This window comes from Salimicrobium jeotgali, assembly GCF_001685435.2.
In the GTDB taxonomy this organism is placed as follows: Bacteria; Bacillota; Bacilli; order Bacillales; family Halobacillaceae; genus Salimicrobium; species Salimicrobium album.
In genome coordinates, this window is sequence record NZ_CP011361.2 from 2586284 (window position 1) to 2643954 (window position 57671).

The window sequence follows — 57671 nt, forward strand, 5'->3', positions numbered from 1 at the left end:
GTGAACTGGCCTGTACTGCGACACGTGTGTGCAGATGTACATATCCGTTCTGATAAGCCATAAGAGCTTCGTTCAGATCCTTGAATCTCATACCTTCACCGATAGCGCCTTTCCTCTCAAGAGAAAGGTAATAGTTACCGAGTACCATGTCCTGGGACGGTGTAACGACCGGTTTTCCATCTTTCGGGTTCAGGATGTTCTGAGCGGCAAGCATCAGGATGCGTGCTTCTGCCTGAGCCTCGGAAGAAAGAGGAACGTGCACGGCCATCTGGTCCCCGTCGAAGTCTGCGTTATAAGCAGTACAAACGAGCGGGTGAAGACGGATTGCCCGTCCTTCCACCAGTGTCGGTTCGAAAGCCTGGATACCCAGACGGTGAAGTGTAGGTGCACGGTTCAACAGTACCGGATGTTCTTTGATAACGTCTTCCAGTACATCCCATACTTCGTCGTGAACCCGTTCAATCTTACGTTTCGCCGATTTGATGTTGTGAGCAAGACCTCTTGAGACAAGCTCTTTCATAACGAACGGTTTGAACAGTTCCAGCGCCATTTCTCTCGGGAGTCCACACTGGTACATTTTCAGACTCGGACCTACGATGATAACGGAACGGCCGGAATAGTCGACACGTTTCCCGAGCAGGTTCTGACGGAAACGACCCTGTTTCCCTTTCAGCATGTGAGAAAGAGATTTCAAAGGACGGTTACCGGGACCGGTGACCGGACGACCGCGACGCCCGTTATCGATGAGCGCATCCACTGCTTCCTGAAGCATACGTTTTTCGTTTTGCACTATAATAGTCGGAGCTCCAAGATCAAGCAGACGCTTCAGACGGTTGTTACGGTTGATGACCCGGCGATACAGATCGTTCAGGTCGGATGTCGCAAAACGGCCTCCATCCAGCTGTACCATCGGACGAAGCTCCGGAGGGATGACCGGAAGAACATCAAGAATCATCCACGCAGGATCATTTCCTGAGTTACGGAAGGACTCCAGCACCTCGAGACGCTTAATCGCTCTTGTGCGTCGCTGCCCCTGAGCTGTTTTCAATTCTTCTTTAAGTGTTCCCACTTCTTCATCAAGATCTATATCATATAGAAGGAGACGGATTGCTTCGGCTCCCATATCAGCATGAAAACCGGTTCTGTACTTCTCGCGATACGAACGGTATTCCTTCTCGGAAAGAAGCTGTTTCTTCTCAAGGCCCGTTTCTCCCGGATCCGTAACGATGTAAGAGGCAAAATAAATGACCTCTTCCAGCGCTCTCGGGGACATATCAAGTACAAGTCCCATCCGGCTCGGAATTCCTTTGAAGTACCAGATGTGAGAAATCGGGGCAGCAAGTTCCAGGTGCCCCATACGCTCGCGGCGTACTTTCGATTTCGTCACTTCCACTCCACAACGGTCACAAACGATTCCTTTGTACCGGACACGTTTGTATTTTCCGCAGTGACACTCCCAGTCCTTTTGAGGACCGAAAATACGCTCACAGAAAAGACCGTCCTTCTCCGGTTTCAACGTCCTGTAGTTGATTGTTTCCGGCTTCTTCACTTCTCCGTATGACCAGGAACGAATCTTATCGGATGAAGCTAAACCTATCTTCATATATTCAAAATTATTTACATCTATCAAAGGGCTTACCTCCCTTAAAGTCTCCAGGTTTTCCCCAAGCCATTTTGTGCTTTCGTCTCTTAGCTTTCCATATTCAGCTTTTCAGTTTCGATAATCTGATCTTCTTCAAGATCTCGCATTTCTATTTCTGATTCGTCGGCAGCAAGAATTTTTACATCCATACCGAGACTCTGCAGTTCCTTGATCAGTACCTTGAAGGATTCAGGCACTCCGGGTTCAGGGACGTTATCCCCTTTTACGATCGCTTCATACGTCTTCACACGTCCAACGACGTCATCCGACTTCACTGTCAGAATTTCCTGAAGGGTATAAGCCGCACCGTATGCTTCCAGAGCCCATACTTCCATTTCACCGAAACGCTGACCGCCGAATTGCGCTTTACCGCCAAGCGGCTGCTGAGTCACGAGTGAATAAGGTCCTGTCGAACGGGCGTGAAGTTTATCGTCCACCATGTGGGACAGCTTGATCATATACATCACACCTACGGAGATACGGTTGTCGAACGGTTCTCCGGTACGTCCGTCATAGAGGATCGTTTTCGCGTCACGCGGAAGTCCTGCTTCCTCGAGTGTTTCCCACACATCTTCTTCACGGGCCCCGTCGAAAACAGGGGATGCGACACGCTCACCCAACTGACGGGCAGCCATACCGAGATGCAGTTCCAGCACCTGTCCGATGTTCATACGGGACGGTACACCAAGCGGGTTGAGCATGACGTCCACCGGTGTTCCATCAGGCATGAAAGGCATGTCTTCTTCCGGAAGGATTTTTGAAATGACACCTTTGTTACCGTGACGTCCGGCCATTTTGTCCCCCTCAGAAATCTTACGTTTCTGAGCGATATATACGCGGATCAGCTGGTTTACACCAGGAGACAATTCATCACCGTCTTCACGGTTGAATATCTTCACGTCAAGGACGATACCACCGGCACCGTGCGGCACACGCAGGGAAGTGTCCCGTACTTCACGGGCTTTTTCTCCAAAAATAGCGTGGAGGAGACGTTCTTCTGCGGAAAGTTCGGTAACACCTTTAGGCGTCACTTTACCGACGAGAAGATCTCCGTCACTAACCTCTGCGCCTATGCGGATAATTCCGCGATCATCAAGATCACGAAGAGCTTCTTCCCCTACGTTCGGAATATCGCGGGTGATTTCTTCCGGTCCGAGTTTTGTATCACGGGCTTCCGATTCATATTCCTCGATATGGATGGAAGTATACACATCGTCTTTTACGAGACGTTCGCTCATGATTACGGCGTCCTCGTAGTTATAACCATCCCAGGTCATAAAGGCCACGAGCGGGTTCTGTCCGAGCGCCAGCTCTCCCATATCCATGGAAGGTCCATCGGCAAGGATTTCACCTTTGTTGACACGATCTCCTTTGGATACGATCGGACGCTGGTTGTAACAGCTTCCCTGGTTGGAGCGGATGAATTTCTGGAGACGATATTTGTCGAGATCGCCTTCCACTTCTTTTCCGTCCACTTCGGAGATGCGGCGTACGTGTACTTCTTTCGCTTCCACCCGTTCTACGATACCAGGGTGACGGTTGATGACCGATGCACCGGAATCCTTACCGGACACATATTCCATCCCGGTACCTACAATAGGCGCATCCGGCTGGATGAGAGGTACTGCCTGACGCTGCATGTTGGCACCCATAAGGGAACGGTTGGAGTCATCGTTCTCAAGGAAAGGGATACAGGCAGTCGCAGCAGAAACGACCTGCTTCGGCGAAACGTCCATATAGTCGAGGCGATCGCGGCTCACGGCCGTGTTCTCACCACGGAAACGGGCGATAACTTCAGGGTCCGCAAAAGAACCGTCTTCATTCAGAATGGCGTTCGCCTGAGCGACTACGTAGTTGTCTTCCTCGTCCGCCGTCAGGTAATCGATATATGCTGTGACTTTGCCGGTTTCGTGATCCACACGACGATACGGCGTCTCAATAAAGCCGAATTCGTTCACTTTCGCATAGCTTGAAAGCGAGTTGATCAGTCCGATGTTCGGACCTTCCGGCGTTTCGATCGGGCACATACGTCCGTAGTGGGAGTAGTGAACGTCACGAACTTCAAAACCGGCACGCTCACGTGTCAGACCACCAGGTCCAAGCGCGGACAGACGACGCTTATGCGTAAGTTCGGCAAGCGGGTTCGTCTGGTCCATGAACTGGGACAGCTGGGAACTTCCGAAGAATTCCTTGATAGAAGCTATCACCGGTCTGATGTTTATGAGCTGCTGTGGTGTAATGGAAGAGGTGTCCTGGATGGACATACGTTCACGAATCACACGCTCCATACGGGAAAGACCGATACGGAACTGGTTCTGCAGCAACTCTCCGACACTGCGCAGACGACGGTTACCCAGATGGTCGATATCATCTGTATGACCGACTTTATGGAGAAGGTTAAAGAAATAACTGATGGATGACACGATATCGGCAGGAGTGATGTGTTTCACATCTTTATCCACGTTCGCATTACCGATAACGTTGATCGATTTCTCACCTTCCGGATCTGTAGGATCCACAACCTTCACAGATTGCACCTTAACGTCCTCATCCAGAATTGCGTCTGCAGGCTGGAGATCTTCTTCGGCGAGCGAATTCTCTTCTTTATCGAAGTGAGGGATGAGTCTGTTCAGAAGGCGACGGTCGATTTTGTCTCCTTTTTCACCGAGAACTTCTCCCGTTTCTTCATCTACAAGCGTCTCCGCAAGCACCTGATTAAAGAGACGATCTTTAATATGAAGCTTCTTGTTCATTTTGTAACGGCCGACACGTGCCGAGTCATATCGTTTCGGATCGAAGAACCTGGAAATGAGAAGGTTTCTCGCATTTTCCACTGTCGGCGGCTCTCCGGGACGAAGCCTTTCGTAAATTTCCAGAAGAGCCTTCTCACTGTTCTCGGTATTGTCTTTTTCAAGAGTATTTCTTAAATATTCGTTATCTCCGAGCAGCTCGATGATTTCCTCATCGTTACTGAAACCGAGGGCACGAAGCAATACAGTGATCGGCATCTTACGGGTACGGTCGATACGCACGTGGGCTACATCTTTCGCATCCGTTTCAAATTCAAGCCATGCACCGCGGTTCGGAATAACCGTGGCAGTGTGGCCACGCTTCCCGTTCTTATCGACTTTGGCGTTGAAATAGACACTCGGGGAGCGGACCAGCTGCGAAACGATAACACGTTCCGCACCGTTTATAATGAAAGTACCTGTGTCCGTCATAAGCGGGAAATCTCCCATAAATACTTCCTGTTCTTTCACTTCTCCGGTTTCTTTATTGTGCAGACGAACCTTCACACGAAGAGGTGCGTTATACGTCACATCCCGATCCTTCGATTCATCCACCGGATACTTCGGTTCTCCGAGACTGTAATCCACAAACTCAAGAGACAGGTTCCCCGTAAAATCTTCTACAGGAGAGATGTCCTGGAACATCTCCTTCAAACCTTCCTCCAGGAACCAATCGTACGAAGCTGTTTGAATCTCGATAAGATTCGGCAATTCCAAAACTTCACTGATACGCGCGTAACTTCTACGCTGGCGGTGTCGTCCATATTGAACTAGTTGACCTGTCAACAGATTCACCCCTCAAACAAGCATATTATTAACAAATTTCAAGGCATATACATGCCGAAAAAACTTGCTTACTTAAATCTTGGCAAGTAAATATAGTAAACATCCACGAAGTGTGAATGGTTTATCTTCATTTCTCTCTAACGTTAGACAAAAAAGAAAAAAAGGTTTCCCTTATTAAGAAAAGGGACATACGCATAGTTCCTAAGAATTTCTACGTATTTTTACTACTAAGTAAATTGCCTCCTCTACTTCTTTCGAAAACCTCATACCTTACATACATTTTCAGTTGTAGTTGTCCGGAAAATAAAAAAACACTTGACACGTATCTTTTATACCGGCATTTTATTATACTATCACAAACCGAAATGCGGGTCAAACCTTTTTTGCTTTGAAAATGTAGTACCCTTTATTCTTCCGGATCAGATGGACTTCTTTGAAGAGCTCTTTCAATTTTGTCTCTGCGGAGGGCGCCCCCTGTTTCTTCTGGATTACGACCCATAATTCCCCGCCTTCCTTCAGCACGTGTGCCGCCTCTTCAAAAATACGGTGGACCGTCTTCTTACCGGCACGTATCGGAGGGTTGGTAACAACGGCTGCAAACGTGCGGTCTTTCACTGCTCCCGCACCGTCACTTTCAAGGATTTCCACATTATTTATTCCGTTCTCTTCCGCATTGACCTTTGCAAGTTCCAGCGCCCGTGCGTTCACGTCCACCATCACTACCGAGCGGGACGGGCTGTCAGATGCAAGCGCAAGGCCGATCGGGCCATAACCGCAGCCGATATCCAGGATATCCCCCTCCACTTCCGGGGAAGTGAATGTTTCCACCAGTGTTCTGGAACCGAAGTCGACGCCGTCTTTGGAAAATACAGCATGATCGGAAAAAAACGTGAATGACTTCCCTTGCAATGTCACGCTCCATTTTTTCCTCTCACTTTTTTTAGATGTATTTCTGGAATAGTAATGTTCTGTCATATAGTCACCCTCTCTCTGCAGAAATTCGGAGATAAATAAAAGCCCGCCGGAAACAGCGGGCTTTCATCACAGGGCATTTATTACTTAACTTCGATTGTAGCTCCTGCTTCTTCAAGTGTAGCTTTAAGCTCGTCAGCGTCTTCTTTAGCAATACCTTCTTTGATAGGCTTAGGAGCGTTATCAACGAGGTCTTTCGCTTCTTTAAGACCAAGACCAGTTGCTTCGCGGACCGCTTTAACAACTTTGATTTTGGAGCTTCCTGGGTTTTCAAGAACTACGTCGAATTCAGTCTGCTCTTCAGCAGCTTCTTCGCCACCTGCTGCGCCTGCTGCTGCTACTGGAGCTGCTGCAGATACACCAAATTCTTCTTCGATTGCTTTTACAAGGTCGTTTAGTTCAAGAACGGACATTTCTTTGATTGCTTCGATAATTTGTTCGTTACTCATGATATTTCCTCCTTAATAGATGTTGAGTAGTACTTACGCACTCTCTTCTTCTTTTTGATCAGCAATAGCCTGAGTGGCATATGCAAGGTTACGCACTGGCGCCTGCAGTACACTCAAGAACATAGCTACAAGACCTTCGTAATCCGGAAGGGTTGCAAGTTCCTGAATCTGTTCAAGTGTCGCCACCTGACCTTCGACAACGCCGCCTTTGATTTCGAGGTCCGGGTGCTCTTTAGCGAAGTTGTTCAAAACTTTCGCAGGAGCTACAACGTCCTCTTCACTGAACGCAAGAGCAGTCGGACCTACAAGAACCTCATCGAGTTCTGTAAGATCTGTGTCTGCAGTTGCACGACGAACCATCGTGTTCTTGTAAACTTTGAAGTCAACGCCTGCTTCGCGCAACTGGGCACGAAGTTCTGTTGCTGCCGCGACGTTCAAACCGCGGTAATCTACAAGTACTGCAGCTTTGCTATTGCGGAACTTATCAGCAATTTCAGAGACGACCTGCTGTTTCTGCTCAATTACTTTGCTCATTGTTCCACCTCCTAATAAACTGCCATCATACCGTCCGGTGCAAAGAAAAAGCCCCCATGCACCGAGACATGGAGGCTCCTCATAAGGCAGGAAAACCTGCCTGTTTATAAGCGAACACCTCGGCAGGAAATTAAGCGCCCGGGGCGCACCTGCTGTCTACGGTACAACGTATACATTTATATAACAACGATTATCATATCTGATCTGAACCGGAAAGTCAAGGAATAATTACTTGGAAGAGCCGGAAATGTCGACCTTGATTCCAGGACCCATAGTTGCAGATACAGCAGCGTTCTTCATGTAAATACCTTTCGTCGCCTGGGGTTTCACTTTAAGAAGTTCTTCTCTAAGGGCGTCGAAGTTCTCTTTGAGTTTCGACTCGTCGAAAGATGCTTTACCGATTGGAACGTGGATATTCGCAGATTTATCAACGCGGTATTCTACTTTACCGGCTTTGATTTCCTGAACAGCTTTTTCGATTTCGAAGGTAACTGTTCCGGTTTTAGGGTTAGGCATAAGTCCTTTTGGTCCAAGTACACGACCAAGTTTCCCTACTTCTGCCATCATGTCAGGAGTAGCGACCACTACATCAAAGTCGAACCATCCCTGGTTGATACTGTTGATAAGATCCTGCTCTCCTACAAAGTCGGCACCTGCCGCTTCCGCTTCTTTAGCTTTGTCGCCTTTAGCGAAAACGAGAACACGCTGTGTTTTACCGGTACCGTGCGGCAATACCATTGCCCCGCGGATTTGCTGGTCTGCTTTTTTAGGGTCTACGCCCAGACGAAAAGCAGCTTCTACTGTTTCATCAAAGTTAGCTTTGGCAGTCTGTTTTACAAGACTGATAGCTTCACTTGTTTCATATGCGTTCGAAGTATCAACGAGCTTTTCAATTTCACGTTGTCTTTTTGATTTGTTAGCCATTTCTTTTCCTCCTCGTTGTGGTTTTAGCGGTTAGACCTCCCACGGTTAAACCTCTCTCCCTTCCCGCAGGAAGAAGGAGAAGCCCCCTGTACGTTCAGGTACAGGTTTTTCTTTTAACACGATAAAGGTTGCGAAAGAAGAGACTCTTCCACTCGCAACCTGTGTTTATCAGTGCTTACCCGACCGGGATCAGTCTTCGACAGAAAGTCCCATACTGCGCGCGGTACCTTCGACCATACGCATTGCAGAATCAACATCAGAAGCGTTAAGATCAGGCATTTTCGTTTCTGCGATTTCGCGAATTTGATCGCGTTTCACAGAACCTACTTTGTTACGGTTCGGCTCCCCGGAACCGGAGTCGATTCCTGCTGCTTTCTTAAGAAGAACGGCAGCTGGCGGAGTTTTCGTTACGAATGTAAATGAACGGTCTTCAAATACCGTAATTTCTACCGGAATGATCATACCCGCTTCATCTTGTGTGCGAGCGTTGAATTCCTTACAGAATCCCATGATGTTGATACCAGCCTGACCTAGTGCAGGACCTACTGGCGGTGCTGGGTTCGCTTTACCTGCAGGAATTTGAAGTTTAACTACATCTACTACTTTTTTAGCCACGAGACACACCTCCTTAAAGTCCGTGATGTGGTTACGGGTTTTCCCCTCCCACTCTTTATCCATGAACCCCCATTAACTTGAGGCACGCGAATAACATAAGAATTTTATCATCCTTCCTGTTTTTTTGCAAGAAGAATTTTATTAATCCGTCAGTTTCTCGATCTGGGAAAATTCGAGTTCGACCGGGGTTTCCCTTCCGAACATGTTTACGTGGACTTTCACTTTCTGTTTGTCCACGTCGAGATTTTCGATCGTACCGGTGAAATTGGCGAACGGCCCATCGTTGACTTTCACGTGCTCGTTCAGTTCAAAGTCGACTTCCACATTGGACGGTTCTTTCATTCCCATACGCTTCAGCTCGCGTTCCGCCTCTTCCGGCAGGAGAGGGATGGGTTTCGATCCAGAGCCGGTTGACCCGACGAACCCTGTTACACCGGGGGTGTTACGAACAACGTACCAGGAATCGTCCGTCATAACCATTTCTGCGAGCACGTATCCCGGGAAGACCTTTTTCTTCGTAACTTTCCGCTTTCCGTTTTTGATTTCCGTTTCGTCTTCTTCAGGAACAATGACACGGAAGATCTTATCTTCCATACCCATTGACTCGACACGTTTTTCTAAATTAGTCCGAACCTTATTCTCATATCCTGAGTAAGTGTGGACAACATACCATCTTTTTTCCATGTGGTGGGGACAAGCGCTTTGTCCTTCCCTCCCTTATCTTCTTGATTTAACTGGAAAAAACCCGCCGAACGGGTTTTCCATACATAATTTATTTTCCTTTATCCTATGATCAGTTCCAGACCCTGGGAAATACCAAAATCTACAATACCGAAGAACACAGCTATGAAAGCTACGGTCACAAGAACCGTAACCGTATAGCGCATCAGTTCATTACCTGTGGGCCAGCTGACTTTTTTCATTTCGCGCGATACGTTTTTCAAAAATGTAAACATGCGGTGACACCCCCAAACTCCATCTTACTTCGTCTCCCGGTGCAGCGTATGTTCGTTGCAGTTGCTGCAGAACTTGCGCGCTGTCAACCGTTCCTCACTACTGCCGGACTTCTTTTCGGTTGAATAGTTTCGGCTGGAGCATTCCTTACAAGCCAGAACAATTTTTCTTCTCACTATAAACGTCCCCTTATAAAGAGGTTTTAGTCACTCTCACTAATGTAGCACGGTTAAAATAGAGTGTCAATTACCCCTGAAGAGCTAACTCTTCGGCTTCTGTGTATTTCTCCATTTTCTTCTTCACACGCTGAAGGGCGTTATCGATCGATTTTACGTGACGGTTGATTTTCGCGGATATTTCCTGGTAGGAATCCCCATCCAGGTACAGAGCGAGCACTTCCTTCTCCAGTTTGCTGAGCACTTCTTCGATTCTTTTCTCTATATCCGTAAATCGTTCCCTATGTATCATCATCTCTGCGGGATCAATCGCGTGCGACCCCATAAGCACATCGAGAAGCGTCCGGTCCGATTCTTCGTCGAACACAGGTTTATCAAGGGATACGTATGAATTGAGCGGGATGTGTTTCTGACGGGTAGCGGCTTTGATGGCCGTGATGATCTGCCTCGTGATACAAAGCTCCGCAAACGCCCGGAAAGAAGAAAGTTTATCCCCCTGGTAATCACGGATAGCTTTATAAAGACCAATCATCCCCTCCTGGATGATATCCTCCCGGTCAGCACCGATGAGGAAGTATGTCCTCGCTTTTGCACGGACAAATCCTTTGTATTTCTGGATCAGATAGTTTAAAGCTTCACTATTACCCTGGGTGATGTGAGCAAGAAGCTGCTCATCATTCAGATCCTGCAATTGAAGTGTTTTCATGCCCGTCCCTCTGCCTCCTAGATTGAATCAGGATTTTCAAACCGCACTTCCTAAATATAGGAATATTATATAGGAAGCGCTTACTTCCCGTCAACACGCGTTTCAGTGGTTTCCCCGTCTCCATTTTTCGAAAGCGTCGCGCACCTCTTCCTTCAGCTGGATTTTGGAAGCTTTTGTTTTTTTTGTTCGTTCGGATACATCTTCCTCGATTGCCTTACGGGCATTTCCGATATCGATGTACAGTTCCCGGGCGGAAATCCGGTAGGCCCCCTGGGCGAAAATGACCCGTTGCTGGGCGTAATCGGAAGTAGCGACGTACACTTTCGTCCGTACGTCGTTCAGTTCTCCGGACAGTTTCTCGATCCGCTCATCCGCCGTTTCGTTCTCTTTCGTATAAATGACTTCGATTTTGGCGCTCTGCTGCTTACGTTCCATTCCTCTGACGTGGTACGCATCAAAAACCACGATGACCCTTTCCCCTCTGTAGGACTGATACTCCGCAAGCATTCCGATGAGCAGGTCCCGGGCACCGGAGAGATCGTGATCCCGCAGTTCCTTCAACTCCGGCCAGGCACCAATCATGTTGTAACCGTCAACCAGCAGGATATTCATATTTATTTCCCCGCCGGGTAACGATTCCGGTACACTTCATACATCAGAAGAGATGCGGAGACAGAAGCGTTCAGTGACTCGACGTGCCCGGTCATCGGCAGACGGACGAGCCAGTCGCATTTTTCTTTGGTGAGACGACTTATCCCCTTTCCTTCGTTCCCGATAACAAGTGCCAGTGGGAGCGTACCATCCAGTTCGCGGTAATCCTCAGCGCCATCCGCGGCAGTGCCCACAACCCAGACGAATCTTTCTTTCAGTTCATCGATGGTTCTGGCCAGATTTGTCACTCTTACGACCGGCACATGTTCGACCGCTCCGGCGGAAGTTTTGGCCACGACAGCCGTCAGCCCGACAGAACGACGTTTCGGAATGATTACTCCGTGAGCCCCGGAAGCATCTGCCGTGCGGATGATCGACCCTAAGTTATGCGGGTCTTCCAGCTCGTCGAGAATAAGAAAGAACGGCTCCTCTCCTCTTTCGGCAGCCAGGGAGAAAAGGTCTTCCATATCGCTGTACTCATAGGCCGCTACGGAAGCAGCCACCCCCTGGTGATTCCCGTCCACCAGCTGATCGATTTTTTGTTTAGGCACCCGCTGGACCAGTATGTTGTTATTTTTCGCAGCTGCTTCGAATTTTTTCGCCGCCTGCTGCTGTAACTGATCGGAAATGAAGATTTTATTAATAGGTCGTTCCGCTTTCAAAGCTTCCAGAACGGCATTCTTGCCTGTAATCCATTCTCCGCTCATCTAAATCCCCTCCTTTTCTTCGATAGTGGTAATCGCACCGGAGACGAGTTCAAAAAGCCGATCTTCGTCACCGTCCAGATAAAGATAGCCGAGGACAGCTTCAAAAGCTGTCGCGAGACGATACGTGCGGACGTCCGTGTTTTTCGGGATGGAGCCGGACTTGGCATTCCTGCCCCGGCGGAAGACGTCCGCTTCCTGCTCGTCAAGCGCTTCGTCCTCCATCCATTCTTTCGCAACGTGAGCCTGTGCACCTGCCGATACGAATCGCACAGCCGTCTGATGCAGCTCCTGCGGACGTATGGTCCCTTTTTGAAGCAGGTGCTCCCGCACGTACAGGTCATGGACAGTGTCCCCCATGTAGGCGAGAGCCAGACTTTTCATCTGATGAGCATTAGTGATACGGCTCATCCCCTTTTCCACCTCGGCCCCTGCGGTGTATCCTCAAGCGCGATCCCTCTTTCTTTCAGCTCGTCACGAAGCTGGTCGGCTCTGGCGAAATTGCGGTCTTTTCTCGCCTGTTCCCGCTCCTGTATCTTTGCATCCACTTCCTCATCCTGAAGCTCATCGGCAGCATCAATTTCAAGGCCGAGCACTCCGGTAAGGTCTTCGAGAAGCGTGGCGTAAGCTTCCAGCACTTCTTCATCCGTCTGTTCTTTCTGCTGGTACAGGTTCGCGGATTTCGCTATATCAAACAGCACGGAAATGGCATTCGCGGTATTGAAGTCGTCGTCCATTTCTTTGATAAAAGACTGTCTCAGACGCTCCGTTTCCTCCATCCACTCGTCTTTGTCATTCGTAAGACTCATGCTGGTCTTCTTCCTGTGTTTCACATTTTCATAAGCGTTCCGGATGCGTTCGAACCCGCTTTTTGCGCTTTCAAGAAGTTCCGCGCTGAAATTGATCGGATGGCGGTATTGAACACTAAGCATGAAAAAGCGGATCATCTGAGGATCGTGCTTTTTAACCAGATCATGTGCGAGGACGAAATTCCCTAGCGACTTGGACATTTTTTCATTCTCAATATTGATATAACCGTTATGCATCCAGTAACGGGCGAAATCCGTCTCATTATGTGCTTCCGACTGGGCAATTTCGTTTTCGTGGTGAGGGAAAGTTAGATCCTGTCCTCCGGCATGGATATCGATCGTATCTCCAAGATATTTTTTCGCCATCGTGGAGCATTCGATATGCCAGCCCGGACGTCCTGTCCCCCACGGGCTTTCCCAGCTGATTTCCCCATCCTTCGCTTCTTTCCAGAGAGCGAAGTCGAGCGGGTCCTCTTTCTTCTCACCGACTTCGATCCGTGACCCGGACTGCAGTTCGTCGATCGGCTGCTGGGAAAGTTTTCCGTATTCATCAAACTTACGCGTCCGGAAGTAAACGTCGCCCTCTGTTTCATAGGCGTACCCTTTGCTGATCAGACTATCGATAAACGTTATGATTTCGTCCATATTTTCGGTGACGCGCGGGTGGTGAACCGCTTCTTTCACACCTAATGCACCCACGTCTTCCTTGTAAGCCTCAATAAAGCGGTCCGCAATCGCCGGCACTTCTTCTTCGAGTTCATTGGCGGCTTTGATCAGTTTGTCATCCACGTCCGTAAAGTTCAGAACATAGATCACTTCATAACCCCGGTATTCAAAATAACGACGGACAGTATCGAAAACGATCGCAGGGCGCGCGTTTCCGATATGAATGTAGTTGTATACGGTCGGGCCGCAGACGTACATCTTCACCTTGCCTTCTTCGAGCGGTTCAAACGTTTCCTTCTGTCTTGTGAGCGTATTATAAATCTTTATACTCATGGTCCTCACTCCTTTTTCTCTCGATATTCAATTCTTCGCACATCTCTTTGATTTCCTGCTCTATTTCATTCAGGCGATCGTAAACGGGGTCCGGCAGTTTGTGGTGGTCCAGGTCTTTCCTTTTCCCTTCCACTTTTTCCCCGTTCCGGATGACGACCCGACCCGGTATTCCGACTACTGTGGAATTCTCGGGCACTTCATGAAGGACGACGGATCCTGCTCCGACTTTCGAATTTTTGCCGATCGTAATGGAGCCGAGCACTTTGGCTCCGGTAGCGACAAGCACATTATCTTCAAGAGTGGGGTGACGCTTGCCTTTCTCCTTACCTGTACCGCCGAGTGTGACTCCCTGGAAGATCGAGACGTTATTCCCGATTTCACAAGTCTCTCCGACCACCACTCCCATACCGTGGTCGATGAAAAACCGTCTCCCTATCGTCGCTCCGGGATGAATTTCAATTCCGGTGAAAAAACGGCTGATCTGCGAGATGACTCTCGCCAGAAAGAAGAATTTCTTTTTGTAGAGGCCGTGTGCGATTCTATGAGACCAGATGGCGTGCAGACCTGCATAAGTAAGAATCACTTCCCAGTAAGAACGGGCAGCAGGGTCCTGGTCAAAAACCACTTCGACATCTTCTTTGAACATTTTTAATTTCCCCATCATTTCCCTCCTTCGCACTATTCTATGAATCCGTGTCATAATTCTTCTGTCGAAAAAAAGCGTCCCTGTGCCTTTAAGCACAGAGACGCTTCCGCGTGGTTCCACTCTGTTTGGAAGAACAGTCTGACTGTTCCTCCCTCTCACTTCTATAACGGGAAGGTGCCGCTTCGTCTACTGCAGGTTCGACGGAAGACTCAGGGGTGCATTTCGGGACATTCTCTTAAAACCGTTCTCAGCTGTACCGGTTCTCTCTGGGTAAGAGATAAGTCCCTACTTCTCCCCGTCAGGGTTTTTTCTTTATTTCAATTCGTCCAGTGCTTTTTCAAGTCTTGCTGTCACTGTATCATACCCGAGGAGATGAATCGCGTTCGGAAGCTCGGGACCGTGGGTCTGCCCGGTAGTGGCTACCCGGATCGGCATGAACAGTTTCTTGCCTTTGTGACCTGTTTCCTTCTGAACTGCTTTCATCTGCGGCTTAATATTTTCCGGAGTGAATTCCTCGAGCTGTTCGAGGTTACGTTTGAACGCCTCCAGCACTTCCGGAACCTGCTCGCCGCGGAGAACTTCCATCGCTTCTTCATCATAATCGATCGTTTCCCGGAAAAACAGTTCGGTCAGCTCGGTGATTTCCGCTCCGTAATTCAACTGAGGCTGATACAGACTGATCAGTTCCTCCGTCCATTTCTGATCCTCCGCAGACCGGTCCGTCGAAACCTTCCCGTCTTTTTCAAGATGAGGGATCGTAAGCTCCAGTATTTCTTCAAACGAGAGGTTCTTAATGTACTGGTTGTTCATCCACTTGAGTTTCGCCGGGTCGAATACTGCCGGAGAAGTGGAGAGACGGTCTTCATCAAAGATCTCGATCAGTTTTTCAGGAGAGAATATTTCCTCTTCTCCTACCGGGGACCAGCCGAGAAGTGTAATAAAGTTGAACAGGGCGTCCGGCAGATAGCCGCGTTCGTAGTACTGGCTGATGAACTGAAGAATATGCTGATCACGCTTACTGAGCTTTTTCCTTTCTTCGTTCAGAATCAGGGTCATGTGACCGAACTGAGGCGGGGTCCAGCCGAAAGCCTCATATACCATCATCTGTTTCGGTGTGTTGGAAATGTGCTCTTCTCCGCGCAGCACGTGAGAGATTTTCATCAGGTAGTCGTCGATGGCTACGGCAAAGTTGTACGTAGGTGTGCCATTTTTCTTAACGATTACCCAGTCACCGAAATCGCTGGAATCAAAAGAAATGTCGCCACGCACAATATCAGTGAACGTATACGTTTTATCTTTCGGAACGCGTAGACGGATACTCGGCTCCCTGCCCTCGGCTTCGAACTGTTCCCGTTCTTCCTGAGTAAGGTTGCTGTGAGCTCCCGAATATTTAGGGACTTCGCCCCGGGCTCTCTGCGCTTCCCTTTCTTCCTCGAGTTCTTCCGCGGTAACGTAACACTTGTAGGCGAGATCTTTCTCCAGAAGTTCATCCACGTACTGCTGATAGATGTGAAGACGCTGCATCTGGTGGTACGGCCCGTACTCTCCACCGTGACCGGCACCTTCATCCCACTCGATTCCGAGCCATTTCAGGAAATCGAGCTGACTCTGTTCTCCACCTTCCACGTTTCTTTTTGCATCGGTATCTTCGATTCTTATAACGAAAGTCCCGTCGTTATGTTTGGCATACAAATAGTTGAATAGAGCAGTCCGCGCGTTCCCGATGTGCAGGTATCCGGTCGGGCTCGGTGCGTACCTTACTCTCACCTCTTTAGTCATACTGCTTTTCCCTCCTGTTTCTCCGTTCGTCTTTTTATCATTTTATCATTTTTTTACGTAGATTGCTGACTATTTTGCAACAGTACGGCTGCCTGCGAGGCGATTCCTTCCTTCCGGCCCGGAAAGCCCAGCTTTTCGGTTGTTGTCGCTTTTACATTGACCTGGGAGATCTCCACTTTCAAAAGACCGGCAATCGTCTTTCTTATGTCATCGATGTAAGGGGCCATCTTCGGTGCCTGGGCGATAATCGTCGCATCCAGATTACCGAGAGTGTAGCCTTCTTTTTCCGCTATTTTCCATACATTCTGCAGCAATACCCGCGAGTCGGCATCTTTGAACGCCGGGTCCGTGTCCGGAAAATGTTTCCCGATGTCGCCCTTGCCGAGCGCTCCGAGGATGGCATCTGATACAGCATGAAGCAGTACGTCGGCATCCGAATGACCGATAAGTCCCTGTTCGTGCGGAATTTCCACCCCGCCGATAATACATTTTCTTCCCTCGGCCAGCTGATGTACATCGAATCCTTGACCAATTCTCATTTGATAAATTGCCTCCTTCATCCCTTTTCTACATACGACGTCGCTTTTTGCAGATCTTCGGGAGTCGTTATTTTAATGTTATCGTAACTTCCCCGTACGATGGAGACGTCATAGTCGAAGCTTTCTGCGAGCGCCGCATCATCAGTGGCATAAAATCCTCTGGCCCGGGCCTTTTCGTGAGCTTCCTTAATCAATTCGTACGGAAAACCCTGAGGTGTTTGCGCTGCCCATAAGTCATCCCGGTTCAGCGTCTGCAATTTTCCGTCTTTCCATTGTTTAACCGTATCCGTTACCGGAACAGCCAGTAGAGCTGCCCCGTCTTTTTCAATCTTCTCCACGAGATGACGGATGCTGCTTTCCTTAACAAAAGGCCTGGCACCGTCGTGAATGAGGACCGGTAATTCCCGGTCGGAGACGGCTTTCAAACCTTCATAAACGCTATCCTGCCGTTCCTCTCCGCCGTGGATGAGGCTAATCTTCGGAAACTGATACGTATCTATCAACTCCTGCATATCCGCTTCATCCGCCTCGTTCGTCACCAGAACTATTTCCCTGCACGTTACGTCCTGGGTGAAGACTTTCAGCGTGTGTACGATTAACGGGTCGTCCCCGATCATGAGAAACTGTTTGTTCTTTCCCGCTCTCATCCGTTTTCCCTGTCCTGCTGCAACGATTACTGCTGTATAATGTGTCATGTCCATCCTCCGGGTGTCGATTCCAAAATAAAAGCGATAACCCGATGTTATCACTTTTATAATCTCTTATTCGTTTATACCTTTTTTACAGCGCTTTTTCAAGGGATTTAGGTTTTGCGAAAATCATCCGGCCGGCTGAAGTCTGAAGGACGCTCGTAACGATTACATCAATCGTATCGCCGATAAAACTTTTCCCTTCCTCGACGACGATCATCGTTCCGTCATCCAGATACGCAACTCCCTGATTCTGCTCTTTACCGTCTTTGATGACGTGCACCTTCATTTCTTCTCCCGGAAGCACTACCGGTTTCACAGCATTCGCCAGGTCATTGATGTTGAGTACCTGCACACCCTGGAATTCGCATACTTTATTCAGGTTAAAATCATTGGTGACGACGATACCGTCTATGACTTTAGCCAGTTTGACCAGTTTACTGTCGACTTCCTGAATTTCCTCGAAGTCCCCTTCATACATTTCAACGTTCACAGGAACGTCCCGCTGCAGACGATTCAGGATATCGAGACCCCGTCGCCCTCTGTTCCGTTTTAGTCCGTCGGAAGAATCTGCAATATGCTGAAGTTCTTCCAGGACGAAGTGGGGAATGACCAGCGTCCCCTCCAGAAAATTGGATTCACAAATATCAGCTATTCTCCCGTCGATAATCACACTCGTATCGAGGATTTTTTTCCGGGGCACCTGTTCGTTTTTCTCCGTAGATGCCGCTTCTTCTTTCTTCCTGCTTTCCGACGTATTTTCTTTTCTCGCAATCGTCAAAAGGTTGAGAAATTCGTCCTTCCTCTTGTACCCGATCTGAAACCCGTAGTATCCGAGAAGAAGAGTTATGAAAATCGGAAGCAGCTGGCTGATGATCTTTATTTCAATATCAATAAGCATCGTATTGATTAAATACGCTACGAATAACCCGAAAATGAGCCCCAGACTTCCGAATAACAACTCGCCCACCGGTGCCCTGACCAGCGCATCCTCTGTCCATTTAAGAAATTTTACAATCGGGGAAACTAACCAGAACGTTAATAAGAATAGAATGAATGCACCTGCTACTGCACCTAATATCTGCTGAAGCCAAGGTTCAATTTCCCACCCGAAAGCTGTAAATGCTTCCGGCAAATACAAATACCCGATAGTACCTCCCGTAAGAATAAGGGATAACTGTACAACACGTTTTAACATTCTCTTCACCTCCTTTTAAAAAAAGTTCTTCCAAAATACTGCATCTCTCTCGTGTTACGATGTTTCACGTGGAACACAACCCCTACTCCAGGGTTGCGTCCATCGCTTCTTTGATCGTTTCCACACCAATCACTTCTATATTATCCGGTACAGTCCAGCCTTCCAGGTTTCTTGAAGGGATGACTGCCCGGGAAAACCCGAGTTTGGCCGCTTCCTGTACTCTTTGTTCAATACGGGATACGCGCCTGATCTCACCGGTAAGTCCTACTTCCCCGATAAGGATATCCGTTGCTTTCGGCACCTGATCACGAAAACTCGAAGCAATACTCACTGCGACTCCGAGGTCAATCGCCGGCTCATCCAGCTTCACGCCTCCGGCCACTTTCACGTACGCGTCGTAGTTCTGGAGGAGCAGACCTGCTCGTTTTTCCAGTACGGCCATAAGAAGAGGAACTCTGCTGTGATCGAGCCCGGTAGCCATTCTTCTCGGGTTCCCGAAAGCCGTGGGGGAAATGAGAGCCTGAATCTCCACGAGCACAGGTCTTGTTCCCTCCATCGATGCAACTACCGTTGACCCGGCCGTACCTTTGGATCGTTCTTCGAGAAATATCTCCGAAGGGTTTAATACTTCTTCGAGACCCGATTCCTTCATTTCGAAGATCCCCATTTCATGCGTGCCGCCGAAGCGGTTCTTCACGCTTCTGACGATCCGGAAAGTGTTGTGCTGCTCCCCTTCAAAATAAAGGACGGCATCAACCATATGTTCGAGCAGACGGGGGCCGGCGATGGATCCTTCTTTTGTTACGTGCCCGACGATGAACACGGGGATACCTTTTGTTTTGGCGATTCTCATCAGTTCACTCGTACATTCACGAACCTGGGACACGCTTCCCGGCGCGGAAGTGACCTCTTCCTTATATACCGTCTGAATAGAGTCGACCACCAGAAATTTCGGCTGCACCGTCTCTATATGAGCGACGATATGCTCGAGGTTCGTTTCTGCGAGAATGTACAACTGATCCGATGTAACGTTTAAACGGTCTGCACGAAGCTTCGTCTGCTTCGTCGATTCTTCACCGGAAATGTACAGGACGGGAAGGTTCTTGTCCGCTAACTGAGAGGAGACCTGAAGTAAGAGGGTCGATTTTCCAATACCCGGATCACCGCCTATTAAAACCATCGAACCTCCTACAATACCCCCGCCGAGCACCCGGTTAAACTCCGGCATCGCCGTCTCTATCCTCGATTCTTCTTTCAATGCGATAGACGTGATGCGCTCCGGTTTCGATCTGTTATCCTTATCGACCTGAAACGTGTGGCGGTCGTTCTTCCCTGTAATCGCTGTTTCCTCCACGAAAGTATTCCAGCGTCCGCATGCCGGACACTTCCCCATCCATTTAGGAGATTCGTTTCCGCACTCCTGACAGACAAATATCGTCTTCTTTTTAGCCACCTTACATCTCTCCTTACTGTATATTATATACGGGATTTCTTATATATAAGTTTCATCCCCGTTTCAATTTCATTAAAAATCACCCCGGCCTTTAAAAAAGAGCCTGCAGAATATAAGTTCGGGGCGCACGGGAGAGAAACATGCAAGTCCCTTCCGTTATTTCTTCCTCTTTGTATAATTATGAGGGAATAAAGAAAAAATCGGAAGGCATATGCCTTCCGATTCATACTTAAGCTTCTGAAGTTGCTGTGGATACTACGAATTCATTGTTTTCATCAAGATCGATGACCACTTTCTGTCCTTTGTGGATCGACTCTTTCAACAGTTCCTCGGACAGCAGATCTTCCACGTTCTTCTGCAGTGAACGACGAAGCGGTCTCGCACCATATTCCGGATCGAATCCTTCTTCGGCAATATGGGAGATGGCTTTATCCGAAAGTGTAAAGTCGATTTCCTGCTCCAGCAGACGCGTTCTGAGCTGGTCTGCCATGAGAGTCACAATGTCTTTCATGTGTTTTCTCTCCAGAGCATGGAAAACGATGGTTTCATCGATACGGTTAAGGAACTCAGGACGGAAAGCTTTTTTAAGCTCTTCGGTCACTTTCGATTTCATATCTTTGTGGTCCTGAGTCTGGTCTCCCATGGAAAACCCGACGTATTTATTTTCTTTCAATTCCTGTGCGCCGACGTTCGAAGTCATAATGAGCACAGTGTTCCGGAAATCTACGACGCGACCTTTACCGTCCGTCAGACGACCGTCTTCAAGTACCTGAAGCAGTACGTTGAATACATCCGGGTGCGCTTTTTCCACTTCATCCAGCAGCACGACAGAGTATGGTTTCTGACGGACTTTTTCTGTTAACTGTCCGCCTTCTTCATAGCCGACATAGCCCGGAGGGGAACCTACGAGACGGGACGTGCTGTGTTTTTCCATATATTCGGACATATCAACACGGATCATCGCGTCCTCTTCACCGAACATGCTTTCAGCGAGAGCGCGGGCCAGTTCTGTTTTACCTACACCTGTCGGACCTAGGAAAATAAAGGAACCGATCGGACGTTTAGGGTCCTTCAATCCCGCACGAGCCCGGCGGATCGCCTTAGCCACGGAATCGACAGCTTCCTCCTGACCGATGACGCGGTTATGAAGCGTATCTTCGAGGTGAAGAAGCTGTTCGCTTTCTTCTGTAGTCATTTTCTTCACAGGGACACCGGTCCAGAGAGAGACGATGGAAGCTATATCTTCGACAGTCACTTCGGAATCTTCCTGTCCCTGTTTTTCTTTCCATTTTTTCTGCGTTTCTTCCAGCTCTTCGCGTAACTTCTGTTCGTCGTCGCGAAGAGAAGCAGCTTTTTCAAATTCCTGACTCTGTACAGCCGCATCTTTTTCTTTACGGACTTCTTCGAGTTTCTGCTCCAGTTCTTTCAGGTTAGGTGGAGCCGTATATGAACGGAGGCGTACTTTGGAAGCTGCTTCATCTATGAGATCGATAGCTTTGTCCGGAAGGAAACGGTCTGTGATATAACGATCGGAGAACCGGACTGCTGATTCGATTGCTTCATCTGTAATCGTTACTCTGTGGTGTGCTTCATAACGGTCCCGCAGACCCTGAAGGATCTGTGTGGATTCTTCCGTCGTAGGTTCATCCACCTGGATAGGCTGGAAACGACGTTCCAGAGCAGCATCTTTTTCGATATACTTCCGGTATTCATCCAGCGTAGTGGCGCCGATACACTGAAGATCCCCACGGGCAAGAGAAGGTTTCAGAATGTTGGAAGCGTCAATCGCCCCTTCTGCACCGCCGGCTCCGATCAGTGTGTGCAATTCGTCAATGAAAAGAATGATATTCCCTGCCTGACGAATCTCTTCCATCACTTTTTTCAAACGGTCTTCAAACTCTCCGCGGTATTTAGTACCGGCGACGACCGTACCCATATCGAGGGTCATGACGCGTTTATCCCTCAGAATCTCAGGTACTTCGTTTTCCACGATCTGCTGGGCGAGTCCTTCTGCAACTGCAGTTTTACCGACACCCGGCTCCCCGACGAGTACAGGGTTGTTTTTCGTACGACGACTCAATACCTGTATGACACGCTGAATTTCTTCACTACGACCGATGACCGGGTCGACGTTTCCTTCTTTGGCAATGGACGTCAAGTCCTGGGCAAGGGAGTCGAGTGTAGGGGTGGTTTGACCGCTGCCCTGAGCAGCTCCACCGCCCTGGTTGCCGCCGCGACGACCCTGGCCGCCGGTCGATTCATTGTTCCCCAGCAGCTGAAGTACCTGTTGGCGGGCTTTATTCAGACTGACACCGAGATTGTTAAGCACTCGTGCAGCCACTCCTTCTCCTTCGCGGATCAGACCGAGAAGAATATGTTCCGTGCCTACGTAAGAGTGCCCCAATTTGCGGGCTTCGTCCATGGAAAGCTCAATCACCTTCTTGGCGCGCGGAGTATAGTGGATCGTCTGGGATTTCTGTTCTCCTGCACCGATCAGGTTCTCCACTTCCGTCTGGATGGTTTCAGCTTCCAGTCCAAGCGCAGTCAGCGCTTTCGCTGCAATACCCTCACCTTCTTTAACGAGACCTAACAGCACGTGCTCCGTACCGATATTACTGTGACCTAGACGCACGGCTTCTTCCTGGGACAATGCAAGTACTTTTTGTGCTCTTTCTGTAAATCTGCCAAACATCATAATTTGTTACCTCCTTCATTAGTTATCATCTTCAAGATTTATTCTTTCCCTGATCAGAGTCGCCCGTTTGATATCCCGGTCTTCGGGGTCCAGGGATTCTCCTGCGTACTGCTGGAGAAATCCGGGCTGGGTCAGTACCATCAGTTCATTTAAGATGGTGCGCGGTATGTCTTTCAGAAAATCCAGATCAATACCGAGACGAAGATCCGACAGACAGCCTGCTGCTTCTTTTGAAGTGATGACCCGGCTGTGTCTGAGCGTACCATAAGAACGATAAATACGATCTTCCAGCTGCACAGGTGAACGATTCATCAGTGTCTGTCTTGCCTTGCGTTCCTGCTCAATGAGCTGCTGCACAACGCTGTGCAGATCTTCCACGATGTCTTCTTCTGATTTACCCAGAGTAATCTGGTTTGAAATCTGAAAAAGATTTCCCACCGCTTCACTGCCTTCACCATATATTCCCCGCACGACGAGACCCAGCTGGTTGATTGCAGGGGTCATACGATTAATCTGTTTAGTGAGGGCGAGCGCGGGCAGGTGCATCATGACAGAGGCCCTCATTCCTGTTCCCACATTTGTCGGGCATGCAGTCAAATATCCGCGCTCTTCATCAAAGGCGTAATCTATTTTCTCTTCAAGCCAGTCATCCAGCTGAGAGGCCTGTTCCAGCGCTTTATCAAGCTGAAAACCAGGGAAATACAGCTGAATGCGAAGATGATCTTCTTCATTGACCATAATCGACACCTGTTCATTTTCACTGATAATGGTAGCTGCATTTTCTCTGTCTTCAATCAGATGGGGGCTGACCAGATGCTTCTCTACGAGCCCCCTTTTTTCTATCGGCTGAAGATCATCCATCTTCACGAGCTGCAGCCCTTCATATTCACGGAAAGAACTATCGGTAAAATGTTCATCCATGAAGGAAAGGACCTCCTCCAGCGGTTCACCTCTTGCTACCGTGGGGAATGGCTGGGAAGAGAAGTTTCTTGCAAGCCGGATACGACTGCTCAGTACAATATCACTGTCCGGTCCGTCGTGCCGCATCCACGGACTGATAGCCTCATTCATAAATTTCTCAAGAGACATCAGGAATCACCGCCTTTATCCTGGTTCAATTCTTCTTCAAGTGTTCTGATTTCATCTCTTACCTTGGCAGCTTCCTCGAATTCTTCCTGGTTGATAAGCTGATGAAGCTTTTCCCGGTGTTTCTCAATATCTCTGCGAAGATTCAGATCCCCGCCGGCTCGTTTTGGAACTTTGCCGTGGTGAGTCGTATTTCCGCTGTGCACCCGTTTCAGAATCGGATCCAGCCTTTCATTGAACGTCTCATAGCACGTGGCACAGCCGAATTTCCCGGCCTTCGTGAATTCCTGATAGGTCAGACCGCATCCGGAACATTGAAGACTTTCCTTCTGCTGCTGCTGCTTATTCCCCTGAAATAACTTTCCGGCACTTCCGCTGCCTTCCATATGAAAAAGTCCGGACAACAAATCATTCAGAGAGAACTTCTCTTCTTCCTGATTCATGTACCCCTGTTCCTTGGCACAGGAGTCGCACAAATGAACTTCATTTTTTTCACCGTTGATCACTTGGGTCAGATGAACAGTAGCCGGATACTTCTCACAGCGCTGACATTGCATACAAGCACACTCCTTTCTCTACTTATATTTAAGCTTCGATAACATAGCCGTCATTACTCTCGATCGTATTTCATCACGGAACGGTAATGGGAAAGCTAACGTATTTCTATCAATAACGCTCAAAATAAGTTCGGACTCTCTCGTCGTAATCACTTTATTTTCAAGCAGCCGTTCCACGATATCCAGAGCTCTAGACTGGGATACCTGCGGCTGAATGAGCAGTAATACTTCGTCGATGAGATCGGCTTCATCCAGATGCTGAATACGGCGGATGCGAATATATCCGCCACCGCCTCTTTTACTTTCCACTATATACCCTTTTTCCACAGTGAAACGGGTCTTAATCACATAATTGATTTGAGAGGGCACACACTGAAATTTTTCAGCCAGATCACTACGTTTTATTTCGATGACCTGATGCGGGTTATCCTGGATTATATGTTTCAGATATTCTTCGATGACATCGGATATATTCCGCATGGCCCTCCTCCTTCCTTTGACTTTGACTATCTTTGACTATAATTTTATTATACTCAAAATCATGAAGCATTCAACTATTTTGTTTGCAATAAACCCTTTCCCTGAACACCCTCCCATTAAAAGCATTTTGTCGGCAAATCACCATATCCTATCTTTACAAAAAAAGCCCGGCAGCAGGCTTTTAGAATCTGTGGATTACTGAAATTTCCCCGTCGAGTTTTCCCAACTCTTCCATCAAGGTTTGATCATCCAGTGTATTTGTTTTTGATAATTTCAAAATCATATAGATATGATCTTCTTTTTTGATTTCCACCTTTTCGATTTCAACTTCAAGATGTTCCAGCAGTGCAAAAATCTCCTTTACACCTTTCTGGTCTGCCACTGTAAGGTGATAAGCACCCTTTGCTACGTGCCTGAGATATTTTTCTTCCAGGTTATTCAACAGGATGAGGCTGAGAAGGACAAGAAAAGTGGCCAGCACCGCAATGTCGTACATTCCTGCTCCGACAATCAGTCCAATCCCCGCAACTGTCCATATAGAAGCGGCTGTCGTCAGGCCACGGATGGTGCTTCCGTTTACGATAATCGTACCTGCTCCAAGAAAGCCGATTCCGCTGATAACATAAGAAGGAATGCGGGCAGGATCAAAGCGGATATTGTCATATTTCTGGATATATTCTTCAAATCCGTATAGGGATAAAAGCATCATAATACACGCTCCGACACCAACAAGTATGTGGGTACGGAATCCGGCAGAGTGCCGTTTCAGTTCTCTTTCAAAACCTATCAGTCCTGAAAGAAACAGTGCAATCACCAGTCTGATCGTAAAAATATCAAAGTCTTCGTCAATAAATCCCGAAAAAAATTCTTTGAATTCTTCCATCCTGCTCCCCGCCTTTCCAGTTTCGACTTCTCTAAATATCCTACCCCTGCATAATAAGACTGAATCATAGAAGGGGTCGAGAAAGATCTTACCTATACAAAAGAAGCCCAGAGGGGGTGGCCTCTGGGCTTCTGACAATGTGGCAGCGCCCTACTCTTGCGGGGGGTAACCCCGACTACCATCGGCGCGGAAGAACTTAACTTCTGTGTTCGGCATGGGAACAGGTGTGACCTCTTCGCTATTGCCACCACATCTTAGGAAGGAATGAACCTTCAAAACTGGATAAGAAACATACGACCAACGTATAGAGAAGATCTCGATGGATTAGTATCCGTCTGCTGCACGTGTCGCCACGCTTCCACACCGGACCTATCAACCTCTTCGTCTCAGAGGCATCTCTACAAAGGGAAATCTCATCTCAAGGGGGGCTTCATGCTTAGATGCTTTCAGCACTTATCCCGTCCACACGTAGCTACCCAGCAATGCTCCTGGCGGAACAACTGGTACACCAGCGGTGTGTCCATCCCGGTCCTCTCGTACTAAGGACAGCTCCTTTCAAATTTCCAACGCCCACGACGGATAGGGACCGAACTGTCTCACGACGTTCTGAACCCAGCTCGCGTACCGCTTTAATGGGCGAACAGCCCAACCCTTGGGACCGACTACAGCCCCAGGATGCGATGAGCCGACATCGAGGTGCCAAACCTCCCCGTCGATGTGGACTCTTGGGGGAGATAAGCCTGTTATCCCCGGGGTAGCTTTTATCCGTTGAGCGACGGCCCTTCCATGCGGTACCGCCGGATCACTAAGTCCGACTTTCGTCCCTGCTCGACTTGTAGGTCTCGCAGTCAAGCTCCCTTGTGCCTTTACACGCTGCGAATGATTTCCAACCATTCTGAGGGAACCTTTGAGCGCCTCCGTTACTTTTTGGGAGGCGACCGCCCCAGTCAAACTGCCCACCTGACACTGTCTCCGGACCGGATCACGGTCCTGGGTTAGAATGTCCGTACCGCCAGGGTGGTATCCCACGGGCGCCTCCACCGAAGCTTGCGCTCCGGTTTCGATGGCTCCCACCTATCCTGTACAAGCGATACCAACATTCAATATCAGGCTACAGTAAAGCTCCACGGGGTCTTTCCGTCCTGTCGCGGGTAATGCGCATCTTCACGCATCGTATAATTTCACCGGGTCTCTCGTTGAGACAGTGCCCAAGTCGTTGCACCTTTCGTGCGGGTCGGAACTTACCCGACAAGGAATTTCGCTACCTTAGGACCGTTATAGTTACGGCCGCCGTTTACTGGGGCTTCGGTTCAACGCTTCGCTTACGCTAACGCATCCCCTTAACCTTCCAGCACCGGGCAGGTGTCAGCCCCTATACTTCACCTTACGGTTTCGCAGAGACCTGTGTTTTTGGTAAACAGTCGCTTGGGCCTCTTCACTGCGGCTCCTCGGCAGAGGAGCACCCCTTCTCCCGAAGTTACGGGGTCATTTTGCCGAGTTCCTTAACGAGAGTTCTCCCGATCACCTTAGGATACTCTCCTCGCCTACCTGTGTTGGTTTGCGGTACGGGCACCCGCCATCCTCGCTAGAGGCTTTTCTTGGCAGTGTGAAATCAGGAGCTTCGATACTCATGTTCTCTCCCCATCACTGCTTGCACTTGCCGGACGGATTTGCCTATCCGACGCGCTCACAGCTTGGACGCACACATCCAATGGTGCGCTCTCCCTATCCTCCTGCGTCCCCCCGTTCGCTCGAACGGAGGCGGGTGGTACAGGAATCTCCACCTGTTGTCCATCGCCTACGCCTTTCGGCCTCGGCTTAGGTCCCGACTAACCCTGAGTGGACGAGCCTTCCTCAGGAACCCTTAGGCTTACGGTGAAAGAGATTCTCACTCTTTTTTCGCTACTTATACCGGCATTCTCACTTCCAGTCGCTCCACCAGTCCTCACGGTCTGACTTCACAGCTCCTGGAACGCTCTCCTACCACTTGCATCATCGATGCAAATCCGTAGCTTCGGTGGTGTGTTTAGCCCCGGTACATTTTCGGCGCAGCGTCACTCGACCAGTGAGCTATTACGCACTCTTTCAATGATAGCTGCTTCTAAGCTAACATCCTGGTTGTCTAAGCAACGCCACATCCTTTTCCACTTAACACACACTTAGGGACCTTAGCTGACGGTCTGGGCTGTTCCCCTCTTGACCATGAACCTTCTCACCCATGGTCTGACTCCTCGACGCGAGTCGCTGGCATTCGGAGTTTGACTGAACTCGGTAACCCGGTAGGGGCCCCTCATCCAATCAGTGCTCTACCTCCAGGACTCCTGGCCGAAGGCTAGCCCTAAAGCTATTTCGGAGAGAACCAGCTATCTCCGTGTTCGATTGGCATTTCACCCCTACCCACCCCTCATCCCCGTAATTTTCAACTTACGTGGGTTCGGGCCTCCAGTCAGTATTACCTGACCTTCACCCTGGAGATGGGTAGATCACACGGTTTCGGGTCTACGACCGTCTACTCGAGACGCCCTGTTCAGACTCGCTTTCGCTGCGGCTCCACACCTACGGTGCTTAACCTTGCAGCCGATCGTAACTCGCCGGTCCATTCTACAAAAGGTACGCCGTCACCCATTAACGGGCTCCGACTACTTGTAGGCACACGGTTTCAGGTTCTCTTTCACTCCCCTTCCGGGGTGCTTTTCACCTTTCCCTCACGGTACTGGTTCACTATCGGTTACCAGGGAGTATTTAGCCTTGGGAGATGGTCCTCCCGGATTCCGACGAAATTTCTCGTGTTTCGCCGTACTCAGGATCCACTCCGGAGGAGGGAGGATGTCGGCTACAGGGCTGTTACCTGCTATGGCTGGACGTTCCAGTCCGATTCGCCTATCCTCCCTCTTGGTAACTCCAAGGGAGTGTCCTACAACCCCAGAGAGCAAGCTCTCTGGTTTGGGCTGGTTCCGTTTCGCTCGCCGCTACTCGGGAAATCGCATTTGCTTTCCTCTCCTCCGGGTACTGAGATGTTTCAGTTCCCCGGGTCTACCTCCGATCACCTATGTATTCAGTGATCGGTACTGTCCCATAACGGACAGTGGGTTCCCCCATTCGGACATCTTCGGATCAACGCCTACTTACGGCTCCCCGAAGCATTTCGGTGTTTGTCCCGTCCTTCATCGGCTCCTGGTACCAAGGCATCCACCGTGCGCCCTTCATTTCTTCACTATACTAGTGAAAAGACGCTTCATTCTAAAATAAAGATCGATGTTGGTCCAGATCAATATCTTACGATATTGTCTGTTTGTTTCTTATCCAGTTTTCAAGGTTCAAAGAGAGCATAGATCTCTCAAAACTGAACATGTTTTAGCCATGCGCCGGAGCGCTCCATAAGAGCGCCCGGTTCGTGCGGATCCTTCCCGTAAGGGGAAAGATCCGTTCCTATCCTTAGAAAGGAGGTGATCCAGCCGCACCTTCCGATACGGCTACCTTGTTACGACTTCACCCCAATCATTGGCCCCACCTTCGACGGCTGGCTCCTGTAAAGGTTACCTCACCGGCTTCGGGTGTTGCCAACTCTCGTGGTGTGACGGGCGGTGTGTACAAGGCCCGGGAACGTATTCACCGCAGCATGCTGATCTGCGATTACTAGCGATTCCGGCTTCATGCAGGCGAGTTGCAGCCTGCAATCCGAACTGAGAATGGGTTTCTCGGATTGGCTACCCCTCGCGGGTTCGCTTCCGTTTGTCCCATCCATTGTAGCACGTGTGTAGCCCAGGTCATAAGGGGCATGATGATTTGACGTCATCCCCGCCTTCCTCCGGTTTGTCACCGGCAGTCACCTTAGAGTGCCCAACTGAATGCTGGCAACTAAGATTAGGGGTTGCGCTCGTTGCGGGACTTAACCCAACATCTCACGACACGAGCTGACGACAACCATGCACCACCTGTCACTTGGTCCCCGAAGGGAACCTTCCATCTCTGGAAGTAGCCAAGGATGTCAAGACCTGGTAAGGTTCTTCGCGTTGCTTCGAATTAAACCACATGCTCCACCGCTTGTGCGGGCCCCCGTCAATTCCTTTGAGTTTCAGCCTTGCGGCCGTACTCCCCAGGCGGAGTGCTTAATGCGTTAACTTCAGCACTAAGGGGTGGAAGCCCCCTAACACCTAGCACTCAGCGTTTACGGCGTGGACTACCAGGGTATCTAATCCTGTTTGCTACCCACGCTTTCGCACCTCAGCGTCAGAAACCGACCAGAGAGTCGCCTTCGCCACTGGTGTTCCTCCACATATCTACGCATTTCACCGCTACACGTGGAATTCCACTCTCCTCTTCAGTTCTCAAGTTCCCCAGTTTCCAATGGCCATCCGTGGTTGAGCCACGGGCTTTCACATCAGACTTAAGGAACCGCCTGCGTGCCCTTTACGCCCAATAATTCCGGACAACGCTTGCCCCCTACGTATTACCGCGGCTGCTGGCACGTAGTTAGCCGGGGCTTCCTCGTGAGGTACCGTCAAGGGACCGCTCTGTTCGCACGATCCTTGTTCTTCCCTCACAACAGAATTTTACGATCCGAAGACCTTCATCATTCACGCGGCGTTGCTCCGTCAGACTTTCGTCCATTGCGGAAGATTCCCTACTGCTGCCTCCCGTAGGAGTCTGGGCCGTGTCTCAGTCCCAGTGTGGCCGATCACCCTCTCAGGTCGGCTACGCATCGTCGCCTTGGTGAGCCGTTACCTCACCAACCAGCTAATGCGCCGCGGGCCCATCTGTAAGCGATAGCAAGAAGCCATCCTTTTACCATCGGTTCAGGAGAACCGTTGGGTTATCCGGCATTAGCCCCGGTTTCCCGGGGTTATTCCGGTCTTACAGGCAGGTTGCCCACGTGTTACTCACCCGTCCGCCGCTCGTTCCACGAGCGTCCGCCCCGAAGGGCTTCTGCTCGCTTCCCGCGCTCGACTTGCATGTATTAGGCACGCCGCCAGCGTTCGTCCTGAGCCAGGATCAAACTCTCCATAAAAGAGATTGATTAGCTCAATCATAATTCGTTCAAAAAATTGACGCATGGCATAAAACATTGTTCAGTTTTCAAAGATCTACTAAAAATCAAATGGTGGAGCCTAGCGGGATCGAACCGCTGACCTCCTGCGTGCAAAGCAGGCGCTCTCCCAGCTGAGCTAAGGCCCCGAAAAAATGGTCGGGAAGACAGGATTCGAACCTGCGACCCCTTGGTCCCAAACCAAGTGCTCTACCAAGCTGAGCTACTTCCCGTATGAGTGGTGCGCCCGAGAGGACTTGAACCCCTAACCTTCTGATCCGTAGTCAGACGCTCTATCCAATTGAGCTACGGGCGCATATGAATATGGTGCCGAGGGCCGGACTCGAACCGGCACGGTGGTAGACCCACCGCAGGATTTTAAGTCCTGTGCGTCTGCCAATTCCGCCACCCCGGCATGGCATTTTGCCGCTATCGCGACCGCACAAATAAATTAAGTAAAGAGCGGAAGACGGGATTCGAACCCGCGACCCCCACCTTGGCAAGGTGGTGTTCTACCGCTGAACTACTTCCGCAGCAAAATGCGGGTGGAGGGACTTGAACCCCCACGTCGTAAGACACTAGATCCTAAATCTAGCGCGTCTGCCAATTCCGCCACACCCGCATATGAACTATGAGCCATGGAGGGCTCGAACCTCCGACCCTCTGATTAAAAGTCAGATGCTCTACCAGCTGAGCTAATGGCTCATAAATATGAAATGGTGCCGGCCAGAGGACTTGAACCCCCAACCTACTGATTACAAATCAGTTGCTCTACCAATTGAGCTAGGCCGGCAAAATGGTGGAGGATGCAGGGCTCGAACCTGCGACCCCTTGCTTGTAAGGCAAGTGCTCTCCCAGCTGAGCTAATCCTCCAGATAAAGTTTGGCAGCGCCCTACTCTTGCGGGGGGTAACCCCGACTACCATCGGCGCGGAAGAACTTAACTTCTGTGTTCGGCATGGGAACAGGTGTGACCTCTTCGCTATTGCCACCAAACCTTTTTAAGGACAAAGATTATTATATTGTTCTTTCGAACAAATTTCAAGAGGTTTTTTGAAAAACCTTCAAAACTGGATAAGAAACATACGACCAACGTATAGAGAAGATCTCGATGGATTAGTATCCGTCTGCTGCACGTGTCGCCACGCTTCCACACCGGACCTATCAACCTCTTCGTCTCAGAGGCATCTCTGTAAAGGGAAATCTCATCTCAAGGGGGGCTTCATGCTTAGATGCTTTCAGCACTTATCCCGTCCACACGTAGCTACCCAGCAATGCTCCTGGCGGAACAACTGGTACACCAGCGGTGTGTCCATCCCGGTCCTCTCGTACTAAGGACAGCTCCTTTCAAATTTCCAACGCCCACGACGGATAGGGACCGAACTGTCTCACGACGTTCTGAACCCAGCTCGCGTACCGCTTTAATGGGCGAACAGCCCAACCCTTGGGACCGACTACAGCCCCAGGATGCGATGAGCCGACATCGAGGTGCCAAACCTCCCCGTCGATGTGGACTCTTGGGGGAGATAAGCCTGTTATCCCCGGGGTAGCTTTTATCCGTTGAGCGACGGCCCTTCCATGCGGTACCGCCGGATCACTAAGTCCGACTTTCGTCCCTGCTCGACTTGTAGGTCTCGCAGTCAAGCTCCCTTGTGCCTTTACACGCTGCGAATGATTTCCAACCATTCTGAGGGAACCTTTGAGCGCCTCCGTTACTTTTTGGGAGGCGACCGCCCCAGTCAAACTGCCCACCTGACACTGTCTCCGGACCGGATCACGGTCCTGGGTTAGAATGTCCGTACCGCCAGGGTGGTATCCCACGGGCGCCTCCACCGAAGCTTGCGCTCCGGTTTCGATGGCTCCCACCTATCCTGTACAAGCGATACCAACATTCAATATCAGGCTACAGTAAAGCTCCACGGGGTCTTTCCGTCCTGTCGCGGGTAATGCGCATCTTCACGCATCGTATAATTTCACCGGGTCTCTCGTTGAGACAGTGCCCAAGTCGTTGCACCTTTCGTGCGGGTCGGAACTTACCCGACAAGGAATTTCGCTACCTTAGGACCGTTATAGTTACGGCCGCCGTTTACTGGGGCTTCGGTTCAACGCTTCGCTTACGCTAACGCATCCCCTTAACCTTCCAGCACCGGGCAGGTGTCAGCCCCTATACTTCACCTTACGGTTTCGCAGAGACCTGTGTTTTTGGTAAACAGTCGCTTGGGCCTCTTCACTGCGGCTCCTCGGCAGAGGAGCACCCCTTCTCCCGAAGTTACGGGGTCATTTTGCCGAGTTCCTTAACGAGAGTTCTCCCGATCACCTTAGGATACTCTCCTCGCCTACCTGTGTTGGTTTGCGGTACGGGCACCCGCCATCCTCGCTAGAGGCTTTTCTTGGCAGTGTGAAATCAGGAGCTTCGATACTCATGTTCTCTCCCCATCACTGCTTGCACTTGCCGGACGGATTTGCCTATCCGACGCGCTCACAGCTTGGACGCACACATCCAATGGTGCGCTCTCCCTATCCTCCTGCGTCCCCCCGTTCGCTCGAACGGAGGCGGGTGGTACAGGAATCTCCACCTGTTGTCCATCGCCTACGCCTTTCGGCCTCGGCTTAGGTCCCGACTAACCCTGAGTGGACGAGCCTTCCTCAGGAACCCTTAGGCTTACGGTGAAAGAGATTCTCACTCTTTTTTCGCTACTTATACCGGCATTCTCACTTCCAGTCGCTCCACCAGTCCTCACGGTCTGACTTCACAGCTCCTGGAACGCTCTCCTACCACTTGCATCATCGATGCAAATCCGTAGCTTCGGTGGTGTGTTTAGCCCCGGTACATTTTCGGCGCAGCGTCACTCGACCAGTGAGCTATTACGCACTCTTTCAATGATAGCTGCTTCTAAGCTAACATCCTGGTTGTCTAAGCAACGCCACATCCTTTTCCACTTAACACACACTTAGGGACCTTAGCTGACGGTCTGGGCTGTTCCCCTCTTGACCATGAACCTTCTCACCCATGGTCTGACTCCTCGACGCGAGTCGCTGGCATTCGGAGTTTGACTGAACTCGGTAACCCGGTAGGGGCCCCTCATCCAATCAGTGCTCTACCTCCAGGACTCCTGGCCGAAGGCTAGCCCTAAAGCTATTTCGGAGAGAACCAGCTATCTCCGTGTTCGATTGGCATTTCACCCCTACCCACCCCTCATCCCCGTAATTTTCAACTTACGTGGGTTCGGGCCTCCAGTCAGTATTACCTGACCTTCACCCTGGAGATGGGTAGATCACACGGTTTCGGGTCTACGACCGTCTACTCGAGACGCCCTGTTCAGACTCGCTTTCGCTGCGGCTCCACACCTACGGTGTTTAACCTTGCAGCCGATCGTAACTCGCCGGTCCATTCTACAAAAGGTACGCCGTCACCCATTAACGGGCTCCGACTACTTGTAGGCACACGGTTTCAGGTTCTCTTTCACTCCCCTTCCGGGGTGCTTTTCACCTTTCCCTCACGGTACTGGTTCACTATCGGTTACCAGGGAGTATTTAGCCTTGGGAGATGGTCCTCCCGGATTCCGACGAAATTTCTCGTGTTTCGCCGTACTCAGGATCCACTCCGGAGGAGGGAGGATGTCGGCTACAGGGCTGTTACCTGCTATGGCTGGACGTTCCAGTCCGATTCGCCTATCCTCCCTCTTGGTAACTCCAAGGGAGTGTCCTACAACCCCAGAGAGCAAGCTCTCTGGTTTGGGCTGGTTCCGTTTCGCTCGCCGCTACTCGGGAAATCGCATTTGCTTTCCTCTCCTCCGGGTACTGAGATGTTTCAGTTCCCCGGGTCTACCTCCGACCACCTATGTATTCAGTGATCGGTACTGTCCCATAACGGACAGTGGGTTCCCCCATTCGGACATCTTCGGATCAACGCCTACTTACGGCTCCCCGAAGCATTTCGGTGTTTGTCCCGTCCTTCATCGGCTCCTGGTACCAAGGCATCCACCGTGCGCCCTTCATTTCTTCACTATACTAGTGAAAAGACGCTTCATTCTAAAATAAAGATCGATGTTGGTCCAGATCAATATCTTACGATATTGTCTGTTTGTTTCTTATCCAGTTTTCAAGGTTCAAAGAGAGCATAGATCTCTCAAAACTGAACATGTTTTAGCCATGCGCCGGAGCGCTCCATAAGAGCGCCCGGTTCGTGCGGATCCTTCCCGTAAGGGGAAAGACCCGTTCCTATCCTTAGAAAGGAGGTGATCCAGCCGCACCTTCCGATACGGCTACCTTGTTACGACTTCACCCCAATCATTGGCCCCACCTTCGACGGCTGGCTCCTGTAAAGGTTACCTCACCGGCTTCGGGTGTTGCCAACTCTCGTGGTGTGACGGGCGGTGTGTACAAGGCCCGGGAACGTATTCACCGCAGCATGCTGATCTGCGATTACTAGCGATTCCGGCTTCATGCAGGCGAGTTGCAGCCTGCAATCCGAACTGAGAATGGGTTTCTCGGATTGGCTACCCCTCGCGGGTTCGCTTCCGTTTGTCCCATCCATTGTAGCACGTGTGTAGCCCAGGTCATAAGGGGCATGATGATTTGACGTCATCCCCGCCTTCCTCCGGTTTGTCACCGGCAGTCACCTTAGAGTGCCCAACTGAATGCTGGCAACTAAGATTAGGGGTTGCGCTCGTTGCGGGACTTAACCCAACATCTCACGACACGAGCTGACGACAACCATGCACCACCTGTCACTTGGTCCCCGAAGGGAACCTTCCATCTCTGGAAGTAGCCAAGGATGTCAAGACCTGGTAAGGTTCTTCGCGTTGCTTCGAATTAAACCACATGCTCCACCGCTTGTGCGGGCCCCCGTCAATTCCTTTGAGTTTCAGCCTTGCGGCCGTACTCCCCAGGCGGAGTGCTTAATGCGTTAACTTCAGCACTAAGGGGTGGAAGCCCCCTAACACCTAGCACTCAGCGTTTACGGCGTGGACTACCAGGGTATCTAATCCTGTTTGCTACCCACGCTTTCGCACCTCAGCGTCAGAAACCGACCAGAGAGTCGCCTTCGCCACTGGTGTTCCTCCACATATCTACGCATTTCACCGCTACACGTGGAATTCCACTCTCCTCTTCAGTTCTCAAGTTCCCCAGTTTCCAATGGCCATCCGTGGTTGAGCCACGGGCTTTCACATCAGACTTAAGGAACCGCCTGCGTGCCCTTTACGCCCAATAATTCCGGACAACGCTTGCCCCCTACGTATTACCGCGGCTGCTGGCACGTAGTTAGCCGGGGCTTCCTCGTGAGGTACCGTCAAGGGACCGCTCTGTTCGCACGATCCTTGTTCTTCCCTCACAACAGAATTTTACGATCCGAAGACCTTCATCATTCACGCGGCGTTGCTCCGTCAGACTTTCGTCCATTGCGGAAGATTCCCTACTGCTGCCTCCCGTAGGAGTCTGGGCCGTGTCTCAGTCCCAGTGTGGCCGATCACCCTCTCAGGTCGGCTACGCATCGTCGCCTTGGTGAGCCGTTACCTCACCAACCAGCTAATGCGCCGCGGGCCCATCTGTAAGCGATAGCAAGAAGCCATCCTTTTACCATCGGTTCAGGAGAACCGTTGGGTTATCCGGCATTAGCCCCGGTTTCCCGGGGTTATTCCGGTCTTACAGGCAGGTTGCCCACGTGTTACTCACCCGTCCGCCGCTCGTTCCACGAGCATCCGCCCCGAAGGGCTTCTGCTCGCTTCCCGCGCTCGACTTGCATGTATTAGGCACGCCGCCAGCGTTCGTCCTGAGCCAGGATCAAACTCTCCATAAAAGAGATTGATTAGCTCAATCATAATTCGTTCAAAAAATTGACGCATGGCATAAAACATTGTTCAGTTTTCAAAGATCCATTACAGCGTCGCCTCAAAACAGCGACTTAATTAATATATCATGCTGAAGGTTTCCCGTCAACAACTTTATATATTTTTTTGTTTCGCATCGTCTGCCGTTCCCGGCTTTCTTAATGCGACAAATAATAATTTATCACGATTCAGAATCAGGTGCAATAGTTGTTTAATTAAAAGTTTTTTCTGAAAAACATTTGCAGGTATTTTAAGTAATAATAGAAAAACCGCCCCTCTGAAGGACGGTTTTTTTATAATCTTCACTTTTGCTTCATTTGTGGGAATAACAGAACATCACGAATAGAAGAAGAATTTGTCAAAAGCATTACGAGACGATCGACTCCTATGCCGAGACCGCCTGTCGGCGGCATCCCGTATTCCAGAGATTCGAGGAAATCTTCATCCATAAGGTGAGCTTCATCATTCCCGGCTTCTCTTTCCTCCACCTGGGCTTCAAACCTCTTCCGCTGATCTATCGGGTCATTCAGCTCGGAAAATGCGTTAGCGTGTTCCCTGCCGACGATGAACAGTTCGAAACGATCCGTAAAGCGTTTATCGTCCGGGTTCTGTTTTGCAAGTGGAGAAATTTCTACAGGATGACCGTATATGAAAGTAGGCTGAATAAGCTTCTCTTCGACTTTCTGTTCGAAGAATTCATTCATAATATGTCCGAATGCCATGTTTTTATCGATCTCCACTCCGTGTTTTTCAGCTAACTGACGGGCTTCATCATCCGACATCTCTTTCCGGAAATCTACACCTGTCTCTTCTTTGATGGCGTCCGCCATATGCAGTCGTGTCCATTTCGGTTCAAGGTCGATCTCCTGTTCCCCGTAAGCTATTTTACTTGTATTAAGAACGTCTTTTGCAATATGAGCTATCAGTTCTTCCGTGAGATCCATAATATCGCGGTAATCTCCGAAAGCTTCATACAGCTCAAGCATTGTGAACTCGGGGTTATGGCGTGTGGATACTCCTTCATTACGGAAGACGCGTCCGATTTCGTAAACTTTTTCCAGGCCGCCCACGATAAGGCGCTTCAAGTGAAGTTCAATGGCGATCCTCATATATAGCTCCGTATCAAGAGCATTGTGGTGAGTTACGAACGGACGTGCTGCCGCTCCGCCAGGAATACCGTGCATCATAGGTGTCTCTACTTCGAGGAAGCCGAGACCATCGAGATAACGGCGCATCGACTGGATGATTTTACTCCGGGTAATAAACGTTTCTTTACTCGAAGGATTCGTAATAAGATCCAGGTAGCGCTGACGATAACGCTGTTCCACATCTTTCAGACCATGGAACTTCTCCGGGAGGGGACGCAGGGATTTCGTCAGCATATGGAACTTCTGTGCTTTGACGGATAGTTCGCCGACGTTCGTTTTGAACATAACACCCTCCACCCCGACGATATCTCCCATGTCCGCCGATTTGAAAAGCTCATAATTCTCTTCTCCGATTTCATCTTTCCGGACATAAAGCTGAATCTGACCACTTAAGTCCTGGATGTGAGCGAAACCCGTTTTCCCCTTGCCGCGTTTTGTCATAATTCTCCCCGCAACGACAGCCGGCACCTGTTTCTCTTCAAGCTCCTCTTTCGTAACCTCTTCATATGACTCGTGCAGATCCTGAGCTAAATGCGTACGCTCGAACTTGTCTCCAAAAGGGTCGATCCCCTGTTCTCTATAGCTGTTCATTTTGTCGAGACGTACCTGCATATATTCATTCATCTCATCAGCCATGTTTCTCACTCCGTTCTATGTTTGATTTCACCGCTTCAAAATAGAATACTGCCAGCAAATCACACACTGGCAGTATCATACTATTGAATAGTATAGAAAAGACCATCCCGGGTGTCAACGGTTTGAGCGCTTTTCACCGGGCTGTACTAAAGCCTGCAGTCCACCTTTCTCACTGCCTTCCACTCTTGTTCCGATAATCTTTCCACCAGCTCCTCTACGCTTTTCCCGTCATTGGGGATGATGAGCTTTTTTTCGACATCCGCCAGAGGGATGAGGGCAAAAGCCCGCTCATGCAGATGAGGGTGCGGCAAAACGAGACGATCGGTGTTGATTTCTTTCCGGTTGAAAGCCAGTATATCAAGGTCTATCGTCCTTGGGCCCCACTTCACAAGACGTTCTCTTCCAAGCTCCAGCTCAATATTCTGGCACACATCAAGAAGCTCCAGCGGTTCAAGGGAAGTGCTGAGCATAATTACCATGTTAAGAAAATCTTCCTGTTCCACGTACCCGACCGGATCCGTCTCGTAAAGTGCAGAGAACCGCTCCACCTTTACAGAAGGGTGCTCCCCGAGAAGGCGGATCGCTTCCTGAAAATATGTTTTCCGCGGGTCAATGTTTGAACCCAGGGCTACGTAAGCTGTATTCATCAGTCACGACTCCGGTATATCTCAATGGACACCGAATCATAATGTCCCGGAATCGGAGGATGCAGTTTGTTCACTCTCACCTGGCAGGCTTCAAGCATCGCGAACTCTGCAAACAGTTTGTCGGCTATTTCCTCGGCTACAGTTTCAACAAGGTTTCTCGCAGGACCTTCCACGATTTCTTTCGTAACTTCATGTACCGCTCCGTAATCGATCGACTTCGAAACGTCGTCCGTTGATGCCGCTTCTTTCAATTCAGCTTCCAACTGCAAATCTACCGTGAAATGCTGCCCCAGTTTATTCTCCTCCGGAAAAACCCCGTGGTATCCGTAAAACTTCATGTTGTTCAAATATATTTTATCCATTCCACTCACCTCTTCCCATCATTGCGTCCATCATTTTCGTCATTCGTACGATTTCTTTCACGTCGTGCACTCTTACGATACCCACGCCCTGGGTAATGCCGTAACATACGGTCGCTCCGGTACCTTCCATACGGTCTTCGGTCTCCGTGTTCAGCACGCTGCCGATAAAACGTTTCCTGGAACTTCCGAGAAGGAGCGGGTAACCCAGCTCTTTGAATTCTTTTAAGTGACGCATCGCCACCATGTTATCCTGCATCGTCTTCGCAAAACCGATGCCCGGGTCCAGAATAATATCCGCTTCCGGTACCCCTCTGCCCCGTGCGATTTCCACACTCTCCAGAAGATCCGCTTTCATATCTTCAATGAGAGATGAGTAGTTACGCTCCTCCCGGTTGTGCATAAGGATAATCGGTACCCCGCAGGCAGCAGCAACTTCGGCAATACGAGGATCACGCTTCGCTCCCCAGACATCGTTGATAATATCGGCACCTGCTTCGATCGCCTGCCTGGCCACCTCCGCTTTGTACGTATCAATAGAAATAGGAACGGTGATCTCTTTTCGTACTTCACGTATTATCGGAACAATCCTTTCAATCTCTTCCTGTTCCGAAACAGGCTCATGTCCCGGTCTTGTCGACTCCCCGCCGATATCTATAATGGAAGCACCATCTGACACCATTTGTACCGCATGTTCTACGGCATGGGAAACATCATTGAAACGGCCCCCGTCCGAAAAGGAATCGGGAGTGGCATTCAGAATACCCATCACCAGGGTCTCTTCATCCAAGTCATACGTTCGTCGTCCAATCCGTATGTTATTCATTTTCACCCACCTGACTTTTGTCGTTTTCTATACCGATAATAACCGATTCTTTTCAAAAATAAAACTGCACCCTTTTAAGGATGCAGTTACATTATTCGTCATCGAACTGATACAGCGGTGTCGAAAGGTAACGTTCTCCGTTACTTGGAATGATTGCAAGTACTTTCTTCCCTTTTCCTAGCCGTTTCGCCACTTGTTTGGCTGCATAAATAGCGGCCCCGGAGGAAATTCCTCCCAGTACACCATCTTTACGCGCTGCTGCTCGCGCTTCTTCAAATGACTGATCCGTCGTCACCTGGATAACTTCGGAATATATATCCGTATCGAGAATGGACGGGATAAAACCGGCTCCGAGTCCCTGGATTTTGTGAGGACCCGGCTCTCCCCCGGAGAGGATAGGGCTGTCTTCCGGTTCGACAGCTACTATTTCGATATCTTTGTATTTCTCTTTCAACACTCGGCCCGCACCTGAAATAGTACCTCCTGTACCGATTCCTGCAACGAACGCGTCCAGTTCTTCACCCATCTGTTCCACTATTTCAGGTCCTGTCGTGTTTGCGTGCACTTCCACGTTTGCCTGGTTATCAAATTGCTGAGGCATAAAATACCCGTGGCTTTCACTAAGTTCAGAAGCTTTTCTTATAGCTCCCTTCATTCCTTCTGCGCCGGGGGTAAGTATAAGTTCTGCCCCGTAGGCTCTCAAGAGGTTCCGCCGTTCCTGGCTCATCGTATCAGGCATGACAAGTTTCGTCTTATACCCTTTCGCAGCCGCGATCATCGCAATACCAATACCAGTGTTTCCACTCGTAGGTTCGACAATCACGTCCCCGTCTTTCAGGTTACCTTCCTGTTCGGCCGCCTCGATCATGGCGAGCGCTATTCTGTCTTTGACCGAACTCCCGGGGTTCATATATTCCAGTTTAAGATAAATATCGGCATGGCCTTCTTCAGCGCTGCCGTTCAGCTTAACTACAGGGGTTTTTCCAACGAGCTCCGTAATGTCATTAGCTATCCTCATTCGACCACTCCTAATTCCTAGCATTTTAATAGGGTTTGATACTAATATAAAGAAAAACAGGGAAAATGTCAATTACAACGAAAAGCGGAAGCGTCCGATTAGAAATGAGGGCATAAGCAGACCGGTCACGTGAGAGGTGACTTTTCCTTTCACTGATCCGTGCTGCTTGTGACATGAATTTCTGGACGCTGGAGCTGGACAACGAAAAGCGTAAACTTCCGGGTAGAAGCGCTGGCGTAAGCAGGAGGCTTACTTTTCGGGTGACTTCTCCCGAAAATAAGTGTACTGCTTAGGACATGAGCTTCTGGGTGGTGCAGCTAGCCAAGAAAAGCGGAACCACCCGGTTAGAAGTTCCCGAAATAAAAAACGGACCGGCTTCTGCCGGTCCGTAGTCGTACTTATATCTTTTAAGAAGTGGACTGAAGACTTTTCAGATCCTGCTCATCAAGCTGGTACACTTCGTTGCAGAAATGGCAAGTAGCTTCCGCGCCTCCATCTTCTTCTATCATACGGTCGATTTCTTCGTCTCCGAGACTGGCGATGGCTGTCTCGATTCTTTCTCTGGAACAATGGCATTCGAAAGCCACAGGCAGGGAATCAAGAACCTTCACATTTTCCGTACCGAGAATGGTGTTCAGAACTTCTTCCGGAGTTTTACCTTCGTTAACCAGTGTGGACACCGACTTCATTTCAGTAAGTCTCCGTTCGATCTCACTGATCGTCTCCTCCGAAGCTCCGGGCATCATCTGAATGATAAAACCTCCCGAAGCACTGATCGTATAATCGGTATCCACCAGTACACCGGCCCCTACAGCCGAAGGAACCTGTTCGGAATTGGTGAAGTAATACGTGAAGTCTTCAGCTATTTCCCCGGAAATAATCGGCACTTGACCTGTGAAGTAATCCTTCAGACCAAGATCTTTGACTACGCTGATCGAACCGCTGTCTCCTACAGCTCTGGCCACGTCGAGCTTTCCATGCTCATTGGAATCGAAGTCCACGTGAGGGTTTTGAATGTACCCGCGCACATTCCCTGTAGATGCAGCGTCCACAATAATCGCTCCGGCCGGACCGTTACCTTCGACCTTAATCGTCATTTTGTCGTCGCCTTTCATCATCGCTCCCATCATGGAACCGATGGTAAGCGTACGGCCGAGCGCTGCCGATGTAGTAGCCCATGCATCGTGACGGCGTCTCGCCTCTTCCACCATGTCCGTAGACTGTATAGCATACGCACGTACCTGACCTTCAAAAGCCGTTGCCCGAATTAAATGATCTTTCATGTTGTACCTCCTTGAAATATATCCTTATCCTTATTTCTCTGGTAAATGACGTTCAATCCTTTTAAAGTCAAAAACGGATCGACGTGTTCTACCGTCCGTGATTCATTCGCAATCAGATCAGCCAGCCCTCCCGTAGCAATAACGGAAGGGGCCTCCCCGTTCGCTTCCTTCATCCTGCGTACGACTTCGTCCACCTGTCCTACATACCCGTAGAAAACACCGGACTGCATCGCTTCCACCGTTGACTGACCTACGACTTCCCCCGGCTGTTTGATTTCTATTTTAGGAAGCTTCGCCGCTTTTGCGTACAGGGCTTCCATGGAAATATTGATACCCGGCGCAATCGCTCCTCCGGCATACCGGTTTTCTCCGTCGATGTAACAGTACGTGGTAGCCGTACCAAAATCGATGATGATGGCCGGAGTCTTATAATCATGGATGGCTCCGACAGCGTTCACGATCCGGTCCGCCCCGATTTCAGCAGGGTTCGGGTAAGCCATGTCCAATCCTTCTTCCACTTCTTCCGTCCCGATAACGATGGGCTTACGGTGAAAGTATTTCTCTGCCACCCGTTCAAGCGAGTGCATAATAGGAGGGACCACGGAAGAAATAGTGACACCCTTAATATCCGAAAACGACAGACCTTCATAAGCAAACAGTGACTGGATGAGCATCCCGTATTCATCTTCCGTTTTGTGACGATCGGTCTTGATCCGCCAATGATATTTTAATACATCTTCCTTAAAAACACCTAACACCGTGTTTGTGTTCCCTACGTCGAGTACAAAATTCATAGAAACAGCCCCCATACCTTCGTATCGTACTTCATCTGGATTTATAATATCATAATTTCTCACCCGTTGCCGAAAGAAGGGAGCTGTACCGCAATGGCACAGCTCCCCCGAAACTCCCAACATTTATTAACGCTTATCTTCGTCGTCTGTCTGAGTCCGATCAGCATTATCATCTGTTTTTTCTGTTTCTTCTTCCGTCTCTTCAGAAGAGGCATTTTCCTTATCTGCAGATGGCGCACTGGATTTCAATTCGTCACTTTCTTCCAGGGAAGAAGATTCGTGAATAGTAGAGTTGTTCTTTTGAGCCAGCTCTTCCAGTTCTTCTTCCGTAGGCATACGGCCTTCCTCAAACAGGTACTTGATTTCTGTAGCATCGAGCGTTTCTACTTCGAGAAGCGTCTGAGCCATCAGTTCAAGCTTATCTTTATGCTCTGTGAGGATCTGCTTGGCACGATCATAACAGTAATTGATGAAGTTCTGAACTTCTCTGTCAATTTCAAAAGCAATTTGATCACTGTAGTTCTGTTCGTTCTGAATGTCCCGGCCGAGGAATACCTGGCCGCCCTGACTGGAACCGAACTGGAGCGGTCCGAGTTTTTCACTCATGCCGTACTCCGTGACCATGCTACGGGCAATGCTCGTAGCACGCTGGAAGTCGTTATGGGCGCCGGTACTGACTTCACCGAACATAACCTCTTCTGCTACCCGGCCACCGAGCAGCCCGGTAATTTTATCGAAGAGTTCCGGTTTAGTCATGAAGTAGCGGTCTTCTCTCGGAAGCATTACAGCATAACCACCGGCCTGACCACGCGGAACAATTGTAACTTTGTGGACCATGTCCGCATCATCCAGCACCATACCGATAACAGTGTGACCACTTTCGTGATGGGCAACGATATCGCGTTCTTTCTTCGAGATGACCCGGCTCTTCTTGGCAGGACCTGCGATTACGCGGTCGATCGCTTCATCGATATCCGCCATTTCAATCTTATCTTTATCCGTTCGTGCCGCTACAAGAGCTGCCTCGTTAAGGAGGTTTTCAAGATCGGCACCGGAGAACCCTGGTGTACGAAGAGCGATCGTCTTCAGATCCACATCCGTACTAAGAGGTTTCTCCCGGACGTGTACTGCAAGTACAGCTTCACGACCTTTTACATCCGGACGGTTAACCGTGATCTGACGGTCAAAACGTCCTGGACGAAGCAGGGCAGGGTCAAGGATATCCGGACGGTTGGTAGCTGCAATCATGATGATTCCTTCATTGGCTCCGAACCCGTCCATTTCCACAAGCAGCTGGTTCAACGTCTGCTCACGCTCATCGTGACCACCGCCAAGACCGGCGCCACGCTGACGTCCCACTGCGTCCATCTCGTCGATAAAGATGATACACGGAGCGTTCTTCTTCGCGTTTTCGAAGAGATCACGGACACGTGATGCACCGACACCGACAAACATTTCAACGAAGTCGGAACCACTGATGGAGAAGAAAGGTACGCCTGCTTCTCCGGCTACGGCACGGGCAAGAAGAGTCTTACCTGTACCAGGAGGCCCCATGAGGAGCACCCCTTTTGGAATACGGGCGCCGACCTGGGCGAATTTACGCGGATCTTTAAGGAAATCGACGACCTCCACAAGTTCCTGTTTCTCTTCATCGGCGCCTGCGACGTCTTTAAAGCGGACTTTCTGCTTGTCATCGCTGTACATTTTCGCTTTACTTTTACCCATGTTCATGACCTTGCCGCCACCGCCCTGAGACTGATTCAGCAGGAAGAAGAACAGAATGAAGATAATGACAAAAGGAATGATTCCTGTAAGGAACGTCACCCATGCACTAGGCTCTTCTTCTTCTTCTACGTTCAGAATGCTCTGGCCGGTCGCTGTTTCTGTCACCTGGGAAATGAACTGTTCGTTCGCAGGGAGATGTACACTGAAGGAGTTGTCTTCTCCTTCCCCTTCCAGCTGACCTTTAGCAACATATACGTTGTTGACAGGCTGTAAGGTTAATTCCTGTATTTCACCATTATCAAGTCTATCTAAAAACTGGTTCACAGAAAGTGTTTCCTGTGGCTCACCTTGACCTCGGAACAGGCTTAATATGCCAATTACAACGAGGAAGATAAGTAAGTAAAAAATTGTATTTCTGAATATCCGATTCATTGCCTACCTCCTCCTGTGAGAGAAAACTATAGTAAATAGTATCACATTAAATTCTTTTCCTACAAATAATTACTACTGAAAGTCAGTCGTTTTTCCCACTGTATATTTCCGGTTTCAAAACACCGATGTACGGCAGGTTTCTGTATTTTTCGTTGTAATCCAGTCCGTACCCTACCACAAACTCATCCGGGACTTCAAAACCGACAGTGTCCGCTTTGATCTGAGCATACCGTCCCGCAGGCTTGTCGAGCAGCGTCACGATTTTTATGGAGTTCGCTTTCCTGTATTTAAACAGGTCCACCAGATAGTTGAGGGTGCGGCCACTGTCAATGATATCTTCTATGATAAGAAGGTCCCGGCCTTCCACCTGCGTATCGAGGTCTTTCTCGATTTTGACTTCTCCTGTGGAACGCATACCTGCGTAACTGGACACGTCCATAAAGTCCATTTCCAGATGGATATCCATGCGCTTCACAAGGTCGGACATGAAAGGCATAGCTCCTTTCAGTACGCAAATCGCCAATGGGAAGCTATTTTCATATTCACGGGAAAGTTCCCCGCCTATTTCACTGCATTTGTTCTGTATTTCCTCTTCGGAAATCAAAATACGTTCTATTTCGTTATGCATCCTCGTTCCTCCTACCAGCTCTGTTGTAAGTCACTCGGATCAGGGAACCCGTAGTCTGTTCCACTGCCGCTTTTTTTATTCGGGGAATCCATAGAACAGTACCATCACTGTCTGTAACGACCGGCCAATCTTCCCTTTCTCTCAAGGGAACTTTGCAATCGATGAAAATGTCTTTTATCTTTTTCGTCCCCTTCATTCCTGCAGGCTTCATTCGATCTCCATCCCGGCGGGTTCTGACAATCAGAGGGAAACTCACGTGAGATTCATCACATATAAATTCGTTCGGAGATACCTCTTCCGCTCCGGTTACGAAGTCGGCTGCCAGTCCGTCTCCTCCGGGAAGAAGAACGGATTCACCGGGCTGGAGCTCCAGCCGATAGGAGGCAGGCTCCGGGTCTTCAAATGTGAACAGAATCTTGTCGTATTCTCTGATAATATGAAGGTCTTTCGGAAAATTCAGGGTACTGTTTGCCCGATCACCATCCATTAACCGTAAAAACAAATCTTCATGAACATAAGTGATATTTTCTGTCTGTCCATTGTACAGATAGTTCAATATTAGATGAAAGGCTCTTCTTTGTAAAGCAATCGGATAACGTTGCAGAGAACTGATAGCAGCTTCCACTCTCCCTTCAGAAAAGGAGAGCTCCTTCATGACTTCAGACGCTTTCTCCAGAAGAAACGTTTCATCTTCTATCCTTCGTTCACTGTAGGCTTGAATATGGGTGTGAAGCTTCGGGTTCTGTTCCTTCAAAAAAGGGATAAGTCGATGGCGAAAGGCGTTTCTCGTATACACCGTTTCTTCATTGGAAGGGTCATATCGCGGTGAGAGCCCTGCATCCCGACAGTAGTCTTCCAGTTCTTCTTTCCTCATCTCCAGCAGCGGCCGAATAATCTGTCCGCCGGCGAATTTTCTCGTAACCGGCATGCCTGTTACTCCGGAGGGGCTCGCGCCACGGGTCAGCTGCATGAACAGCGTCTCCACCTGATCGTCTCCGTGGTGGCCGAGGGCCAGACTGTCTGCTTCATATGTATACATCACTTCCGCAAGTGCTTTATAGCGAAGAATGCGGGCCGCTTCCTGGGTCCCCATACTGTTCTTTTTCATGTAGCTGCCGACATCCAGGGTAATCTTCTCCACGGGAAGGTGGAGACGTTCACATATTTCCGCTACGTAAGCCACGTCTTCCCGGGACTCCTCTCCTCTGAGACCATGATCGATGGAAGCCGGGATTACCGTCAGTGACAGAGATTGTTTCAACTCAGAAAGGTAGTGCAGCAGTGCAAGAGAGTCCGGACCTCCGGAGATTGCGGCGACTATCGTATCTCCTTCTTTGATAAGTCCGTGCCTTTGTACGAAAGTATCCACCTTCTTCATATCTTCATCCCCCATCTGTCGCCCTTTTATGTTATCACTGGACGTTATTCCGCACAAGAAAAGCGGGGAGTTCCTGAGAAAAAAATCCCTCGCTCCAGTTCAATATTTAGTCACTTTCCTTTTCCCGGGAAAATGAAGACATTCGCGGTGAAAAAATATCCCATACCCGTTGACAGTCTTTTCAGGATTGTGTATTATAATCCTTGTGCTTAAAACAACGGCGGCGTAGCTCAGCTGGCTAGAGCGTACGGTTCATACCCGTGAGGTCGTGGGTTCGATTCCCTCCGCCGCCATTTGCGGCCCGTTGGTCAAGCGGTTAAGACACCGCCCTTTCACGGCGGTAACACGGGTTCGAGTCCCGTACGGGTCATACTACAGACCGTTTTCCATCCGGAAGACGGTTTTTTTGTTGCATAAAAAAAGAGCGGAGTCAGGAGCTATACCTGGTTTTCCGCTCTTTTTGATTTAATCTGAGATTGAGCCTCTTTTTCTGCAACATTCATCGATTGTTATAGACAGCAAGCTACCCTCTCTTAGAGCCGCGGCCTCCGCGTTTCGATTCTGTATGCTTTTTCAGTGACGTCAAACGCTCATCACTATCTTTCATGAAGCGGTTCATCTTTTGTTCAAAAGATTCTTCCGGCTTCCGGGGCTTTTGAGGCTGTGTACGTTTCGGTGTTTCTTTCGCCTTTTTAATGGAGAGGCCTATCTTGCCATCGTCTCCTACATTAATGACTTTTACCTGTACTTCATCCCCACGACTTAAATGTTCGTTGATATCCTTCACATAGTTGTCGGCGACTTCACTGATGTGAACGAGACCAGTCTGTCCCTCCGGAAGCTCTACGAACGCTCCAAAATTAGTGATACCAGTAACCTTACCCTGTAACTTGCTGCCTACTTCAATGGCCATAAAAAAAATGCTCCTCCTTAAAATTTCGATAAAAGAATTTCCTATCTTATTATATATATGCTTTTAAAAAAGTGTCAATATGAAGGTTCTTCATTGGGAATTTTAAAGATAATTTCTCCTTCTTTGGAGAAGAAGTAATTACTTCTGGCAATCTCAAGAACGTATTCTTCCTGCTGGAGGAGTTCTTTCTCTTCCTTAAGGTCCGATTCTTTATCTTCCAGACTGGCCATCTCTTCCTGCAATTGTTCATACTCCGCTTCTTTTTCAGCGTATACCATACGTTGTTGGACATGATAAACAGCGAGTGAGCTCGTTATAATCAGCATGAGCAAACCAAATAAAGCCAGACGGCGGAACAAACGCTTCTTTTTTCTTCTTTGCCGCTCTACATGTGCTTCATACTGATCCATGTATGTAGAGTCCAACCGTGTAACCGATTTCTTTTCACTCATTGTTTTACAAGCCTCCTTACACTCATTATACATGTTTTTATTGAAATGTAACCTATAAATCCCGTGAATCTCCTACTATCTTTTCACGTTTTCACTAAAAAGCTGATATTCTTCAGCTCCTCCGACATCTAAGCGCAGCGGACGGGATCAATCCTTATTGATCGCTTCTTCATTTTTGATTTCATAAAGGTCGGCAGCTTCGTCTTTACGTACAGTCTCTTTCAGTTCTTTCACTTCGATAGTCAAAAGTTTCTGCCCGAACTGGATATACAGTTCGTCCCCGACTTTCAGTTTGCTCGCAGCCTTTCCGGGCTGACCGTTGATTTTAATTCTGCCCTGATCGGCTACTTCTTTAGCCAGGGTTCTCCGTTTAATCAGACGGGCGTTTTTCAAAAATTTATCAAGTCTCATTCCGTAGTCCTCTCCTTCTCTTTAGCTTTCTGCCACCAATCTTCCAACTGTTCAAGAGACATTTCTTCCAGCTTTTCATTCCCAAGTTCCGCTTCTTTTTCAAGAAAAGCGAAGCGTCTGCGGAATTTTCTGTTCGTCTCCTGGAGCGCAAGTTCTGCATCAATCCGGTCGTGTCTTGCGAGGTTTGCAATGGTGAAAAGGAAGTCGCCCAGTTCCTTCTCCCGTTCACGCTGAGAATCAGCCGACGTATACTCCTCCCACTCTTCTTTCATTTTATCAAGAACCATAGATTTGTCATCCCAGTCGAAACCGACTTTGGACGCTTTCTTCTGAAGATCGATCGCCTGAAGAAGAGCCGGAGCGTGGGTCATCACCCCGTCGAGAAGCGAATCACGGCGAGCGTTTTGCGACTCCTTCTGCTTGATGGCTTCCCAGTTACGGCTGATTTCCTCTTCATTCATGTCTGCTTCACCGAATACGTGCGGATGGCGTCTGATCATTTTATCCGTCACTGCCCGGATGACGTCGTCAACTGTGAAGTACCCTTCATCCTCGCCGATCTGACTGTGAAGCATCACCTGCAGCAGCACATCCCCCAGCTCGTCTGCCAGGTGTTCGTCATCCTCTTCGTCGATGGCTTCAATAACCTCGTAAGCTTCTTCAATAAGATATTTTTTCAGGGAGGTGTGCGTCTGTTTCCGGTCCCACGGGCATCCGCCGGGGCCCCGGAGGCGACGGATAACGGCGCGCAGCTCCTGGAACTGATGACTCAGTATTTCCCCTGAAGCCGGCGGGACGTAGACACTTGTGAGGTTGTCCACCTCCACGGTACGGTCAAGATCGGCGAGCTCCACAGTTTCCACACGTTCCCTGTCGCTTCCGGCTGCCGTTACGATCGTCACCGGATAGTCTGCCGGAAGATCTTCAAGTAAAACAAGTTTCACTTCGGAAGCAATCATTGCATCGTACACCTGACAGAACAGAGTATGCTGCCGGTACGTCAGCCCTTCCCTTTCAAAGCCGGTGGCATCTATGAACTGGAATCCTTCCACCGGGTCTATTTTCAGAGTGCGGAAGGTATCATCGAGGAAACTCTGTCCTCCTTCGACTTCCACCTCGAGCTCCCCGTTCTCCAGAAGAAGTTGAACCGTCTTCTCTGCGACCATCGGATGACCAGGGACCGTGTAGTAGATGTCCCGGTCCCGGGCTTTTTCGATCAGCTCCTCCGTAATTGTTCCATAAACGTTTTCAAAGGAATCGAAACGTTCATAAACGTCATCAAAACTTATGAACCGGACGCCTTCCACCTGCAAATCACGTACAGCCGGATGGTCCAGCGTTCGGGTGAACACACTATTCTCTTCCGATACCAGTTTCCGGTACGTGCCGACCGAGAGCTGAGAGAGATCCCCAGCTCCGAGTCCGATAATCCGTATTTTCCCCATACTATCCGTTCTCCTTTATGAACCATTTTCTAAACTGTGCCGGCAGGGCCTCCGCAGGCAGGACCCTGAACTGCCGAAGAAGCAGAGCATACACGATAGCCCCGCCGCCTGAAGCTGCAAGTACCCAGGGAAGAAGCAGAAGCCTGCCCTCCGGGATGTAGAGCCACTTTAACGCGAGTACGAAAAGGCTCATACCGGCAAGAGCAGGTAACATACGACCCCACTTCCACGTAAACAGCCTGCTGTTCAACTTCTTTTTCAGTAAAAAAAGATTACCGGAAGCGGCAACGCTCACGGCTGCGACAGAAGCGACCGCCGCCCCATAAGTTCCGAACTCCGGAATTAATACTACGTTCAAGCCCGCTTTCACTATTAAGCCGCCACCGATTAAAGCTGCCGTCCATGCAGCGTAGCCAAGTCCCTGCAGAGCGGAAGCGGCGGTCAGGGCAAGCGACACCAGAATCACCATCACCATCTGTACCCGGAGCACCCCGGTGCCGGACTCGTCCTGAAAAAACAACCTGTTTATTTCCGGAAACAGAAGCAGCAGTCCGACACTCGCGGCGGTGCTGATAACCAGAGTGAGCGCCATTGCCTGACGGACCGGTTCCACGGATTGTTCCGAGCGCACGATGGCCGGCAATATGGATAATGCGAGCGAGGAGGCAAGAACAGTAACGAGCTGGATAAGCGGCTGAGCCCTGTCGTAGATCCCCTTCCATTCCCTCGCTTCCGTTACAGAAATACCGTGGTCCTCGAGGAGGAGAGGGACGAACGTAAAGGCATCGGTCAGCTGCAAAAGCAGAAGCATCATGTAATTCACGCTGATCAGCACGCTGTAGAACAGCACCTGTTTTACGTAAGGAAAAGAAGAAACGGCAGCAGGTAACTGCTCCTGTAACTCTCTCTTCTTCCATTTCACAAAAAGATAACCTGTCGCCGCGACCATGCCCGTTATAACCGCCGCAGCGGTCCCGGTTCCGATAAAATAGACGCTTCCGGTCACGTAGACGATGGTGCTTACAATCAGAATGCCCGCCACCCGTAAAAATTGTTCCAGGATCTGGGATACAGCAGGGGTCTTCATATCCTCTTCTCCCTGAAACGCGCCCCGCAACAGTGCGAGAAACGGGACGAAAAGAAAGACGAGGAACGATGCCTTAAGAGAACTTATTAGATTCCGGTCATCCATCAGCCCGGCGAGGGATGCGGCACTTACAAAGCCTGCACCCGCAAGCAGCCAGAAAAACACCGAGAGGCAGAGGAAGACCGGTAAATAGAACGAAGCTGCCGTAAGCTTCCTGTTCTCGGCCACCACACGGGAGACCGCCGCCGGCACCCCCTGGAGCGCAAAAATTATTCCTATTCCGACAATTGGATATATTTGCTGATATACATAAAAACCGATATCGCCCCCCAGGTTCTGCAGAGGAATGCGATAACCGGCACTCAATATTTTTCCTGTAAGACCGGCCAGCATCAGCCAGGCCGTCCCTTGCAACCAACTATTTTTCATATGGAAACCTTTCAACTATAAAATAATACTCCCATTATATCACAGTGCCGCTCTGGTTCTTCACCGCAAAAACCAAAATCCCCCCTGCCGCCTGTTCCTCTTTTGCGCAGGCAACGGCAGTCAGGGGGTCTCCAGCAATTACACGACATCTTCCCTCATCATAGAAGGAAGGCGTCTCAGAAATTCCTCGATAAGCTCGTAGCGTCTCGGTTTTGTATTTCTGTCCAGACGGAAGCGGATCGTCAGCTGGTTCTCGTCCGTACCAAGCTGCACCATCCGTCCGTACTGGTTGGCCATTTCGAACAGCCGGGAACCGTCGATGCCCTGGCTCTGTTCTTTTTCCATCACCAGTTTGATCATGTGCTTCTGTTCCGTGATTTCTTCAATACGGTTTTGTTTCGCCTGCTGCTTCAGCACGGAAACTGTGAACAATTTCTCCACCTGTTCCGGATAGTCTCCGAAGCGGTCGATAAGCTCATCACGAAGATCCTGGATATCCTCTTCCGATTCAATCGTCTGAAAACGTTTATACATGTCGATCTTCTGTTTCTCATCCGAGATGTAATCACCCGGAAGGTAAGCGTCGATATCCAGCTGGAGTTCAGGCTGGAACGGCTGTATGGCCTCGGGCGTTTTCCCCTGACGTTTCGCTTCGATCGCATCCTTCAGCATCTGTGAATACATATCGAACCCGACAGAATCGATGAAGCCGTGCTGCTGGGCACCGAGCAGGTTCCCTGCTCCCCGGATCGACAAATCACGCATGGCAATCTTGAACCCGGATCCGAGCTCCGTGAACTCTTTGATCGCTTCCAGACGTTTTTCCGCGATTTCCGTCAGCACCTTGTTCTGCTGATAGGTGAAATAAGCGTAAGCGACCCGGTTGGACCGGCCCACGCGCCCGCGTATCTGATAAAGCTGGCTGAGCCCCATTCTGTCCGCGTCATATACGATAAGCGTATTTACGTTAGGGATGTCCACGCCTGTTTCAATGATTGTAGTACTTACGAGAACGTCATATTCCCCTTCCAGAAAGGCGAACATAATATTCTCAAGCTCTGTTTCATTCATCTGACCGTGAGCTACTGCGACTCTCGCATCCGGCACGAGCTCGGATATGTGGGAAGCCATCCGGTCAATGCTGTCCACCCGGTTGTACAGGAAGAAGACCTGACCGTCCCGCGACATCTCGCGTTCCACCGCTTCCCGTATAAATACCGGATTGTACTCGATGACGTACGTCTGAATGGGAAACCTGTTTTCCGGAGGGGTTTCGATAACGGAAAGGTCCCGTACTCCGAGCATGGACATGTGCAGCGTCCGCGGTATGGGAGTAGCCGTGAGAGTCAGAACGTCCACGTCCGCTTTCAGCTGTTTGATCTTCTCTTTGTGCTTCACACCAAAACGCTGCTCTTCATCAACGATAAGCAGACCGAGATCTTTGAACTCGACATCTTTCGACAGAAGACGATGCGTTCCCACTACAATATCAACCAGCCCTTTTCGGAGTCCGTCCGTATTATCCTTCTGCTGCTTTCTCGTACGGAAGCGGCTCATCAGACCGATGTTCACTCCGAAATCCTGCATACGTTCCGTCAGCGTTTCGTAGTGCTGCTGGGCAAGGATCGTAGTCGGCACAAGTATCGCCACCTGCTTTCCTTCCGCAATCGCTTTGAAAGCGGCACGGAGAGCCACTTCCGTTTTCCCGTACCCGACATCCCCGCATAGAAGGCGGTCCATCGGGCGCACCCGTTCCATGTCGTGTTTGATTTCTTCGATACAACGAACCTGATCGGGAGTCTCTTCGTAAGGAAAAGCTTCCTCGAACTCTTTCTGCATTTCCCCGTCCTGCTCAAAGGAGTGACCCCTGGACGCTTCACGCTCGGCGTAAATTTCAATAAGGTCATCCGCTATATCTTCAACCGAAGACTGGACGCGCCGCTTAACTTTCGCCCACTCGGAGCCGCCGAGTTTATAAATTTTAGGCTCTTTTCCTTCAGAACCGACATATTTCTGGATCAGGTCGATCTGATCCACCGGCACGAACAGCTTATCATTCCCGGAGTATTGCACCATCAGGAAATCATTGTGCGTCCCGCTCGACTCCAGCGTTTCGATGCCGAGGTACTTACCGATACCGTGGTGGGAGTGGACGACGTAATCGCCGACGTTCAGTTCCTGATAGCTCTTAATCCGTTCGGCGTTTGAAATCTTTTCTTTCTTTTTCCGTTTAGGTGCCCGTTTTTTAAACAGTTCCCTTTCGGTCAATACAGCTATTTTGTGGAGCGGCCATTCGAAACCGGCCCGGAGTGCGCTGTCGATGATCACCGGAGTGCTCACCGGCAGGGTTACATCCTCTTCCCCTACTACCGCCTCCATTTCATAATCATCGAGAACCGCCTGGACCTTCTCTTTCCGCTGCTCTCCCGAAGCCGCGATAACGACCGAGAAGTCCTGCTTCTTCCAGCGATCCATCTCATTTTTCAGTAAGTTCATCTGGCCGTGGAATTCCTGCATCTGCCGCCCTGTTATGTTGACGACATTCCCGGGCTGAGTGGAGGGGATATGTCTCATGAATACGGACAGGTAAATGCGCTGATGAGTCGTTTTCGCCCATATATCATGCCAGTCATGGGACACCTGCAAGTCTCTCACGGTACGCCCGTTTTCAAGCAGGTTCCGGTGCCATTCTCCTTCCTCCTCATCCAGTCGCTGTGCTGTTTCCTGAATTCTGCTCATTTCATCAAACACGACGATCCCGTCCTGCGACAGGTAATCGAGCAGGCTGTAAGTCTCTTCATAGAAAAATTCCATGTACTTGTACATATTCTCGAAGCGTTCCTGCTGTTCCAGCCGTTCCTTGTCATGCGAGATCTCTTCGAACAACCTCTGTTTCGCTTCCTGGTCCGACCACTTGCCGACCGTGTCCTGATAGGCGTCTTCGAGTCTGTTCAGAGCCCTGGCGTAATCTTCCGGTTTCAGAAGCATTTCCGTCGCCGGTCTGATCACCGTGCTCCCAAGCTTTTCTTTTGAGCGTTGGGATTCGACATCAAAGGTACGGATCGAGTCCACTTCCGTATCAAAAAGCTCAATCCGGACCGGGTATTCCTCCGTCAGGGGATAAACGTCAAGAATCCCCCCGCGCATCGAAAACTCACCCGGAGAAGAGACCATGCCCGTACGTTCATATCCGATTTTCACAAGTTTCGACAACGTATGGTCAAGATCGATTTCTTCTCCCATGTCAAAATGAAGCTGAGCTTCTTTCCAATACGAAACAGGCGGCATTATTCTTTTTAAAGCCGCCACAGGTGCTATGAAAATACCGGAGTCTTCATGAAGCCATTCGTCCAGAGCATCGATCCGCTGACTTCTCAGTTCGGGGCTGGCGATAGCGATTTCCGATGCGATCAGTTCGTTGACCGGATAGAGATGTACCGGGCAGTCGTCTGCCCATTCCTGCAGGTCTTCATACAGCTGCTGAGCCTGATGCAGCTGATGGGTGACGAGAAGGACCGGCCGTTTCACCGCTTCCTGCACGACGGAAACCAGCATGCTTCTTGACGTCCCCGAAACCCCGGCTACCATCTGTTCTTTTATACCGCTACTGACCCCCTCGATAACTGAAGCAATATCATCATGGGAACGTAAATATTGTTTTATTCCATTCATAGTAACCAACCCTCCACCTTCAAAGCTTCCTCTCCCTCGAATTCATCTTTTATAATCGTAAAAAAACAGACCCGGACACCTGGTCCGCCTACTTGTTATACTCATTCATAACTTCATCGAAGCTTCTCTCCATCCACGCCTCACACGCTTCTACGGAACGGTCGATACTGTCTTCCATATACTTTTTCTCTTCTTTGCTGAATGTGTCGAGCACGTGGTTAATGACCGAGTCGCTCTTCGGCTTTCCAATTCCCACACGCAGCCGCTTGAACTCTTTCGTACCAAGCTGGTCAATGATATCACGGATTCCGTTATGACCCCCGTGACCACCTTTTTGGCGCAGACGGATTTTTCCGGGCAGGAGATCGAGATCATCATAAATGACGAGCAGATCCTCTTCTCCGAGTCCGAAATAATCCATAAACGAACGTACTGCTCCTCCCGACAAATTCATATATGTCTGAGGTTTAAGTAAAATGATCTTTTCCCCGCGTACGTGTTCCGTCGTGAACAGGCTGTTGAACTTTTTCTTTTCCACGGTCCAGTTGTTCCGCTTTGCAAGCTCATCAATCACCTGAAAACCGGCGTTATGTCTGGTAGCTTCATATTTCTTACCGGGATTCCCCAGTCCTACGATACACTTCATAAGTTGAACTTCCTTTTCTTTTGAATGATTACCGTTATTATAGCATAGCAAAAACCGAAAGCTTAACGAAAGAAAAGGGCGCGCCTTTTCGGCTACGCCCTTCCTCATTCCTCTCGTTTATCAGGAATTCTCGTTATCTTCATCTTCGTCTTCATCCGGGTCTTTAAGAATATCCGGCTGCTCGTCTGTCTCTTCTTCCGGCTCCGTCGGAACTTCTTCCGGAGGAGTAACGGAAACGATTGTCGTATTCTCATCTTCAAGAAGTTCGTAGTTACGTCCTTCTTTCAGGTCGCTCACCATCAGGCTGTCGCCGATTTGAAGTTCGGATACGTCCACAGTAATCGACTCCGGAATGTCACCGGGCTTCGCACGAAGAGCTACAGCGTAAAGAGGCTGCTGCAGTACGCCGCCTTCACGTACGCCTTCAGGCTCTCCTTCCACGTTGATAGAAACTTCCACGTCTACTTCCTGCTGCATGTTAACCGCGTAGAAATCCGCGTGGATCAGTTCGTCTTTGAGCGGGTCGATCTGGTGCTCGTGAAGCATTACATCCAGTGTATCTCCACCTTCAACATCAAGGGAAATGATGGCGTTTCTGCCGTGGTCACGAACCGTTTTAAGAAGTTCGATGCTGTTTACGGAAAGAGTTACCGGGTCTTTTTCTTTACCATATACGACACCAGGAACGTCTCCGCGCTGACGGATTTCCTTCGTGCTGGATTTTTGCAGATTATCTCTTTTCGTTGCTTTCAATTTAATAGCCAATTTCATCTACCTCCAAATATTTATCGTTACTGTATACCCTCATTAACGTATGAGTAAACGTATTAATCAAAAAGAATACTTACGGACTGACGTTCGTGCACACGAATAATCGCTTCACTGATTAACGGAGCAACAGAGAGCGGGTTGACTTTCTCAATCTGTTTATCTTCTCCAAGCGGAATCGTGTTCGTGACGACCAGTTCCTTGATTTTAGAATCATTGATGCGTTCGATCGCCGGACCTGAAAGTACAGGGTGTGTACAGCAGGCGTACACTTCTTTCGCTCCGTTCTCGACCAGTGCGTTTGCTGCTAAAGTGATGGTACCGGCCGTGTCGATGATATCATCGATCAGAATTGCTGTCTTACCTTCAATGTTACCGACAATATTCATAACCTCTGCCACGT

Annotated in this window: 45 protein-coding genes, 11 tRNA genes, 6 rRNA genes and 2 other annotated features (2 of these 64 running past the window's edge); of the genes, 2 read left to right on the top strand and 60 right to left on the bottom strand. The window is 49.6% G+C overall.

The annotated features are described in order from the left end of the window. The 51 genes from rpoC to tilS all read right to left on the bottom strand — a co-directional run. Positions 1 to 1630, bottom strand: the beginning of a protein-coding gene (gene rpoC / locus AAV35_RS13220; protein WP_008592509.1) for a DNA-directed RNA polymerase subunit beta'. 1979 nt of this gene lie to the left of the window's left edge; the window shows 1630 of its 3609 coding nt (coding positions 1–1630); it begins with the start codon at positions 1628 to 1630; its stop codon lies beyond the left edge, outside the window. Positions 1631 to 1689: 59 nt separating this feature from the next. Next, a complete protein-coding gene (gene rpoB, locus AAV35_RS13225) occupies positions 1690 to 5217 on the bottom strand; it encodes a DNA-directed RNA polymerase subunit beta (RefSeq protein WP_040609917.1) in 3528 nt (1175 codons plus the stop codon). A 372-nt stretch (positions 5218 to 5589) separates the two neighbouring features. Next, positions 5590 to 6192 carry a class I SAM-dependent methyltransferase gene (locus AAV35_RS13230; RefSeq protein WP_008592505.1) on the bottom strand — a complete coding sequence of 201 codons (603 nt, stop codon included), beginning with the start codon at positions 6190 to 6192 and terminating at the stop codon, positions 5590 to 5592. A gap of 80 nt (positions 6193 to 6272) precedes the next feature. Beyond that, on the bottom strand, positions 6273 to 6638 hold the full coding sequence (rplL, locus tag AAV35_RS13235; RefSeq protein WP_008592503.1) for a 50S ribosomal protein L7/L12: 366 nt from the start codon (positions 6636 to 6638) through the stop codon (positions 6273 to 6275). Between the two features lie 33 nt (positions 6639 to 6671). Beyond that, positions 6672 to 7172: a 50S ribosomal protein L10 gene (gene rplJ / locus AAV35_RS13240; protein WP_008592502.1), complete on the bottom strand. Its 501-nt coding sequence runs from the start codon at positions 7170 to 7172 to the stop codon at positions 6672 to 6674. A gap of 35 nt (positions 7173 to 7207) precedes the next feature. Continuing rightward, positions 7208 to 7352 (bottom strand) — a sequence feature (ribosomal protein L10 leader region). Positions 7353 to 7400: 48 nt separating this feature from the next. Next, complete coding sequence (rplA, locus tag AAV35_RS13245) at positions 7401 to 8096, bottom strand: 50S ribosomal protein L1 (protein WP_008592498.1); 696 nt, start codon at positions 8094 to 8096, stop codon at positions 7401 to 7403. 189 nt (positions 8097 to 8285) lie between these two features. Continuing rightward, positions 8286 to 8711 (bottom strand): 50S ribosomal protein L11, encoded by a 426-nt coding sequence (gene rplK, locus AAV35_RS13250; RefSeq protein WP_008592496.1) that lies wholly within the window; start codon positions 8709 to 8711, stop codon positions 8286 to 8288. A gap of 141 nt (positions 8712 to 8852) precedes the next feature. Next, a complete protein-coding gene (nusG, locus tag AAV35_RS13255; RefSeq protein ID WP_008592493.1) occupies positions 8853 to 9395 on the bottom strand; it encodes a transcription termination/antitermination protein NusG in 543 nt (180 codons plus the stop codon). A 98-nt stretch (positions 9396 to 9493) separates the two neighbouring features. After that, positions 9494 to 9667 carry a preprotein translocase subunit SecE gene (secE, locus tag AAV35_RS13260; protein WP_008592491.1) on the bottom strand — a complete coding sequence of 58 codons (174 nt, stop codon included), beginning with the start codon at positions 9665 to 9667 and terminating at the stop codon, positions 9494 to 9496. Positions 9668 to 9691: 24 nt separating this feature from the next. After that, the gene (rpmG, locus tag AAV35_RS13265; protein ID WP_008592489.1) at positions 9692 to 9841 is read right to left on the bottom strand and encodes a 50S ribosomal protein L33; all 150 of its coding nucleotides are present in this window, start codon (positions 9839 to 9841) and stop codon (positions 9692 to 9694) included. Between the two features lie 70 nt (positions 9842 to 9911). Continuing rightward, positions 9912 to 10547: an RNA polymerase sporulation sigma factor SigH gene (gene sigH, locus AAV35_RS13270; protein WP_008592487.1), complete on the bottom strand. Its 636-nt coding sequence runs from the start codon at positions 10545 to 10547 to the stop codon at positions 9912 to 9914. A 102-nt stretch (positions 10548 to 10649) separates the two neighbouring features. Then, positions 10650 to 11159, bottom strand: coding sequence for an NYN domain-containing protein (locus AAV35_RS13275; protein WP_008592485.1), 510 nt, complete (start codon positions 11157 to 11159; stop codon positions 10650 to 10652). 2 nt (positions 11160 to 11161) lie between these two features. After that, positions 11162 to 11905: a 23S rRNA (guanosine(2251)-2'-O)-methyltransferase RlmB gene (gene rlmB / locus AAV35_RS13280; RefSeq protein ID WP_008592484.1), complete on the bottom strand. Its 744-nt coding sequence runs from the start codon at positions 11903 to 11905 to the stop codon at positions 11162 to 11164. Continuing rightward, a complete protein-coding gene (locus tag AAV35_RS13285) occupies positions 11906 to 12313 on the bottom strand; it encodes a Mini-ribonuclease 3 (protein WP_008592482.1) in 408 nt (135 codons plus the stop codon). It lies immediately after the preceding gene. Further along, entirely contained in the window at positions 12310 to 13710 is a 1401-nt protein-coding gene (gene cysS / locus AAV35_RS13290; RefSeq protein WP_008592480.1) for a cysteine--tRNA ligase, read from the bottom strand. The genes AAV35_RS13285 and cysS overlap by 4 nt, the downstream gene beginning before the upstream one ends. Next, complete coding sequence (gene cysE, locus AAV35_RS13295; protein WP_008592478.1) at positions 13691 to 14371, bottom strand: serine O-acetyltransferase; 681 nt, start codon at positions 14369 to 14371, stop codon at positions 13691 to 13693. The genes cysS and cysE overlap by 20 nt, the downstream gene beginning before the upstream one ends. Positions 14372 to 14449: 78 nt before the next feature. Next, positions 14450 to 14667: a binding site (T-box leader), on the bottom strand. A gap of 1 nt (position 14668) precedes the next feature. Beyond that, positions 14669 to 16135: a glutamate--tRNA ligase gene (gltX, locus tag AAV35_RS13300; protein ID WP_008592476.1), complete on the bottom strand. Its 1467-nt coding sequence runs from the start codon at positions 16133 to 16135 to the stop codon at positions 14669 to 14671. Positions 16136 to 16188: 53 nt separating this feature from the next. Next, a complete protein-coding gene (gene ispF / locus AAV35_RS13305; protein ID WP_008592474.1) occupies positions 16189 to 16674 on the bottom strand; it encodes a 2-C-methyl-D-erythritol 2,4-cyclodiphosphate synthase in 486 nt (161 codons plus the stop codon). Positions 16675 to 16691: 17 nt separating this feature from the next. Beyond that, a complete protein-coding gene (ispD, locus tag AAV35_RS13310) occupies positions 16692 to 17369 on the bottom strand; it encodes a 2-C-methyl-D-erythritol 4-phosphate cytidylyltransferase (RefSeq protein ID WP_008592472.1) in 678 nt (225 codons plus the stop codon). 85 nt (positions 17370 to 17454) lie between these two features. Beyond that, positions 17455 to 18561 (bottom strand): PIN/TRAM domain-containing protein, encoded by a 1107-nt coding sequence (locus tag AAV35_RS13315; protein ID WP_008592469.1) that lies wholly within the window; start codon positions 18559 to 18561, stop codon positions 17455 to 17457. 82 nt (positions 18562 to 18643) lie between these two features. Then, positions 18644 to 20014, bottom strand: coding sequence for a DNA repair protein RadA (gene radA / locus AAV35_RS13320; protein WP_008592467.1), 1371 nt, complete (start codon positions 20012 to 20014; stop codon positions 18644 to 18646). A 229-nt stretch (positions 20015 to 20243) separates the two neighbouring features. Next, positions 20244 to 22709, bottom strand: a complete 2466-nt coding sequence (gene clpC, locus AAV35_RS13330) for an ATP-dependent protease ATP-binding subunit ClpC (RefSeq protein ID WP_008592463.1) — start codon at positions 22707 to 22709, stop codon at positions 20244 to 20246. Between the two features lie 18 nt (positions 22710 to 22727). Next, positions 22728 to 23798, bottom strand: coding sequence for a protein-arginine kinase McsB (gene mcsB / locus AAV35_RS13335; protein WP_008592461.1), 1071 nt, complete (start codon positions 23796 to 23798; stop codon positions 22728 to 22730). Continuing rightward, entirely contained in the window at positions 23798 to 24352 is a 555-nt protein-coding gene (mcsA, locus tag AAV35_RS13340; protein WP_008592459.1) for a protein-arginine kinase activator protein McsA, read from the bottom strand. The genes mcsB and mcsA overlap by 1 nt, the downstream gene beginning before the upstream one ends. Before the next feature lie 18 nt (positions 24353 to 24370). Beyond that, positions 24371 to 24832, bottom strand: coding sequence for a CtsR family transcriptional regulator (locus AAV35_RS13345; protein ID WP_008592457.1), 462 nt, complete (start codon positions 24830 to 24832; stop codon positions 24371 to 24373). A gap of 181 nt (positions 24833 to 25013) precedes the next feature. Beyond that, positions 25014 to 25715 (bottom strand): MgtC/SapB family protein, encoded by a 702-nt coding sequence (locus AAV35_RS13350; RefSeq protein ID WP_008592455.1) that lies wholly within the window; start codon positions 25713 to 25715, stop codon positions 25014 to 25016. A 137-nt stretch (positions 25716 to 25852) separates the two neighbouring features. Continuing rightward, positions 25853 to 25967: ribosomal RNA gene (gene rrf / locus AAV35_RS13355) — 5S ribosomal RNA — on the bottom strand. 52 nt (positions 25968 to 26019) lie between these two features. Continuing rightward, positions 26020 to 28931, bottom strand: a 23S ribosomal RNA gene (locus AAV35_RS13360). Between the two features lie 223 nt (positions 28932 to 29154). After that, positions 29155 to 30723 (bottom strand): 16S ribosomal RNA (locus tag AAV35_RS13365). Positions 30724 to 30814: 91 nt separating this feature from the next. Continuing rightward, a tRNA-Ala gene (locus AAV35_RS13370) sits at positions 30815 to 30890 on the bottom strand. A 7-nt stretch (positions 30891 to 30897) separates the two neighbouring features. Then, positions 30898 to 30974: transfer RNA gene (locus tag AAV35_RS13375), tRNA-Pro, on the bottom strand. A gap of 6 nt (positions 30975 to 30980) precedes the next feature. Then, positions 30981 to 31057, bottom strand: a tRNA-Arg gene (locus AAV35_RS13380). A gap of 9 nt (positions 31058 to 31066) precedes the next feature. Then, positions 31067 to 31156 (bottom strand) — tRNA-Leu (locus AAV35_RS13385). Positions 31157 to 31202: 46 nt separating this feature from the next. Continuing rightward, positions 31203 to 31274, bottom strand: a tRNA-Gly gene (locus tag AAV35_RS13390). A 7-nt stretch (positions 31275 to 31281) separates the two neighbouring features. Next, a tRNA-Leu gene (locus AAV35_RS13395) sits at positions 31282 to 31363 on the bottom strand. Positions 31364 to 31373: 10 nt separating this feature from the next. Continuing rightward, a tRNA-Lys gene (locus tag AAV35_RS13400) sits at positions 31374 to 31446 on the bottom strand. Between the two features lie 12 nt (positions 31447 to 31458). Further along, positions 31459 to 31534 (bottom strand) — tRNA-Thr (locus AAV35_RS13405). A gap of 4 nt (positions 31535 to 31538) precedes the next feature. Next, a tRNA-Val gene (locus AAV35_RS13410) sits at positions 31539 to 31614 on the bottom strand. Between the two features lie 7 nt (positions 31615 to 31621). Next, positions 31622 to 31736: ribosomal RNA gene (gene rrf, locus AAV35_RS13415) — 5S ribosomal RNA — on the bottom strand. Between the two features lie 100 nt (positions 31737 to 31836). Then, positions 31837 to 34748: ribosomal RNA gene (locus AAV35_RS13420) — 23S ribosomal RNA — on the bottom strand. A 223-nt stretch (positions 34749 to 34971) separates the two neighbouring features. Then, positions 34972 to 36540, bottom strand: a 16S ribosomal RNA gene (locus AAV35_RS13425). The 16S, 23S and 5S rRNA genes sit together here with 9 tRNA genes alongside, the layout of an rRNA operon. Positions 36541 to 36873: 333 nt before the next feature. After that, a complete protein-coding gene (lysS, locus tag AAV35_RS13435; protein WP_008591417.1) occupies positions 36874 to 38355 on the bottom strand; it encodes a lysine--tRNA ligase in 1482 nt (493 codons plus the stop codon). Between the two features lie 146 nt (positions 38356 to 38501). Then, entirely contained in the window at positions 38502 to 39002 is a 501-nt protein-coding gene (gene folK, locus AAV35_RS13440) for a 2-amino-4-hydroxy-6-hydroxymethyldihydropteridine diphosphokinase (protein ID WP_008591415.1), read from the bottom strand. Continuing rightward, entirely contained in the window at positions 39002 to 39364 is a 363-nt protein-coding gene (gene folB, locus AAV35_RS13445; protein WP_008591412.1) for a dihydroneopterin aldolase, read from the bottom strand. Before folB ends, folK begins: the two co-directional genes overlap by 1 nt. After that, positions 39357 to 40187: a dihydropteroate synthase gene (gene folP, locus AAV35_RS13450; protein WP_052034758.1), complete on the bottom strand. Its 831-nt coding sequence runs from the start codon at positions 40185 to 40187 to the stop codon at positions 39357 to 39359. The genes folB and folP overlap by 8 nt, the downstream gene beginning before the upstream one ends. Before the next feature lie 91 nt (positions 40188 to 40278). After that, entirely contained in the window at positions 40279 to 41205 is a 927-nt protein-coding gene (gene cysK, locus AAV35_RS13455) for a cysteine synthase A (RefSeq protein WP_008591409.1), read from the bottom strand. Between the two features lie 407 nt (positions 41206 to 41612). After that, positions 41613 to 42488: an Hsp33 family molecular chaperone HslO gene (hslO, locus tag AAV35_RS13460; protein WP_008591407.1), complete on the bottom strand. Its 876-nt coding sequence runs from the start codon at positions 42486 to 42488 to the stop codon at positions 41613 to 41615. Continuing rightward, the gene (locus tag AAV35_RS13465) at positions 42485 to 43282 is read right to left on the bottom strand and encodes a type III pantothenate kinase (protein ID WP_008591405.1); all 798 of its coding nucleotides are present in this window, start codon (positions 43280 to 43282) and stop codon (positions 42485 to 42487) included. The genes hslO and AAV35_RS13465 overlap by 4 nt, the downstream gene beginning before the upstream one ends. Positions 43283 to 43408: 126 nt before the next feature. Then, a complete protein-coding gene (ftsH, locus tag AAV35_RS13470; RefSeq protein WP_008591402.1) occupies positions 43409 to 45439 on the bottom strand; it encodes an ATP-dependent zinc metalloprotease FtsH in 2031 nt (676 codons plus the stop codon). Between the two features lie 82 nt (positions 45440 to 45521). Then, positions 45522 to 46067, bottom strand: coding sequence for a hypoxanthine phosphoribosyltransferase (gene hpt, locus AAV35_RS13475; protein ID WP_008591399.1), 546 nt, complete (start codon positions 46065 to 46067; stop codon positions 45522 to 45524). After that, positions 46060 to 47445 carry a tRNA lysidine(34) synthetase TilS gene (gene tilS, locus AAV35_RS13480; RefSeq protein WP_040609645.1) on the bottom strand — a complete coding sequence of 462 codons (1386 nt, stop codon included), beginning with the start codon at positions 47443 to 47445 and terminating at the stop codon, positions 46060 to 46062. The genes hpt and tilS overlap by 8 nt, the downstream gene beginning before the upstream one ends. Before the next feature lie 219 nt (positions 47446 to 47664). On the opposite strand from tilS, the gene AAV35_RS13485 reads away from it, so the two are divergent. Together AAV35_RS13485 and AAV35_RS13490 are read left to right on the top strand one after the other, a co-directional pair. Continuing rightward, positions 47665 to 47738: transfer RNA gene (locus tag AAV35_RS13485), tRNA-Met, on the top strand. Between the two features lie 5 nt (positions 47739 to 47743). Then, positions 47744 to 47815, top strand: a tRNA-Glu gene (locus AAV35_RS13490). Between the two features lie 153 nt (positions 47816 to 47968). On the opposite strand, the gene AAV35_RS13495 is transcribed toward AAV35_RS13490, so the two are convergent. The 9 genes from AAV35_RS13495 to AAV35_RS13535 form a co-directional block, all read right to left on the bottom strand. Next, a complete protein-coding gene (locus AAV35_RS13495) occupies positions 47969 to 48358 on the bottom strand; it encodes a S1 domain-containing RNA-binding protein (RefSeq protein WP_008591394.1) in 390 nt (129 codons plus the stop codon). A gap of 74 nt (positions 48359 to 48432) precedes the next feature. Further along, positions 48433 to 48810, bottom strand: coding sequence for an FtsB family cell division protein (locus AAV35_RS13500; protein WP_008591393.1), 378 nt, complete (start codon positions 48808 to 48810; stop codon positions 48433 to 48435). A gap of 147 nt (positions 48811 to 48957) precedes the next feature. Continuing rightward, positions 48958 to 49221, bottom strand: coding sequence for an RNA-binding S4 domain-containing protein (locus tag AAV35_RS13505; RefSeq protein ID WP_008591391.1), 264 nt, complete (start codon positions 49219 to 49221; stop codon positions 48958 to 48960). Then, positions 49218 to 50666: a bifunctional methyltransferase/pyrophosphohydrolase YabN gene (gene yabN, locus AAV35_RS13510; RefSeq protein ID WP_008591388.1), complete on the bottom strand. Its 1449-nt coding sequence runs from the start codon at positions 50664 to 50666 to the stop codon at positions 49218 to 49220. Before yabN ends, AAV35_RS13505 begins: the two co-directional genes overlap by 4 nt. 1 nt (position 50667) lies before the next feature. Then, entirely contained in the window at positions 50668 to 52182 is a 1515-nt protein-coding gene (locus tag AAV35_RS13515) for a putative polysaccharide biosynthesis protein (protein ID WP_040609643.1), read from the bottom strand. A gap of 138 nt (positions 52183 to 52320) precedes the next feature. Beyond that, complete coding sequence (mfd, locus tag AAV35_RS13520; protein WP_008591384.1) at positions 52321 to 55854, bottom strand: transcription-repair coupling factor; 3534 nt, start codon at positions 55852 to 55854, stop codon at positions 52321 to 52323. Positions 55855 to 55942: 88 nt separating this feature from the next. Continuing rightward, positions 55943 to 56500, bottom strand: a complete 558-nt coding sequence (gene pth, locus AAV35_RS13525; RefSeq protein ID WP_008591381.1) for an aminoacyl-tRNA hydrolase — start codon at positions 56498 to 56500, stop codon at positions 55943 to 55945. Positions 56501 to 56620: 120 nt separating this feature from the next. Next, the gene (locus tag AAV35_RS13530; protein WP_008591379.1) at positions 56621 to 57265 is read right to left on the bottom strand and encodes a 50S ribosomal protein L25/general stress protein Ctc; all 645 of its coding nucleotides are present in this window, start codon (positions 57263 to 57265) and stop codon (positions 56621 to 56623) included. A 62-nt stretch (positions 57266 to 57327) separates the two neighbouring features. Further along, a protein-coding gene (locus AAV35_RS13535; protein ID WP_008591378.1) for a ribose-phosphate diphosphokinase crosses the window boundary here: on the bottom strand, positions 57328 to 57671 show its final stretch. Its footprint extends 613 nt past the window's final position; the window shows 344 of its 957 coding nt (coding positions 614–957); the start codon falls outside the window, past its right edge; its stop codon occupies positions 57328 to 57330.

Coding starts and splice junctions, on each gene's coding strand:
- nusG (WP_008592493.1), bottom strand. CDS start 9,395: ATGGAAAAAAGATGGTATGTTGTCCACACTTACTCAGGATATGAGAAT.
- secE (WP_008592491.1), bottom strand. CDS start 9,667: ATGTTTACATTTTTGAAAAACGTATCGCGCGAAATGAAAAAAGTCAGC.
- yabN (WP_008591388.1), bottom strand. CDS start 50,666: ATGGGGAAAATACGGATTATCGGACTCGGAGCTGGGGATCTCTCTCAG.
- ispD (WP_008592472.1), bottom strand. CDS start 17,369: ATGACACATTATACAGCAGTAATCGTTGCAGCAGGACAGGGAAAACGG.
- AAV35_RS13275 (WP_008592485.1), bottom strand. CDS start 11,159: ATGAATATCCTGCTGGTTGACGGTTACAACATGATTGGTGCCTGGCCG.
- rplJ (WP_008592502.1), bottom strand. CDS start 7,172: ATGAGCAAAGTAATTGAGCAGAAACAGCAGGTCGTCTCTGAAATTGCT.
- mcsB (WP_008592461.1), bottom strand. CDS start 23,798: ATGTCTCTTGAGAAATTTATGAATGAGGCTATCAGTCCGTGGATGCGG.
- rlmB (WP_008592484.1), bottom strand. CDS start 11,905: ATGAGCGGAGAATGGATTACAGGCAAGAATGCCGTTCTGGAAGCTTTG.
- AAV35_RS13465 (WP_008591405.1), bottom strand. CDS start 43,282: ATGAATTTTGTACTCGACGTAGGGAACACAAACACGGTGTTAGGTGTT.
- cysK (WP_008591409.1), bottom strand. CDS start 41,205: ATGAGGATAGCTAATGACATTACGGAGCTCGTTGGAAAAACCCCTGTA.
- cysS (WP_008592480.1), bottom strand. CDS start 13,710: ATGAGTATAAAGATTTATAATACGCTCACAAGACAGAAGGAAACGTTT.
- AAV35_RS13230 (WP_008592505.1), bottom strand. CDS start 6,192: ATGACAGAACATTACTATTCCAGAAATACATCTAAAAAAAGTGAGAGG.
- rplL (WP_008592503.1), bottom strand. CDS start 6,638: ATGAGTAACGAACAAATTATCGAAGCAATCAAAGAAATGTCCGTTCTT.
- rplA (WP_008592498.1), bottom strand. CDS start 8,096: ATGGCTAACAAATCAAAAAGACAACGTGAAATTGAAAAGCTCGTTGAT.
- folB (WP_008591412.1), bottom strand. CDS start 39,364: ATGGATAAAATATATTTGAACAACATGAAGTTTTACGGATACCACGGG.
- hslO (WP_008591407.1), bottom strand. CDS start 42,488: ATGAAAGATCATTTAATTCGGGCAACGGCTTTTGAAGGTCAGGTACGT.
- gltX (WP_008592476.1), bottom strand. CDS start 16,135: ATGACTAAAGAGGTGAGAGTAAGGTACGCACCGAGCCCGACCGGATAC.
- AAV35_RS13285 (WP_008592482.1), bottom strand. CDS start 12,313: ATGAGCCGTATCACTAATGCTCATCAGATGAAAAGTCTGGCTCTCGCC.
- AAV35_RS13495 (WP_008591394.1), bottom strand. CDS start 48,358: ATGGCCATTGAAGTAGGCAGCAAGTTACAGGGTAAGGTTACTGGTATC.
- AAV35_RS13515 (WP_040609643.1), bottom strand. CDS start 52,182: ATGAAAAATAGTTGGTTGCAAGGGACGGCCTGGCTGATGCTGGCCGGT.
- lysS (WP_008591417.1), bottom strand. CDS start 38,355: ATGGCTGATGAGATGAATGAATATATGCAGGTACGTCTCGACAAAATG.
- AAV35_RS13315 (WP_008592469.1), bottom strand. CDS start 18,561: ATGTTAAAACGTGTTGTACAGTTATCCCTTATTCTTACGGGAGGTACT.
- AAV35_RS13350 (WP_008592455.1), bottom strand. CDS start 25,715: ATGGAAGAATTCAAAGAATTTTTTTCGGGATTTATTGACGAAGACTTT.
- cysE (WP_008592478.1), bottom strand. CDS start 14,371: ATGGGGAAATTAAAAATGTTCAAAGAAGATGTCGAAGTGGTTTTTGAC.
- AAV35_RS13505 (WP_008591391.1), bottom strand. CDS start 49,221: ATGAGACTTGATAAATTTTTGAAAAACGCCCGTCTGATTAAACGGAGA.
- ftsH (WP_008591402.1), bottom strand. CDS start 45,439: ATGAATCGGATATTCAGAAATACAATTTTTTACTTACTTATCTTCCTC.
- AAV35_RS13500 (WP_008591393.1), bottom strand. CDS start 48,810: ATGAGTGAAAAGAAATCGGTTACACGGTTGGACTCTACATACATGGAT.
- mfd (WP_008591384.1), bottom strand. CDS start 55,854: ATGAATGGAATAAAACAATATTTACGTTCCCATGATGATATTGCTTCA.
- sigH (WP_008592487.1), bottom strand. CDS start 10,547: ATGAAAACACTTCAATTGCAGGATCTGAATGATGAGCAGCTTCTTGCT.
- folK (WP_008591415.1), bottom strand. CDS start 39,002: ATGAATACAGCTTACGTAGCCCTGGGTTCAAACATTGACCCGCGGAAA.
- clpC (WP_008592463.1), bottom strand. CDS start 22,709: ATGATGTTTGGCAGATTTACAGAAAGAGCACAAAAAGTACTTGCATTG.
- ispF (WP_008592474.1), bottom strand. CDS start 16,674: ATGAGAATTGGTCAAGGATTCGATGTACATCAGCTGGCCGAGGGAAGA.
- AAV35_RS13345 (WP_008592457.1), bottom strand. CDS start 24,832: ATGCGGAATATATCCGATGTCATCGAAGAATATCTGAAACATATAATC.
- pth (WP_008591381.1), bottom strand. CDS start 56,500: ATGAAGTGTATCGTAGGACTGGGGAATCCCGGTAAGAAATATGAAGCT.
- tilS (WP_040609645.1), bottom strand. CDS start 47,445: ATGAAGAAGGTGGATACTTTCGTACAAAGGCACGGACTTATCAAAGAA.
- mcsA (WP_008592459.1), bottom strand. CDS start 24,352: ATGCAATGTCAGCGCTGTGAGAAGTATCCGGCTACTGTTCATCTGACC.
- folP (WP_052034758.1), bottom strand. CDS start 40,187: ATGAATAACATACGGATTGGACGACGAACGTATGACTTGGATGAAGAG.
- hpt (WP_008591399.1), bottom strand. CDS start 46,067: ATGCATAACGAAATAGAACGTATTTTGATTTCCGAAGAGGAAATACAG.